Below are 45,787 nucleotides of genomic sequence, written 5' to 3'. Positions count from 1 at the left end.
CATCCACCAGTGACAGCCAAAAGGCCGCCTTTCAACTCTCCCACTTGTGTGGGAAAGGATTATCCGGTATTAGCCACGGTTTCCCGTGGTTATCCCGGTCTGATGGGCAGGTTGCCTACGTGTTACTCACCCGTCCGCCACTCGCGTCACAGGAGCAAGCTCCTGATCCGCGCGTTCGACTTGCATGTATTAGGCACGCCGCCAGCGTTCATCCTGAGCCAGGATCAAACTCTCCATAATTGGAAGTTCTCTGACTCCGTTGCGGTTTTACTTGTCGCCCAAGTTGAATGCCGAAGCATTCGTTTTTTTCGGAATTAACGTTGACATATTGTCATTCAGTTTTCAATGTTCTTTGTTTTGACTGCTTAGTTATTGTAGCATTTGAGCAAGCTGTTTGCAACCACTTTTTTATTTCTTTTTGATTGCTAGCTTCACTCTTTAATATTTCTCCGCCGTTTTCAGCGACTTCTCTATCATATCACGTTGACTTTCCTCTTGCAACCACTTTTTTCATTTCTTTTTAAAGTGATCTGTCGGTCAGCACTTGTGTTTCGTCGTCTCTGTTTCAGCGACTTTCATATCATACCAAGTAGAACGTCCAAGTGTCAACGCTTCTTTCAATTTTAAAAATGTAGTGTTACACCATAATAAAAAGGCAGTGCGCTGCACTGCCCTCAATCACTTGCCATGGCGGTCTTTCTGTCTTGTTTTGTTTTTATAATTCATTGCATTTCTTTTCTTGACCTGCGATTTTTCCTTGTTCCGTTGTGCCAGCTCTTCTTGTTCCCTCTTGATTCTCTTCTCTTCATTGAGATCCGCTTTTGTCACTCTTCCACGCTCTGCCTTCTCTTTTTCAGATGCTTCTATATATTTAGGGAGCATCAGCAGTTGGAACGCATTACAAATGATCAGAGTAAACACCGATCTATAGATCCATGACGTATCTTCAACTGTTATGAAGGGGATGAGCGTAACAGATGTCATGAATATCATATAGAAGAGAGCCGGGATGAACAACTGATTCCCCGGCGACTCCTTATCCTTCCATCTTGCCACCACGAACCCTGAAACGATGACGAGAACCGGTATCCATATATAGCTCCATACCTGGCCTGCTTCAGCACCGACCCTGTAGAACCTGACATAGAACAGGTCGAACGCAGCATACATTACGAGCAGAAGCTGTACATATGGCCACAGTTTCCTGAATATGCCCATACCGAGAGGATGGAGAAACAGATATATGAAGAAAGCGACTTGGCTGACCGTAGCAATCAGAAGGCCATATCCCAGGAACCAGACCAGACCGGCAAAGAACTCACCAAACTGCCCCTCGAACAAATAGCGTGTTACATTCTGGTATTCTGTGACCAGACTTATAATGGCCGTGACCACCATGCCAAGGAGAAGTGTTCTAAAATAAAACCTGACTAGGTATTTCGATGTCATACTATGATTCCTCCGCGCCTATTCGCTCTCTTTGATTACGTTATCTGCAATATTTCTGTATATTTGCCCGATCTTATGATCCTTTGTATATACGGAAGGCGCGAAATCTTTTTCATTCCATTCCGGCTGCCCGAGTGGCAGCTGTCCGAGCAGCGGAGCCTTCAGTTCCTGTGCAAGCTTCTCTCCGCCGCCTTTACCGAAAACATACTCCTTATCATTGGTCAGTTCACTTTCGAAGTAGCTCATATTCTCGATTACTCCAATGATTTCATGGTCTGTATGCTGCGCCATTGCCCCTGCCCGTGCCGCTACGAAGGCAGCTGTCGGATGCGGTGTCGTCACAATGATCTCCTTGCTGTGCGGCAGCAGCTGATGGACATCCAATGCAACGTCTCCCGTACCAGGCGGAAGGTCAAGCAGGAGATAGTCCAAATCTCCCCATTCCACTTCATTGAAGAAGCTGCTGATCATCTTGCCGAGCATCGGGCCTCTCCAGATGACCGGAGTGTTCTCTTCGACGAAGAATGCCATGGAGATGACTTTCACACCGAAACGTTCGACCGGAATGATCGTCTTGTCTTCAATACCCGGCTTTTCAGTAATGCCCATCATATCCGGCACACTGAAGCCATATATATCCGCATCAATGATGCCGACCTTCTTGCCCTTCTCAGCGAGTGCGACAGCCAGGTTGACCGCGACAGTGGATTTCCCCACGCCGCCTTTACCGGAAGCTACGGCGATGAACTGGGTATTGTTGTCCTTGAAACGATTTTCGACTTCGCTGCCTGAAGTGCCACGATGCTTTTCAATCACCTCTTCATCAAGCTCATCAAATCGCAGCCCGACTGTTTCAGCACCCTCCTCTTTCAGCAGGTTGACGACCTTCATCTGAAGATCCAGCTGTTCCTGACCACCAAGACGGCCGATTGCGACTTTGACACTCACATGGTTCTTTTCTTCCTTGATGCTGATTTCCCTAATGCCGCCTGTTTCCTTAATTGGCACATTAAGTATCGGATCATCTATATTACCAACTATTTCTTCCACTTGTTCTTTAGTGACCATTTAAATTCTCCTTTTATGCCTAGATTCAATATTATCATGATAACATATCCCGATATCTATAAAATAAAAAAGTTCCAAACACTTTGTGTATCTCTGATTGGATTTCAATTTTATTTTATTTGAGGAAAAAAACGGATGCTTTATATGTTATAATTATTTATATTTTCAGACTAATATAATGAAGTTTTTGGTTACATGCATCCGAAAAGGGCTATATGTTGGGTACGAACTATAAGAAAGGAATTTAATGATATGAATTTTACACTCATGCAATATTTCGAATGGCACCTGCCAGACGATGGTGCCCACTGGGACCGCTTGAAGGAGAGGGCACAGGAAGTGAAGGACATGGGAGTCGACGCTGTTTGGCTGCCGCCTCCGACCAAGGCGGATCACCCTTCCAATCAAGGATATGCCGTATATGATGTCTATGATTTGGGAGAGTTCGACCAGAAGGGGGAGATCCGGACGAAGTACGGCACACGCGAACAGCTGGAGGCAGCCATCGCAGCGTGCAGGGAAGCGGACCTTCTCATCTACATCGACCTTGTCATGAACCACAAGGCAGGGGGCGACGGCACGGAAACATTCCAGGTGATAGAAGTGGACCCTGATGATCGGGAAAAGGAAATATCCGAACCCTTTGATATTGAAGGCTACACAAAATTCAACTTCCCTGGCCGAAAAAAGAAATACAGCGATTTTGAATGGAACTTCAACCATTTCGTCGGCGTCGACTACGATGCGAAGGAAGACCGCACCGGTGTGTTCAAGATTGTAGGGGAACATAAGGACTGGAGCGACAATGTAGATGAGGAACACGGCAACTTCGACTATTTGATGTATTCGGACATAGACTACGACCACCCGGAAGTCAAAGAGGAAATGATCGAATGGGGCAAATGGATCACCGACACATTGGATGTGGATGGCTTCAGGCTTGATGCAGTGAAGCATATCGACAGCAAGTTTATCGCCGAGTTCATCGAAGCAGTAACAGAACACGCAGAACGGGATATATACTTCTTCGGAGAATTCTGGAACCCTGACATTGAAGCCAAGGAAGGTTTTCTGAAAGATGTGGAATTTGATATCGACCTTTTTGATGTCAAGCTGCACTATAATTTATTTGAGGCAGCAAATGAGAAAGAAAACTATGATCTGACCCAAATTTTCGAAGGCACACTCGTAGAAGAAAATCCTTGGAATACGGTGACGTTCGTCGATAACCATGACACCCAGCCCGGCGAATCTCTCGAATCTTTTGTGGATGACTGGTTCAAGCAGTCGGCTTATGCCCTCATACTCCTCAGACGTGACGGCTATCCATGTGTATTCTATGGAGACTACTATGGAATCGATGGGGATTATGACAAAGAAGGCATGGCTCCTGCGATAGATCCGCTGCTCCATGCGAGGCACGTACGGGCCCTCGGGGAGCAGGAGGATTATTTCGACCACCCCGACACCATCGGCTGGGTACGCTTCGGTGAAGAGGCGGTCGAAGGTTCAGGTTGTGCTGTCATCCTTTCCAACGGCTTGGAAGAAGGCTTCAAAAAGATGTATGTCGGCGAAGCACACAGCGGTGAGGAATGGGTGGACTACACCGAAAACCGTTCGGACACGGTGACCATCGATGATGAAGGGTTTGGAGAATTCCTTGTCGACAGTCAAAGCGTCAGCGTCTATGCGCTTCCTGATGAATAAATTTAAAATCTTGGTTTAGAGGAGAGAGCATATGGAGATCATTACAGCAATATCGACCTTTTTATGGGGCTACCCCATCATTATCATGCTGTTCTTTACGAGTGTATACCTCACTTTCAGACTGAAGTTCTTCCAGTTCGTCTATCCCCTGTATATCTTCAAACAGACTATAGGAAGGGTGGGGAAAAAGACGAAGGGCAAGGGAACCATCACACCTTTCCAGACTTTGACCACCGCCCTGTCCTCCACAATCGGGGCGGCCAACATCGTCGGGGTCCCTGTGGCCATCATGCTCGGCGGCCCCGGGGCTGTCTTCTGGATGTGGGTCATCGCTGTATTCGGGATGGCCCTGAAATTCGGTGAAACTGCACTGGGTGTGCATTACAGGGAGCAGAACGCAGCAGGGGAATATGTAGGCGGCCCTACATACTATATGAAGAATGGAATCAAATGGCCGATGGTTGGGAAAATCCTTGCCGCCTGGTACGCGACCTTCCTGCTTATAGAACTTGTTCCGAGCATCATGGTGCAAAGTAATTCAGTTGCCAGCACTATAGAGGAGTCTTTTGATTTCAGTCCACTGATTACCGGCATTATCATTGCAGTTACAGTAGGCATTGTCGTATTTGGGGGCGTCAAGCGTATCGGGAAAGTCACTTCCTACCTCGTTCCTTTCATGGCCGGCTTCTACATCATCGCAGGCATGATCATCATCTTCATGAACATCACTGCAGTGCCCGATGCCTTTGCACTCATCTTTACTGAAGCATTCAATCCGACGGCCGCACTCGGTGGTGGGGCCGGAGCTGTACTTGCAGAGACGATACGCTGGGGCTTTGCCCGTGGCATCTACAGCAATGAAGCCGGCTTGGGTACCTCTCCGATTGCCCACGCGGCAGCCAAAACCGACCACCCGATCCGCCAGGCTTTCTGGGCTGTCATCCAGATTATTGTAGATACTCTGATCATCTGTACGATTACAGCCCTCGTCGTCATCATGACAGGAGTATGGCAGGATAGCGACGCACACGAGGACAGTGTCAGGGAAGCACTTACAGCTAGAGCATTCGGGGAAACATTCGGGCCGATCGGCAACTCAGTCGTCTCCCTCGCACTTGTCATCTTCGTCTTCTCCACAATTACAGTAGTCGTCTTCTATGGCGCCAGACAGGCGGAGTATCTTTTCGGACTCTGGGCAGGCACGGTGATGAAAGCTGTCTATGTTGTATCCATCGTCATCGGTGCAATAGGCGGTGCCACAGTACTCTGGGCATTCCTGGACTTGACCCTGTTCTTTGTCATACTTCCAAATATAATAGCGGTCATATTGTTGTCACCGAAAATTATTGAATTGAAGCGCGAGTTCTTCAAGTCTGATGATTATTACCAAAAGGATATACGGGAAGAGAATTCCTAATGAAAAACCCTCTGACATCTGTCAGAGGGTTTTTTGCTAATCCCGTGTATGATTGTATTTCATGAGTTGGTTCAGCTGTTCAGCATCCGTTTTTTCTATGCCCAGCTTGCCCAGTGTAACGCCCTGCTTGAAGTAGTCACGACCAAGCAGCACACCCGTCAATGTGATGACAGCATCCATCACAGGTGTTTCAACTTCTACCATATCCGCTATACTGGCCCATAGCACCAGACCGTTGGATACATCTTCAGTTACATAACGGTTCTCCAGATTCGTCGGTCCGACAATATCCTGCAGCACTTTGGAGCTGTTGTACTGCTCGAGCAGGCTCATTCCATCTTCGAAATAGCCGCTCCTTACACTCCTCTCGGATTTCGAAAGGGCCTCAAAGCCCAACGCCCTGCATATCGCCTGCCGTTCCTCGTCGATGCGGTGGATGACATTCACTGTATGCTCCGTGATGCCTTCCTTATATAGATAGAATTCGTCTCCGGCATAATCAATTCGCCCTGCATTCAATATGGATGGTCCCGGATGGCTTTCCGGATTGCCGTTGTTGAGTGTCGTCTCAAGGATATTTTCCGCTGGTTTAAGGTGATCATACATCCGGTTGAACACTTCGAGCATCTCTTCTGTATGTCGGGAAGGGTAGGCTGCAAACAAATTGTGTTTGTTGTAGGCAATGAGTTGTGCTTCGTTCTTTTCTGGGAAATAACGTGAAGCATACGTAAGGGACATTGTCTCCCCCACTTTGACATCCACATCCGCCTTCATATTGTGCAGTACACGTTTGAAGCGGATACTGCACATTGCACTTGCGCTGTTGATCAAAATATACTGCCCGTCTTCAAGGTATGGCGCAATATTTTCTGCAACGGGTTCAATGGCCGTCGATGGTATGGCAAGCATAAGCACATCCTGGTCATGCACCGCTTCAGCGACTTCCCTCGTAAACTTATGAATTTTGACCGGGGAACCGTTGAAATTGATTTCACCCGTCTCTTCAATCCTGCTCAAATCCCTCTTGGACTGCGGAGATTGGTATAGAGTGACCGTGTGCCCTCTTTCAGTCATATCTGCAGCGGCGGTGATACCACCATGGCCTGCGCCAAAAATGCTAATTTTCAAACCCATCAAACCCCTCCTTCTAATTATGTGAATCGTAGACGGTTGTGCCGTCGATGATTGTCCTTTCCACTTTTGCTTCGAGCAGTTCATCTGCTTCGACAGTCATGACATCCCTGTCGAAGATCGCAAAGTCGGCATAATAGCCGGGAGCAATGAGCCCTGCCCGGTCTTCCCTGTTGATGATTGCCGCAGCATTGTATGTGTACATACGGAAAGCATCATGCCTGCTGATGCGCTCATCCTCATTATACACACCCGCCTCTCCCCTGCGTGTGACCAGGGTGTGGATGCCGAGCAGCGGATTGACCGCCTCTATCGGAGCATCCGATGATCCACCCAGCAGGAGACCGTGCGCCTGCATCGTCTTGAAGGCATAGAGGTATTCCATCCGCTTCTGTCCAAGATAGGATTCTACCCATGGCATGTCGGATGTCAGGAATGTGGGCTGGACATCACAGATGACGGCCAGTCTGGACATCCTCTCGATCAGTGAGGCGTCCAGGAGACTGCAGTGGATCAGCCGGTCGTGCTTTCCTTCCGGAACAGGATACTTCTCTATCGCATCCACCACCAGTTCGCACGCCTTGTCACCGATGACATGGACGGCAATCGCATCCCCATTGGCCCGCGCTTTCCTGACCAATGATTCGAGGGCTTCGACCGAATGAATCTGGATGCCATGGTCCTCCGTCCCTTCATATGGTGCTTTGACCAGAGCAGTCTTGCCCCCAAAGGCACCATCCATGAACAGCTTCATTGCGTCTTTTTCGACCCAACCCTCGAGAAAGGCGGGTTCGTCCCGGACCATTTCATCATAGACGGCTTCATGCCTGAGCAGATTGACCCTGAACTTCTTCCTATCCGGCCCGAGCGTCTTCATATAGGCTTCAAGCGGCAACTCGTAGGGACCATAATAGGACATGTCCTCCGTATGCACATTTGTGATGCCGTAAGTATACAGATGATCCACTGCCACCTCGATATCCCCACTCAGCGATTCCACATCATCATCGACCGTCGCCGCCCTGAGCGCTTCGAATGCCTTGTCATACGCCCAGCCCGTCAGGTTTCCATCTTCATCGCGTTCGTAGTACCCCCCTTCGGGATCCTCTGTCGAACCATCAAGACCCAGTACTTCCAATCCACGTGTATTGACCAGGCCGGCATGCTGGCACACCCGGGTGACCAGTGTCGGCCGGTCAGTCAGTGCATCCAGTTCATCATGGGACATCCGGTATTGGTCCGGGAAGTTGTTTTCATCGTAGCCAAGTATCAGGTTCCACTCGTGTGTGGATTCGAAATCATTGATCTGTTGCTTCATTTCCTCTATATCCTGCACCTCGTGAAGCGCGAGGGATTTCAGCATCTTCCCCAGCATGATCAGATGCTGGTGGGTGTCTGCGAGGCCGGGAAGCATTGTCCTCCCACGGAGGTCCACCTTTTCATCAGCCATGCTGTCCAGTGCTGATGCGCCTGTCTGCAGAATTATGCCGTCCTCCTCAAGAACCGCCTCCACAGTGTCCCCAGGCGCCTTCATCGTATGGATTATGCCGTTATAATACAGTGTCTTCACTTTGCTCCTCCTCACAAAAAATGCTTCATATACAGTTTATATGAAGCATTCCCCATTCTACACATTTATGCTCTGATGCTATTCGTCATCCTGACTCAATTCTTCACTGCGGCTCGCTGCAGCATTCAATGTTGCAGTGAGTATTTCTTTAATTCCTTCTCCATCCAGGGCATTCAATCCCGCCTCTGTTGTACCATGCTTGGAAGTGATGTTTTTTCTGAGTTGACTGAATGGCAGTTCGGAGTCCTCCACCATTTTTCCGGCTCCAATCACAAGGTTCCGTGTCAGGAACAGCGCCTCTTCCTCATCGAACCCGAGTTCCATCAGGCTTTCTGCATATTTTTCATATATATAGTACAGGAAGGCCGAACCGGAACCGGTAGCTGCGGTAATATTATGCATGACGCCTTCTTCCACGACCACAGTCGTACCAAAGCTTTCCATGAGTTCAACCAGTTCGTCCTTGTCCGGGAAGTTTTCCGAATAGGTGATTCCGCTCACCGAGTGCTGGACCATCGCGTTTGTGTTCGGCATAAGTCTCGCAATCGGATTCTCCGTCTTCAGCTCCCGCCGGATTGTCTTGATCTGTGTACCCGCCATTACAGATACGATTTTTGTCTTTTCCTCAAGATGCGGACGGATTCTTTTGGCAACATCCGGAAAACTCTGCGGCTTGCTGGCCAGAATGGCATAATCTGCACCGTCCAGCAGTTCTGCATCGTCATATGAAACATTGACCCCAAGATTCTCCTTGAAGAACATGATCTTTTCCTGCTGGCTTCGGCTGGTCAGATAGATTTGATCCGGTTTCACAACGTTATTCTCTATCATGCCAATGAATATGGCACTCGCCATGTTACCCGCACCGTAAAAGACAATTTTCATCGAATCAACTCCAATTTTGATTTTAACAACAGTACCTATCATAACAAACTGAATAAAAAAATCAAAAGCGAATATCTATTCATCAGTGAATGTAGAATACTATCCCCACGTAGTGCAGGAAGCTTGCCACAATGATGAAGAAGTGCCATATCATATGAAAATATTTCCGTGTCTTCTGTGCATAGAACCATGCGCCGACTGTATAGCTCACCCCACCAAGCACGAGCATGAGCAGAAACATCCAGTTGGTATTATTGAATATATGCGGAAAGAAGATGACCGCCATCCATCCCATGACCAGATAGAAACCGAGGCTCACTTTGTTATTGACCTTCGGACTGAGCACTTTGTACAGGATGCCGAAAACAGCCGCTGCCCACTGGATGATGAGCGTGACCATCCCCCAGGTGCCACCGATGACCGAAAGAGCGACAGGCGTGTATGTCCCCGCAATTGCCACATAGATCAGGCTGTGATCCAACAGGCGCATAATGTACTTATGCTGGGTATTATGCGCCATCGAATGATAGAGCGTTGATGTGAGAAACATGAGCAATATGCTGATGACGTATACCGAACCGCCCACCGCATGCATGGTGCCTCCCTGCACATACATGTAGACAGAGGTGAACGGCAGCAGTCCGATGAATATGAGTGCTGCTACGCCATGGCTTACACTGTTCCCCACTTCTTCCCCAAAGGACAGGGGGACAATGTGTTTCAGCGAATCTCCGAGCTTCTCGCCCATCCCCTGCTTCTTCCAGTATAGATTTTTGGGAGGTTCGTTCTGGCGGATGAACATCATATCAGGCCTTCATCCATAAGATCTTTGTAGGCAGTCTCGATACTATCCTTACCCACCTTGTTCTTAAGTGGAGAGAACTCCCCCTTGCGATCCACCTGAAGTGTCATATGCGTCTTTGCATATCGGAAAACGTCAAAATAGAACTTTTCGAACTTGAGTGCTTCCTCTTTGACGACCTGTAGTGTCCGGTTCATATGTTCCAGCTTCTTCAAGGCCAGATGATAAGGCATCTTGACATCTGCCGCCTTCTCGAGGAAGTCAATGCTGAACACATGGATGCCGATATTTCCATTTTTAAAAGCATCTCCCTGCCCTTCAGGAAGTTCGGTATATTCAACCACACTTTTCTCACCGTTTACGAGACACAGCCGCCCCACACTCTCCCCGGATTTTGGTGCAATCGATTTCGAGGTCACTTCGTTGCCATTTTGAATATGAAGACCCATAAGCAGCGGGTCGGCCACTTTCACTACGACATTATCGACATTGTTCATGAACACGTGCCTGATGCCTCTGGATTTCATATCTTCCAGCATGCCGCTGTGCTTCAGTGCACCAAATATTCCGCCATTGCCATTCGGTGTCAGCATGATGTCCTTGCTTTCGCTGATCAGCAATTCCCCTTCTTTCGACAGGGCCGGGAAGTGCTCCTGCTTGAAAAAATGAATATTTCCGGGCTCCAGCCCAAAGTGATGGTGCGCCTCGAAAAATTCGAGCGTCTCCTGATGGTTGACATCACTCGTCATGATATACCACTGCAGCGGCGTCTTCACCTTTTCTTCAAACGCCTTCAGCTGGGCCGCCTGGAGTTCGAAAAGCGAACGTCCCTCAAAGGAAAATGTCCCCTTTGGCCCCTGATGCTCGAGACGCGTGCCCTGGCCGCCTGCCATCAGAAGGACAGCCACCTGCCCCTCGGCCATAGCCTGATATGCAACATCATCAAGCATATCCCCTTCCAGTTCATCGGGAGTCACATAGGGCACTTCTTTGATGGACTCCATATCTACACTCTTCGGGTTCAAGTATACATCTTCATAAACCGCTTTGATCTCATCGGTGTCAAGCGCCTGATATTGCCTGTCAAGCTTCTCCTGATAGCTTTTCTCCATCAGTTCATATTGAGGTATCCAGTTCGTTATCATCTTTGGCCTCCACAAATCTTTTCTTTCATTATAATGCAAATCGGTAACACTGTAAAAATAAATGAAAATGCATGAAAAAAGCCCCCGAGGGAGCCTTTTTCTATTCTGTAATGACCTGTTTGATCAGTTCGATTTTATTTTCCTTCTCACCAATCTTATAGTTATCAGTGATTTTCCGTTCAACTTCCCTTATGTCTTCGGAGTTGCTATGGATGACAGCAATCGTATCGCCCTGCTCTACACGGTCGCCGACTTTCTTCTTCAGTACAAGACCGACCGCAAGATCGATTTCATCTTCTTTCGTCTGACGTCCTGCACCGAGCATGGCTGAAGCGATGCCGATTTCCTCGGCTGCAATTTCTTCAACGAAACCACTGTCCTCGGCCTTCACCTCGAACTGGTATTTCGCCTGGGGCAATTTGGAGACATCATCAACGACTGATGCGTCACCGCCCTGGTTCGCAAGGAACACTTTGAATTTCTCGAGTGCCTGGCCATTATCGATGACTGCACGCAGTTTGTCCTTTGCTTCATCGAGGGATTCTGCAGCACCGCCGAGCACCGCCATCTGTGCTCCGAGTTCAAGACAGAGGGCAGTGAGGTCCTCCGGACCTTCACCCTTGAGCGTATCGATGGCCTCTTTTACTTCCAACGCATTGCCGATGGCATAGCCGAGCGGTTCCGACATGCTTGAAATGATGGCCATCGTATTGCGTCCGACATTATTTCCGATGGAAACCATTGCACGTGCTAGTTCGACTGCATCCTCTTCGTCCTTCATGAATGCCCCATCGCCTGTTTTGACGTCGAGGACAATGGCATCCGCACCGGCGGCAATCTTCTTGCTCATGATGGAACTTGCAATCAGCGGAATGGAGTTGACTGTTGCTGTAACGTCCCTAAGTGCATAAAGCTTTTTGTCCGCTGGTGTCAGATTGCCGGATTGCCCGATGACTGCCACCTTGTCACGGTTGACGATGTCCGTGAATTCCTGCTCGGTGATTTCGACATGGAAGCCTTCGACCGCCTCCAGCTTGTCGATTGTTCCACCCGTGTGGCCAAGTCCGCGGCCGCTCATCTTCGCAACAGGCACGTCCAGAGCTGCAACGAGTGGTGCAAGTACGAGCGTCGTCGTGTCTCCGACACCACCCGTCGAGTGCTTGTCGACCTTCACACCTTCTATTGCTGAAAGGTCAATCTCATCTCCCGATTTCACCATGGCCATCGTCAAGTTTGCCCGCTCTTCCTGGGTCATATCATTGAAGAAGATCGACATGAGCAGACTGGACACCTGATAGTCCGGAATATCTCCATCCGTATAGCCGTTAATGAAATGTTCGATTTCTTCCTTCGATAATTCTCCCCCGTCACGCTTTTTGGCGATGACATCTACCATCCGCATAACCATCTTCCTTTCCCTTACATATTTCTATTGCCGACCGAGTGCCTGTCCCGTGCCTCCATATAAAAGTCGATCAGGCGCTGGGATGTTTTATCCCAGGCATAGTCCAATGCTTCGTTTCTGGCATTTCTTCTCATCGTCTCGAGTTTTTCTTCATCTTCTAGCACGGATACTGCTTCCATCATACTGTCGAGATCTTCATTTTCATAGAGCATGCCATTCACACCATGCGCCACCTGTTCATTCGTCGGCCCGCTCTTGGCACCAATCACCGGCAGCCCGGAAGCCATCGATTCGAGAATGACCAGTCCCAATGTTTCCGAAACTGAAGGGAAGATGAAGGCATCTCCGGTGGCAAAGGCCTTGGATAACTCTTCACCGTGGATAAAGCCGGTAAACACTGTATTGGTTCCTTTGAACCGTTTCTCGATGTCTGCACGGGCCGGCCCATCACCGATGATTGCAAGGCTTACGTCAGGACGCTTTTCCAATAGGGGCAGCAGCTTGTGGATTTCCTTCTCGACTGCTATCCTGCCGATGAATACCAGCAGTTTATTGGACGGCTTCCCTCCTGTCAGCCGCTCTCTCATCTCTTCATCCCTGTAGTCGGGATGCCGATGGACGACATCCACGCCACGCGGAATGATATCCAGCCGTTCGATGCCCTGTGCATCCAGTTCATCATAAATGGCTTTTGATGTTACCAGATTGAGGTCGGCATTCTTATGGTTGCGTTTGATGTACCACCAGAGGAGCGGCTTGGCCGGTTTATAGATCTTATAGTAGTCCAGATACTTCGGCAGATGCGTGTGATAGGAGGAGACCAGAGGCAGGTCCAATTTTTGAGCGGCCTTGACTGCGCTTGTTGCAAGAAGTATCGGATTTACTGCATGCACTACATCCGGCTGGAATTTCTTCAGTTCATGATACACTTTCCGGGAAGGGACCCCCCATTTACGATACCTGTAAAAAGGGAAAGTGATCGGCTTTACGCCGACCACTTTCGCACCCTTATAGTCATATACACCAAGATCTGGGGCAATGACCAGAACTTCGTGGCCTTCCCGTATAAAGTAGTCTATCGCTTTTGTCAATCTCGTCACGATGCCATCCGTCGATGGCAGAAATGTTTCTGTGACAATCGCTATCTTCATACGGCTCTACCCCTCCTTACTTCCAAGTCACTTTCGGAAGGACATTGTCTACAATGATACGGTCCTTATGCTCAAGTGCTTCCTGCAGGATTTCCTTGAGTACATCCTGTGTGAGCAGGTACGGCTCAAGCCCCAGATCGATCAGGTTTGTATTGACCGCATTATAGTAGTGATCTTCATTTTCAACACGTGGATTCTCTATGTTCTTGATGGATGCTTCGATATCAAGATCTTTCGCTGCCTGCTTCGTTTTTTCGGCAAGCTCCTGCACGGAGAATGATTCAGTGAACTGGTTGAACACCCTGAACTCTCCCTGGTCTGCAGGGTTTTCCGCAGCAATTTCAACACAGCGTACCGTGTCTTTGATGTTCAGGAACGCACGTGTCTGGCCCCCTGAACCGTATACTGTCATATCATGACCGATTGCTGCCTGAATGAGGAAACGGTTGAGTGCTGTACCGAATACGCCATCATAGTCCAGACGGTTCGCAAGGACAGGGTCCTTCTTCGTCTCCTCCGTGTTCAGACCATACACGATGCCCTGGTTGAGGTCCGTTGCACGAATCCCCCAGATTTTGCACGCGAACATGATGTTATGTGTATCATGTACTTTTGTAAGGTGATAGAAAGACCCCGGTTGTTTAGGGAATGGCAGGGTATCTTTTCTTCCTTTATGTTCAATTTCAATATAGCCTTCTTCAATATCTATGTTCGGCTGACCGTATTCTCCCATCGTACCGAGTTTGATCAGATGGCAATCCGGTTCAAATTCCTTGATTGCATACAGCACGTTGAGGTTGCCGAGTACGTTGTTCTGTTGTGTATATACCGCATGTTTACGATCGATCATGGAGTATGGTGCCGAGCGTTGCTCCGCAAAATGAACAAATGCCTCTGGACGTTCATTTTTGAATACAAGGCTCAGGAAGTCATAATGATTGAGGTCGCCTTCATAGACTTTGATTTCTTTCCCGGTGAGCTCTTTCCACTTATCCACTCGCTCCTGGAGAGAGGCGATTGGTGTCACGGAATTGGAGTGCAATTCGTTATCGATTTCACGTCTTACCAAGTTGTCCACAATCGTTACATCATGGCCCTTCTCGGAAAGATACAGGGCTGTCGGCCATCCACAGAAGCCGTCCCCTCCTGCTACTATAATTCTCATTTGAAAATCCTCCGCTTCAAGTGTTATTTACAATATTCGCAGTATACCGCTAGTATACAATGCCTATTATAAAGATATTTGCATCAGGGGACAAACTTTTCTCATTATATTGTGTAATTGCCCACAACAAAAAATAACCAGGGAAATTGGTTCCCCGGTCGTTTCCATCAAGCCGTCTGTACCGCGCGCTTGTTTTTCCTTCTTTTATAGAGTTGGAAAAGCACCAGCAGTATGAAAAGCCCGACGGCAATGCCATCCGTCAACAGATCGCTCTGGATGAACAGCAGGGCCGTGGCCACTGCGGCCAGCCGTTCGACAATATTGTATCGTGTGAACATGTAGTTCTGGATGAACGAGGCGAATGTCGCCATACCGATTGCTGCAGTGATGACGGCCCATGTCATTTCAAGGGCTGTAGCATCAGTAATCAGCAGTATAGTTGGGTTGATTGCGAACATGAACGGCAGGAGCAGGGCAGCCGAATCATATTTGAACCCCTGGACGCCGGTCCGTATCGGTCCCGCGTTGGCTATACCCGCCGTCGCGTATGCCGGCAGGTTGATCGGTGGCGTATCATCAGCCAGAACACCATAGTAGAGTACGAACAGGTGGGCCACAATGACCGGCAGCCCAAGGTCGGTAAGGACCGGAGCGATGACTGCCGCCAACACAACATAGGTCGCAGTCGTCGGTAGTCCCAGTCCAAGCAGCAGACATGCAAACACTGTAAGCACCAGTGCAATGTATATCTGTGTATTATCTGTAATCATGAAGTTCGGCAGCCAACCTTCAATCGTATCGGAAAATTCGATGACGATGCGCGTAAATTTCGTCGACAGGCCGCTGGTTGTGATGACTCCGATCAGTATGCCTGCCGTCGCACATGCGACGATGATGCTGAGTGCATTCCTTGATGCAGTATCAAAACCTTCCAGCAATTCTTTGAAGCCATATTCCGACTTCACCTTATCCTGTTTCATCAAACGCTGGAACAGACCGAACAGAAGGGCGACAATCACACCACCGAGGATCATGGTGAAGATCGAGTCCCTCCAACGGATTGTCTGATTGTTGAAGACCCTTGTGCCGAATACATCATTCAGCGCCACCAGTCCCTGGTTGAGGTAGCCAATCAGGTACTGCATGGCGAATGTAAGGGCAAGCAGTATCGCCGCATAGAGTATCGTCCGTCCCAAACGCTCTTTGAAGCGGTAGGTGAAGAGTGCAATGATGATCATTGCTATAATCGAATAGAAGGCAGACGCATTGACTGACGCCCGTTCAATCACGAGGTAGTAGAGCAGTATCAATATCGGTACCAGCATGTACCCCTGGGTCATGATCAGTTTCCGTGCAGAAGTCATTTCAGAGCGTTCCATACCGGCAATCCCATGCTTGCTCGCTTCGAAATGCACCATGAATAGTATGCCTACATATGCAAGCAGCGCAGGGATGAATGCACTTTTGATGATTTCGTAGTAGGGAATGCCCGTAAATTCCACCATAATGAATGCCGCAGCACCCATGACCGGCGGCAGGAACTGCCCGCTGGAGGAGGCGGCAACTTCGACACCACCCGCAACATGCGGTGGAAAGCCCACTTTTTTCATCAGGGGAATGGTAAATGTTCCCGTCGTCACTGCATTTGCAGTTGAACTGCCGGAGATGCTTCCCATCATGCCGCTGGCCACAACGCTCGCTTTGGCAGGACCGCCCTTAAACTTGCCAAAGCCACGTATTGCCAGATCGATGAACATCTTCCCGGCTCCGGTCGATTCCAATATGGCTCCAAATAGAATGAAGATGAAAACGAATTGGGCAGATGCATATATTGGTGTCCCGAATATCCCATTGCTTCTATAGACAATTTCATAGACAAAACGGGAAAAATCACCGCGGTTGTGATAAAAATCTCCTGGCATGAATTCGCCGAGAAAAAAGTATCCTATGAATATCGTTGCAATGATGACCAATGGCAAGCCGACTACACGCCTCGTGGCTTCAATGACAAACAGTATGAACAGGGTCCCGATAATCAGATCGATTTCTGTCGGTCTGGCAGACATGATCTCCGGGGCATCCTGGCGTTGTATCAAGTAGACACCCATGCCAAAAGAGATGATGGCAAACATCAGATCGTACAATGGGATAGTACGCTGATTAAGCCCTTTCTTGATTGGAAAAATAAGAAATACCAATACCATGCCAAGCATCAAGTGGACAATCAAAAAGGTGCGTGAACCGATTCCCGGCAGACCAAAGCCTGCAACATACAGGTGGAACATGGCAAGGGCAACGGCTATTGTGCTCACCATTATCGCCGCCTTCTTCCCCAAATTCCGGTCACTGCCCTCCAGTTCCTGTATTAGTTTTTTTTGATCTTTATCTTCCAATATCTTCACCTCCTAAAGTAAGTCCGTATTACTTCAATTTCCAGATTCCTTCCCTTATACGGCGCATCCGAGATGGTGATATCATCCTCACCAATTCGAATATGATGGGGAAATACTGCGGATGGCCTCACCCTGAGCGTTCCGCCGTGCACACGCCGATTGATATTTTTAATGACGAATTTCCCATCTTTCATCTCAACTTCCTCACCCTCGTAGGGCATCCCCGCCCCAAAGGATTCTGTATGACTTTCCATCGTATAGATTGCAGTATCCCTCACTTCAAACACTTCTGTCACCGGGGAACGCTCCACTGAATGTATGTAGGTCACGGAGAACCGTTCACCTTCTTCTACGGCTGTGGAATACAGCACTTCATCTGTCTCCATATCGGAAATCACTATATATTCCGGACGCAGTATGTACAATAAGACTGCAGCACTGATAACAAAAAGTCCCACAAGGGATAAAAAGACATTGCGCCGTTGCAATGTCTTTTTACTATACCTTTCAACCATTATCTATTGCTCGTCATAATATCTTTGCACACCAGGGTGAAGGTCGATGGACATGCCATCTTCCGCGGTATCGAGAGTCAACTCTTCGCCACGTACATGGGCATTGGCCATATCATCCAGGTTTTCAAAGATTGCTTTTGTCATTTCATACATCTGGTCTTCAGGGATATCATTTGATGCAATGAGCATCGCCTGTACTGCTACAGTTGTTGCTGTGCTATCGAAGTTTTCATACGCATCAGCAGGAATCTCTTCCTGTGTATAGTAGTTGTATTCGTCCATCAAAGCATCAATTGCTTCCTGGTCGAAGCTAACAATCTGAACATCGGCACTTGCACTAAGTTCCTGAATCGCACCTGTTGGTGTACCCGCTGTTACAAACGCTGCATCGACGTTGCCATCCTGCAGGTTTGTTGAAGCGTCTGCAAAATCCAGATACTGGGCGTCGATATCGCCTTCGCTTAGGCCGTGTGCTTCAAGAATTTGTGTGGCATTTGCTTCTGTGCCGGAGCCGACATCACCGATCGCAACACGTCTGCCTTCTAGATCGGACACGGATTCGATACCGCTATCCGCCAGTGTCACCAGTTGGATTGTTTCCGGATAGATGGTGAACACACCACTATAGTTTTCAAGCGGTTCTTCAAACATGTTCGTACCTTCTGCACCATAATAGGCGATGTCGTTCTGCACGAGTGCAAGCTGGGCTTCACCGTTGTTGAGCTGTTCCGCGTTGGATACGGAAGCACCGGAAGATACACCAGTTGCAGAAACATCTTCCAATTCGGAATCAATAATGTCCGCCATTGCTACACCCAGTGGGAAGTATACCCCTGCTTCGCCACCAGTCAGTAAAGTGATGTTCTCAACCCAATCTTCTCCGGAAGCACCGTCGCCGGTGGACTCGCCTTCCTCAGTCGTTTCGTCTTCAGTCGTTTCCTCTCCGCCATCTCCACCACTGTCTCCGCCACATGCTGCAAGAACGAAGGACAACGTAAGCATCAGTACCAGTAACCATGAGAATTTTTTCATACCCTACTCCCCTTTGTAAATATCTTCTTTACTTACTGATTATTGTAACACAAAATCGCTTACAATAAATACAATATTCAGATTTCTATGTTTTTCTATATTAAAAAATCACCCCGGGGTATCGGGGTGACGCATCATTTGGAAGTTGTCGTCCATTCCTTGCTGTTCCGATATCTTTTTGTATGGGCATATATGTTATCCCCTGCGTAGTCCTCATTCGTATAGACGGTAATATCGAAATATTTTCCCCGTTCGGAGAAAGATTCATCCAGGTAGACATCCTTCAGGTGACTGAACAGATTCTTCATCCCCTCCATCTTCAGGCTCGGATACTCCCTGAGTACACGCTTCTGAAGCTGGCCGTTGTACTCGGTCACCTCCTGGACGACAATGACAAAAGTTTCATCCTCCTTTATCACATCATCGAAAATATTGGTCTGCCCGTAGTCCCGCATACCATCATCCCTCCTATAGTTCTGATCTTAGTTCCCAGAGTTCCTTGAAAAAATAGTTATCAATCACACGCTTCAGGTAGTTTACACCGGAGCTGCCTCCTGTGCCCTTTCTGAATCCGATGATGCGTTCGACCGTCTTCATATGCCTGAACCGCCATTGGCTGTACAGATCCTCCACATCCACGAGTTTCTCCAGCATCTCATAAAGCTCAAAGTATTCATCGGTGTTCAGATATATCTGCTTGAACGCCTCTTTGACCGAGGCATTCGGCACATATGACTCCGTCACATCACGCTCAAGCACTTCCTCGTCTATCACGAATCCGGCCCTGGCGACAGCCTTGATGGCCTCATCATAGATGCTCGGCTTGTTGAGCTGTGCCTTCAGCATATCATGGACGATTGAATCCTTCTCATATATCTTCAGGGCGTGTGTCGTCTTATAGCCGAGACTGAACTCCATCATGCGGTTCTGGTACGACTGGAAACCTGATGCGTTGCCGAGGCTGTCGCGGAATTTCAGGTAGTCGCTCGGCGTCATGGTGGAGAGGACATCCCACGCTGAAATGATCTGCCTCTGGATGTTCGTCACCCGTGCCAGCTTTTTGAATGCCATCCTGAAGTCGTCGTCCTGGATATCCGATATTGCGGAGTTAATTTCATGGATGATCAGCTTCATCCATAGTTCCGATACCTGATGGATGATGATGAAAAGCGTCTCGTCATGCTGCTCAGTCATCGTATTCTGTGAGAATAGAATGCGATCGAGGCTCAGATATTCGCTGTATGTCATATCCTTCAGGAAATCCGTCTTTACATCTTCTCCACTGATTGTATGGTCCTGATAGTCACTCATCACCGAACCCTCCTCTATACCGCAGTGCTGCACGTACAGGTGATCCATCGGCGCCCTGTATCTTCAATGGCAGTGCCACAAAGTCATAGTAGCCCGGTTCTACATCATCCAAGACTGCATTCTCCAGAATCATGATATCCCGTTCATACAGCAGATGGTGGATGTCGAGCGTCTTCGAATCGATGGCATCAACCGAAGTGACATCGATGCCAAAGAGCTTGATACCGCAGGAAGCCATGTACTCGACCGCCCGCTTCTCAAGCACCGGAATGGATTTGGGAAACACTGTGCGTTCTGTCCTGTTCTTCGTCCTGATCAGCAGCGTGGTCCCTTCAATCCTGTAGGGTTCGATGTCCTCCAATGTAATGGTCGTCCCGGCATCCACTCCAATCACCGTCGCCTCGCCGATGTATCGGTTGATATCGAGCACATCCACCGTTGCGCCTGCATCATCAAAATGGAATGGCGCGTCGATATGGGTGCCGATGTGGGTACTCGTCTCGATCTTCCCTATATTGACTGACCCGCTCTCCGCCTTCGTCACCGTGCGCGCGTAGCTGAACGGCGTATCCTCGGGCCAATGGGCGATTCTGTCATCGAGCGCCTGTGTAATGTCCTGCCACATCATGCAATCACTCCCCGTTTATTATCAAATTGTTCGTACAGCCGGTCATCCATGATCTCCTTCAGGATCATTACGGTATGATGGACGTCTTCGAATGAATTGTATAATGCAACAGGCGCAATCCTGACATAACTTGGTGCCCGAAAATCAGGGATGACGCCCTTCGACTTCAATGCGGCATTGATGCCGGCAGCTTTCAGGTGGCCAATCAGTATGTGTCCGCCCCGGGCGTCATGACTCCTTGGCGTGACGATGTCGATGTCATGGTCACGGAGTACATCTTCGATCATCTCGATCATGAAACCCGTCAGTTCAAGCGACTTGCGCCGTATATTTCCGATGCCCGCTTCCGTAAACATTTCCAGTGCCCCCAGAAGCGGCGCCATGGAAAATATATGGGGCGTGCCTACCTGGTATTGGCTGATGTCTGATGCCTGATCGAAAGTGTGTCTCATGTCGAACTGGGTCTCCTTGTTGTTGCCGAACCATCCCTTCAGGCTTACCGGATGATGGTGGTGCTTCTCATTCACATACAGGCCGGCCACGGATCCCGGTCCGCCATTCAGATGCTTATATGTACACCATACAGCGAAATCCACACCCCACTCCTTCAGCTGGTGCGGAACGGAGCCGATGGAATGGCAGAGGTCGAATCCGATGATGATTCCTTTTTCATGTGCCCTTTGTGTAATCTTCTCCATTTCCAACACCTGTCCACTGCGATATAGAACCGACGGCAGCAATACCAGTGCAATACTCTCGTCCATCATATCAATGATCCGGTCGGTGGACAGCAGATGACCGTCTTCAGAAGGCACCTTCACCATGCCATCGCCATACCCATGGTCTTCAAGTATGGACTGCACCGCGTAGATGTCCGATGGAAAATTCAGATCATCGACCAGTATCCTGTGGCGTTCATCCGTCGGGTGGTAGAGCGTCCGGATGGTCTGGTGGATATTCATCGTCGTGGAACTCGTCGCCAGCACCTCATGGCTATCCGCCCCCACAAGTTCCGCCATCATCCCTCCGAGTTTCTCGCTCATGTAGAACCAAGGGCGTTCCCCATTGGTCCACCCATCGATTCCATGATGCTTCCAGTCTTCCATCACATCAAGCATACTCTGTTCCGCACGCCTGCTCATCAGACCGAGCGAATTTCCATCCATATAGTATACAGCGTCCCCTAAATAGAATTCCTCCTTGTAAGCTGCAAGCGTGTCCCGCTCATCCCTATGACGTGCCTCATCCAACCACTGCTTCATACTGATGCCTCCTATTATCCTTGTCATGTAAGCCTTTTCTTTCATTATACAGTGATTTTACCACATGAAAAGCCTCATCAGTGCCTGCACCCCATGTCTTTGATACAATGGAATTATAAAACTGTTGATAAGGAGAATCCATCTATGCAGGAAATCAAAGGAAAATATGCTGTAATTACAGGGGGCACACGAGGCATCGGCCTTGCCACCGCCCATGCACTTGCTGAGGAAGGCGTCAATGTTGCAGTAATAGGACGTAACCCGGATACGTTGAAAGACGCTGTCGGCGAGCTCCAGAACCATGGAGTCCAGGTCGTTGCCCTGAACGGGGATGTTTCAAACAAGGAAGATGTCGACCGCATGCTGGGCGAAGTCAACGATGCATTCGAACGCATCGATATTCTGATCAACAATGCAGGCATCATGAACCATACATCTTTCCTGGAAAGCTCTGAAGAGGATCTGCGCAAAATGATGGACGTCAATGTATTCGGCATCTATCATATGATGCATGGCATTCTTCCGATGATGAAACAGCAGGGCCAAGGGGATGTCATCAACATATCCTCCATGTCCGGACTTAAGGGAACAAAAGGCAGCTCACTCTATTCCGCGACAAAATTCGCTGTCATCGGCATGACTGAAGGTGTCATGCAGGAAATGCGCCAGCACAACATCCGGGTCTCCTACCTGACTCCATCCGCCGTACTCACCGATCTGATTGGGGAGACGGGACTGAAGGAAGAGACGATGACCCATGCAGAAGATATGGCGGACATCATCGTCAGCCAGCTCAAACTGAATCCGAGAACCTTCATCAAGACAAGTCAGATGTGGGCGACCAACCCCACACCGAAGGATCAATAGAAAATAATCGGTAAGGAAGTGATTTTATGGCAGGACCGGCACTCAGACAGCTGCACGCACATAAAGCGATTCATGACGCAAGCCTGGGAGGTGCAGAAGACCACGTCGCTGATATGAAAACTCTACTGAACAAACTGGAACACAAAGAACTCGCTGAAGAAATGCAGTCGTTCATCGAGTATGTCGAACAGCGTATACTCACACACGCAGACAGTGAAGAGGAAGATAATGGCCTATACGAGGAGGCGGTCAACAAGAACCCCGATCTCCATGATAAGGTTCAGCATCTGACACGTGACCATGATCTGATGCGCATCATGATTGAACGCATGAAGGAAGAGCTGGCGAAGGACGAAGTCGATTTCCAGAAACTCATCGACTATTCCGTATCCATCATCATCGTGGATGAAATCCATTCACGGGATGAGGAAAGCTTCCTGCTCGCTGAATAGAAATAAGCCTGATCCAAAAAGGATCAGGCTTATTTTTTGATTCTTCTTTCCTACTGCTGTTTGCTTACATGCCAAATCTCAGTCGCATACTCCTCAAGCGTTCTGTCGGAAGAGAACTTACCTGCATTGGCCATATTGATGAAGCCTTTTCTATAGAAAGCTTTCTGGTCTTTGAAGTCGCTGGCAATCTGGTCCTGAGCCTGACGGTAGCTTTCAAAGTCCTCCAATATGAAGTACTGGTCTTCCCCGGTCAGGCTGTTGTACAGATCCTGGAACATACCAGTGTTATTATCGTGGAAAGTGCCGTCGATAAGCGATTCCACCACCTGTTCCAGTCCTTCGGTCCGCTTCATCGCTGCCACAGGGTCATAATCGCCCCGTTTTTCCACGACTTCTTCCACTTCCATGCCGAAGATGTAGTTGTTCTCTTTCCCTGCCTCTTCGACAATTTCAACATTGGCACCATCCATCGTCCCTACTGTAACTGCGCCATTCAGCATGAACTTCATATTGCCTGTCCCCGATGCCTCTTTGCCTGCAAGGGAGATCTGTTCAGATACATCCGCTGCCGGGAACAGCCTTTCAGCATAGGAGACACCATAATTTTCAACGAAAACGACCTTGATGATCCCGTTCACGTCCGGATCGGTGTTCACCCTGCCCGCCAGCTCATTGATATACTTGATGATCGCCTTGGCCATATAGTATCCGGGTGCGGCTTTCGCACCGAAGATGAATGTCCGTTTCGTCCATTCCCCCTCGGGATCCGCTTTGATGCGGTTGTACAGGTCTGCAATGTAGAATGCCATCATCAGCTGGCGCTTGTACTCATGAAGCCTCTTGATCTGAATGTCGAAGATGGAATCGGGATCGATGTCGACTTCCTCGTGAAACTGGATATACTCGGAAAGCTCCCGTTTCTTTTCGCGCTTGATATCGATGAACCGTTCCAGCACAGATTCGTCATCCTGCATGGATTCGAGCCCCTTCAGCTGTTCGAGTGAAGTCACCCATTCATTCGACCCAAGGAGATCCGTAATCATTGCGCTCAGCTGCGGATTGGACTGGAGCAGCCACCTTCTTTGCGTGATGCCGTTCGTTTTATTGAGGATGCGGTCCGGGAACATATCGTGCCAGGATTTAAGGACATCCGTTTTGAGCAGTTCGGTATGGATGGCTGCCACTCCGTTCACTGCACGCGTTGCATAAATCGACATGAATGCCATGTGGATGGAATTCCCCTGTATGATGAGGAAGTTGTGCCAATTATCCTTGTCGACCTGCCACTCCTTCAGCTCCCTCACGAGGCGGGCATTGATCTCCTCGATATAAGGATAGAGGTTCGGCAGTACGGATGTGAAGAGCCCCTTGTCCCATACTTCCAGTGCTTCTGCAAGCAGTGTATGGTTTGTATACGCCATGGTTTTTTGGGTAATGTCGAATGCTTTTTCGAAATCCACACCTTCTTTTTCAAGCAGGCGGATCAATTCCGGAATGGCGAGTGCCGGATGGGTATCATTCAGTTGGATGGAATGCAATTTCGAAAAATCATCGAAACTTTTGTGGCCTTCCGACTTATAATTTTTCATCAGGTCCTGCAGCGAGGCCGACGTAAAGAAATACTGCTGTCTGAGTCTCAGCTTTTTGCCTTCATTTGTCGAATCGTTCGGGTACAGGATGCGAGAAATCGTCTCCGCTTCATTCTGTGCCTTGACGGAGTCGATATATTTCCCTCCATCAAAGGCCTGGAAGTCGAACTTATGGATGGCTTCCGCCTTCCATAGCCGCAGTGTATTGATCGTATCTCCTCCGTACCCTACAATCGGCATGTCGTATGGCACAGCTTCCACCTTGTCGTTGTCGCTGAATTCAACGATTACCGTATCGTTGCTGTTCTTTATCAGCCATGGGTTGTCATGCTCGAGCCATGGGTCCGCCTCCTCCACCTGGAATCCATTTACAAAGTTCTGTTTGAATATTCCATACTGGTAAAGTATGCCATAGCCGGAAAGCGGATAGTCGAGTGTGGCGCCGGAATCGAGGAAACATGCCGCCAGACGGCCGAGTCCTCCGTTTCCGAGTCCTGCATCGTCTTCAGCATCTTCCAATGCATTATAGTCGACCCCCATCTCCTCCAGAGTCCGTTTGACTTCCCCGTCTATGCCCAGGTTTACGAGATTGTTGCTCAGCGCCCGTCCCATCAGGAATTCAGCAGACAGGTAATAGGCCTGCTTCTTTTTTCTGAATTTACTCTTTGATTCAATCCATTCAGGCACAAGATACTCCATGACAGCATTGCCGACCACATTGAATTGTTCTTTTTCGTTCAGTTCGTAAAATGATTCCCCGTGACTTTCATAGGCTTTGCCTTCAATCCTATCCTTGAGTTGTAGTGATGTCATAGTGACCTCCCGTATCGTTCATTTAGTTTTTTTAGATGTTCCTTGTGTTTCTTCTGCAAGTCATCCTGCGTCAGTCGCCATTCCCAGTTGCCGCCAATGGTTGATGGCACGTTGAAGCGTGCTGAATCATCGAGTCCAAGCAGATCCTGAACAGGGATGATGGCCATATTGGACGTGGAGGCAAAGACGCCCCGAATCAGTCCATTGACATAACCTTCCTCTTCGGTCAGGTTCAGATAGTCCCGGGCGGCTTCGACGGCTTCGTCGTCTGCACTATCAAGCCATCCCTGCATCGTCTGGGTATCATGGTTGCCGGTATAGGCGATCGTATGCCTGGTGTAGTTGTGGGGAAGGTATCCCTCTTCCCCACCGAACCCGAACTGGAGTACCTTCATGCCCGGATAGCCGGTCTCGTCTATCAGATCATACACTTCCTGGGTCAGGAAGCCGAGATCTTCAGCAAGGATTTCCTTCTCACCAAGCTGTTCCCTGATGGCTTTGAAAAGGGACATGCCAGGACCCTTTACCCACTCGCCATTTTCAGCGGTCTCGTCCTCAGCCGGCACTTCCCAATAGGCTTCGAATCCCCGGAAGTGGTCGATGCGGACGGCATCATACAGTCGGAAGCTCTCTTCCACCCGGCGGATCCACCACTGGTAGCCTTCCTTCTCCATCCGTTTCCAATCATAGATCGGATTGCCCCAGAGCTGTCCGGTATCGCTCATCATATCAGGGGGTACTCCGGCGACTACACTCGGTTCCAGATTATCCTTCAGCTTGTAGAGGTCAGGCCGTGACCAGACATCTGCGCTGTCTGCAGCAACATAGATTGGAATGTCCCCTATAATCCTTATGCCCTTCTGATTGGCATAATGCTTGAGGTCACCCCAATGTTCGAAGAAAAGATACTGGGTGAAGATCCAGAAGTGTATGCTTTTTCTGTTCTTTCCGTGGAAATCATCCAGCACCTTCCCATCACGGAGGCGGTAGGGTGCCGGCCATTCTGTCCACGCCACATTCCCATGCGCCTTTTTGATGGCCATGAAAGAGGCAAAGTCGGGCAGCCAGTCCTCATGTTCAGCTGCGAATCGGTCCAGCTCCTCTTCAATTTCAGGATAGGCCCGCTGGAATGCCTTATCGAGCAATGCCATTTTTCCTTCATATAATTTTGCATAATCCACACATTCTTCATCTTCTCCAAGGTCTGTACGGATGATTTCCGATTGTTTCAGCCAGCGCGCTTCCACCAGCCGGTCGAAATCGATGAAATACGGGTTGCCGGCAAAAGCGGAGAAACTCTGGTAGGGCGAATCCCCAAAGCTCGTAATGCCAAGCGGCAGTATCTGCCAGTACTTCGTTCCTGTTGCGGACAGGAAGTCCACGAAACGATAGGCATGCTCACCAAAGTCGCCTATGCCATATTTCCCGGGTAATGATGATACATGCAGCAGCAATCCACTCGAACGGTTTTCCATAAAGGGCCCTCCTCTGTTATGCAAACGTTTGCATTTTATTATTCCATTATAGCATATATACTTATGATTAAATAATCTTATGATGGGATGATGAACACGTCCCCTACGGGAGGAATGACAGTTGGACCAATATCACACATTGCTTTTTGACCTGGATGATACGCTGCTTGATTTCGGCAGAGCCGAGCAGACTGCACTTGAAAATGTAATGGCCCATTTCGATATGGAGGCCACGCCAGAATCTTTTCAACTATACAGGGAAATCAATAAGGCACATTGGGAAATGCTTGAACAGAACGAGCTTTCGAAAAATGAAGTGCTCTCCTTGAGACATGAACGATTTTTTGAGGCACTCGGAAAAAAGGTCGACGGCAGCGATGTGGATCTGCTCTACAGGAAATCCATCGCAGAGCATGGACATCATCTTTTTGATGGAGCGCTTGAAGTCGTGGAAGAACTTTCCCGAACACACCGCCTATTCATCATTACGAATGGTGTCAAAGAGACACAGCAGAAACGCCTGCAGCACTCCGGCCTGCTGCCCTATTTTTCCGGTGTCTTCATCAGCGAGGACACCGGATACCAGAAGCCGATGAGGGCGTTTTTCGACTACGTTGCCGCCCGCATCGAGCATTTCGACAGAAAAAGAGCATTAATCATCGGTGATTCCCTCACTTCGGATATAAAAGGGGGATATAACAGCAATATCGATACATGCTGGTACAATCCGTTTGGTAAATCCAACCCCTTTTCTTTTTCCCCTCACTACGAAATTAAACAACTAAATGAAATATATCAGATTTTAACGAGCCGAACCTCTTGATCCGGCTCTTTTTAGGTTTGACTAAATCATTAGTTTAGGGTAACCTAAATAAAAACAGGCAGGAGGTATACCATGAAGAAAATCCATTCACTCTTCATCTTAGCTGTATCCTTGATGCTGGTCATGGGGTGCAGTGACGCAGAAAGCAGCGAGGATGACCGCCCTGACGTAGTAGTGACGACCACCTTCATATACGATATGGTCCAAGTCATCAGCGAAGACGTCGATGCATTCGACACCTCACTGGTCATCCCTGCAGGGGAAGACCCCCATATCTATCAGCCGAAAGCCAGTGACCTGAAGCTGATTCTTGAAGCCGATACGCTGCTCTATCAGGGGCTGAACTTCGAAGGCCGTATGGTCGATGTGCTCGAAGAGGGTGTATCCGTCACACAAGACTTCAATAATGATAATCTGATGTTCGAAGGCGAAGGAGAGGCGGACCCCCATTTCTGGTTCGATATCGACCTCTATAAATCAGCCACGAACACTGTATATGAAACCTTGGCGGCAGCATATCCCGAACACTCGGAGGCTTTTCTGCTGAACAGGGATGCCTACTTTGAAGAACTGGATGCGCTTGATTCCTATGTAAGGGAGCGTATCGAGGAGATTCCACCTTCATCCCGGCTGGTCATCACGCCGCATGATGCCTTCGGGTATCTCGCATCGAACTACGATCTCGAGGTCCATGCGCCCCAGGGCATCTCCACCGACTCCGAAGTCTCTAACAGTACGATAGAAGAAACAGCCAACCTCATCATGTCCAGGGACATCAAAGCCATATTTGTGGAAACCACTACAAACCCGGATCAGATGAGACGGCTCCAGGAAATCATCCACTCCAGAGGGGGCGCCGTGGAAGTCGTCGGAAGCGAAGGAGAAGCACTGCTTTCCGACTCGCTCGCCCAGGAAGGGGACAGCGGTGATACGTACATCAGCATGTTCAGACATAACATCGATACGATCACGGAACATCTGAAATAAAGGAGGAAAACATATGACACCACTCATCACTGTAAAAGATCTGAATGTCGCCTATCAGGAGAAGCCGGCATTATGGCACGTCAACATGTCAATCCAGGAAAACAGCAGAACCGCCATAGTAGGCCCCAACGGGGCAGGCAAATCGACACTCATCAAATCGATCATGAAGTTGATCCGCCCTGTATCTGGAAAGATTGAAATCGAGGGCAGGGATGCCAGACATGCTCTGAAGCGGGTGGCATATGTCCCGCAGAAAGGAGAAGTCAACTGGGATTTTCCAGCCACTGTACTGGATGTCGTGCTTATGGGACGCTACGTCCATAAAGGATGGATCAAGCGCCCGAATCGCAAGGATGAAAGCATTGCCCTATCCGCTCTGGAAACAATGAAGATGGAAGCTTTCAAAAACCGTCAGATATCAGAGCTTTCAGGCGGACAGAAACAGCGGGTCTTCATTGCACGCGCCATCGCACAGGATGCAGATATCTATATTATGGATGAACCACTGCAGGGAATAGACATCACGACTGAAAAGCTGATCATCGGCATAATGAAACAGCTGCAGCAGGAGGGCAAGACATTCATCGTTGTCCACCATCACCTGGATACAGTTGAAGAATATTTTGATCATGTCGTTATACTGAACAAGACCGTCATCGCCGAAGGCACAATCGGCTCCGCATGGAGGAAAGAAAATATCAACAGAGCCTACTATGAGATGAGTGGTTCTCATGATTGACATACTATCCGGCTACACCTTCCTGATTGTCGCGTTCGGCACAGTCATACTGGCCTTTGCCTCCGGAGTCATCGGTACGGTCAGCGTCATAAAGGGGCAGAGCCTGATCGGGGATGCCATCGGCCATGCCACCTTCCCGGGTATAGTGATTGCCTTCATGCTCGTGGGCATCCGCGATACATTCTCTCTGGCACTTGGTGCCCTCATACTTGGCATCGTCGCATTTTTCATCATCCAGCTCATTACTGAACAGTCCAAAATTACGCTGGACAGCGCCCTTGCGCTTGTGCTCTCCTCATTCTTCGGGCTTGGTATGGCATTGATGAGTTTTGTCCAGGGAAACCCGAATTTCGATGGAACCCAGGGTCTGTCGGATTATATATTCGGCCAGGCAGCCTACATGCTGAGAAGTGATGTTTATCTCATAATCGCAGCCTCCATATTAAGCCTGCTCATATTTGCACTATTCTACCAGCAGATCAAAATATATATATTCGATCCGATATACAGCCGAAGCATCGGCATCAGCAATCCGCTCATGAACTTCATGATATTGGCGATTACAATCACATTGATTGCGGTGGGACTAAAAGCTGTGGGGGCCATCCTCATTGTCAACTTGCTGATCGCCCCGGCAGTGATCGGCCAGCTGTGGTCGAACCGTTTTTTCCATGTGCTGCTTATTGCAGGGACAACAGGGGCAGCCGCCGCTTTCATTGGAACCTACATCAGCACCGCTGGAGATGACATTGCCACCGGCCCTGCAATCATACTGGTGTTATCCGCCTTCGTCGTCCTCTCACTGATTTTTTCAAGGAAAGGGCTGCTCAGGCGCAGCATCCAGAAAAGGAAGATTGGTGAACGCACATGATGGTTGAAGTCCTTTTTGTGCTCATTGTGACAGCCATGGCGACCAGTCTGCTTGGCGTATTTCTTGTACTCCGGGGCATGGCCATGGTTACAGACGCGATCAGCCATACCATACTGCTTGGCATCGTACTTGCCTTCTTCATCACAAACGACATTCGTTCCCCATGGCTCATCATTGCAGCAAGTCTGGTCGGGGTACTCACCGTCTACATCATAGAACTGGTCTCACAGACCCGGCTGATCCGGCAGGACGCGGCCATCGGCTTCGTTTTTACCGCCCTGTTTGCCATTGCCATCATCCTCGTCTCAAAATATGCCGGCGATGTCCATCTGGATCTTGATGTCGTACTTATGGGTGAAGTCATCTTTGCACCATTCAACCGCATCGAAATTCTCGGGTTCAGCATCCCAAATGCACTGTGGCAGCTCTCCATTATACTGCTCATCAACATCGCATTTGTCCTTCTGTTCTACAAGGAGCTGAAGATAACGAGCTTTGACCCCAAATTTGCATATATCGCCGGCTTCTCTGCTGCATTCATCCACTATGCCCTGATGACGCTCGTTTCCGTCACTGCGGTCGCGGCCTTTGATGCTGTAGGTTCAATACTCGTCATCAATTTCTTTGTCGCCCCGGCCCTTACCGCGTATCTGCTTGTCAAACGCATGGGGTCGATGATCATGCTCTCCCTATTCTTTGCTGTTCTGAACAGTGTCGCCGGCTACTACACCAGCTTCTACTTCGACCTGTCTGTAGCAGGCACGACATCCTTCATTGCCCTGATCACATTCATGATCGTTTTTTTGTTCAACTCCAATGGTTGGGTCAGCAGCCGCATCCAGAAGGCGCGTCAGAAAAAGCAGTTCAACCGTGCAATGATACTGATGCTTCTGAATGAACAGTCCCATGAATCTCTGACGCAGGAGGAGATCATGTCCCATTTCAACTTGACGCCGAAACAGTTCAACCGCCATATCGACCACCTGCTGCTGAATGAATATATTGAAAAGCAGAATAAAAAATACAGACTGACACCACGTGGTGTGGAGTTCACCCACTATACGCGCATCAAGTATGAACTGCCTGAAATGATATAACATAAATGAGAAATGGAGGGCTGGATGTGAGTCCCACTAAAGAAGACTATCTAAAAATACTTTTCGAGCTCGGGGGGAGGACCGAACAGGTGCCCAACAAGGAAATTGCCAATCGTTTGAATATCTCCCCGCCCACTGTGACAGAAATGATGAACAGTCTCGTCAAGTCCGGCTGGGTTGCATATACGCCCTATAAAGGCAGCAAACTCACCAGGGAAGGTACAGAATACGCAAAAAAACTGATCCGTAAACACCGCCTATGGGAGGTGTTTCTTGTGAAACACCTCGGCTTCTCCATAAATGAAGTCCATACGGAAGCTGAAATGCTGGAGCATGCAACGAGTACGATACTTGCGGATAAGCTTGAACACTACCTTGATTATCCAGCACACTGTCCCCATGGCGGCGCCATATCCGTTGAACATATGGATGCTCAGGAAGTGAGGACGCTGCACCTGACCGAAGCTGAAATCGGAGTCCCAGTGCGCATCTCCCGCATCGTTGATGATGAAAAACTTCTCCATTATTTTAAAAACCATGACCTGAAGATCGGCGACCCTGTTACAGTAACCGATAAGGATAGCGGGCTCGATCTCCTCACATTGCATCATGGAACATCCAACAAGGAAATTCAGATCAGCCAGACAGTTGCCCAGTACCTCTTTGTCGAACACATATAATATAAAAAGCATTCCTTCCATGAGTGAGCATCTCATTGGAAGGAATGCTTTTATTGTTTTATCACTTCACCTATTTCTTGTCTTCAAATGGTGGTGTATTGTGCATATAGCCTGGTGCCGGCTTCAGTACAGGAATGTCCCCATATGCCTTCGGTGTACTTTCATACTGGAATTCTGCCGCACCGTCCGGTGTCACGCCATCCATCCAGGCGAGCTGTGAACTCTGTTCGCCTTCCGAGAAGTTGATGAGTCGGTGGGAGAACTCTGTCGCTTCCATATCATTTGTGACCGTAGATGGTGTCACTACACCTTCCTTCTCTTCCAGATCCTTGATGGCTGCAATCCACTGGTTCTGGTGCATGGTATCCCTCGCCAACAGGAATGAAAGCATCTTCTTGACGCCCGGGTCGTCGGTCATTTCATACAGACGGGCCACTTGCAGACGGCCTTGGGACTCTGCATTCAAGTTCGCCCTCATATCCGCCAGCAGGTTGCCGCTGGCTATGATGTAGCCACCGTTCCATTTCGCACCTGCGCTGTCCTCGGGTCCTGCACCGAGGCCGGTGACAATTGCATGGTGTGGGTTCATGCCGCTCATTATGGCACCGACTGCCGGATCCTTCATCGCCTTCTCCTGCTCGTCGATCGGCGCGCCATCAAGCAGTCTTGCCACCATTGTCGCGAGCATCTCTATATGTCCAAGCTCTTCGGTCCCCGTATCCATTACAAGGTCTTTATACTTCTCGTTTCCTCTTGTGTTCCATCCCTGGAATAAGTATTGCATCGCTACTGTCATTTCGCCATACTGTCCGCCGATGACTTCCTGCAACATCTTCGCATATACCGGATTCGGTTTTTCCGGCTTGGACTCGAACTGCAACTCTTTTCTATGGTAGAACATAATATCCCATCCTTTATCATATGTTTACACAGTCTAAATTTACCCCTTAAGGGCCCCCCCGAAACATCTAGTTGGAATTTATCTTGACAAAAACGACCGGGGAACGAATTCCCCGGTCGTTTTCACATCATTTTATTCTTCTACTGACCTTGCCCATCCTTAATCCATTTGGCGGTCTCGACTGTACGTTTTGCCTGATGCTTCACCGCTTCTTCAATATCTTCCACGATACCCTCTTCGCCTGCTGTTGCAGAGACACCGTAAGGGTTGCCGCCGGATGCAAACTGTACAGGGTCTGTATAGCCCGGTGGAACGATGATTGCTCCCCAGTGGGCCATCGTTTTATAGATGGATAATACTGTGGCTTCCTGACCACCATGGGAGTTCTGTGCAGAAGACATTGCACTGACCACTTTATTGACCAATTTGCCCTGTCCCCACAGACCACCTGTGGTATCGATGAATGCCCGGAATTGGGAAGCTTCCACGCCAAAACGCGTTGGTGCACTGAAGATGATGGCGTCTGCCCAATCCAGGTCTTCAGTCGTCGCCTCTTCAACATCTTGCGTCTTCTCGTAATGCTCTTTCCAGGCAGGATTCTGCTCTATTGCTTCCATTGGTGCTGTTTCCGGCACTCTGCGCAGCCTTACATTCGCTCCAACACTCTTACCTGCTTCCTCGGCCCATTGGGCCATCTGATGATTGGTACCAGTCGAACTATAGTATATTACTGCCAAATTCAGTTCTGCCATGATATCTCTCCTTTGTAAGAATGATGCCACGGATAAGACACACTATATCGAAACATTCTTCCCCAATTTCTTGAGCAGGTCGATCAATTGCGCCTTCTCTTCTGGATCGAGCCCGCCCGCCACCTGTTCCAGGCGCTCGGCATGCTCGGGGAATATCTTATCCATCAACGCTTGTCCTCTACCCGTGAGCGAAACATATGAAACACGGCGGTCCGCTTCATACTGTTCCTTTTTGACATAATCCTCCCTCTCGAGGTTGTTGACCACGTATGTGATGGAACTCGAGGATATCAGCACTTTCTCCCCGATATGCTGCACCTGCTGCGGGCCTTTGCTGTACAGCAGCTCCAGTACAGCAAAGGCCGTCGGGTTGAGGCCGTGTGTGCGCATGTCCTTAAATGCCTCAGTCTGGAAAGCATTAAAAGCATGGTGTAGGACGACATAGAGTTTCAGGGACAATTCCCTGTTATTTGAGGCTTTCATTTCTTCACTTCTCCATTCATCTGTAATTCCATCCTGATCGAATGGATAACCTTTATATTATTGTACTATACCTCAATTCCCAGCCAATGTATAAATTTCATGTTTTAATATGTTAGCATGGTGTATATGTGTATTGTACATGTTAAATGAATGTAAAAATCAAATACGTGAGGAGAATAACTTATGTCAAGCGAACCAAAGAAAAGCGGTTGGAAGAAGATTGACTGGAAAATCTTTCTCCCCTCCATACTTCTGGTTTTAGCAATCAGCATTCCGTTCTCCCTTTATGAATCGGAATCACTGACATTGCTCAATGGTATTTTCAATCAGATTGTTTCCTCCTTCGGTTGGGGTTACATCTGGTACGCGACCCTACTTCTTGTTGCGGGACTCTATCTGTCGTTCTCGAAATATGGTCAGGTTGTACTTGGAGAACCGGATGAACGGCCGCGTTTTTCACTATTTTCATACGCCTCTATACTTATTGCGATGGGACTTGGTTCCACCATTATGAGAACCGGTATGGTGCAATGGGCAGAAGTTTCGAATAATCCACCCTTCGGCATCGAACCGGGTTCGGGCGAATCTTTCCTCTGGGGGAACGCCTATGCGATGTACATGTGGAGTTTTCAGATCTTTTCAATATTCGTCATGACAGCTCCAGCCATCGCTTATATCATTCATGTAAAAAAACGTCCGATGATGCGCATTTCCGAGGCCACACGGGTGATTTTCGGGGACCGCTTTACGGACGGTATCGGCGGCATCGTCATAGACATCCTTTTCCTGGTCAGCATACTCTCAGGTGCTGCAGTAACACTCGGCCTCGGCACACCGATCATTACATCGAATCTTGCTGCGCTGCTCAATACCGAAGTAACATTCACCATGACAATGATCGTTACCTTCATCTGGGTCGCATTGTTTTCACTCAGTGCCTACTTGGGCATTGAGAAAGGAATAAAGCGTCTCAGTCTATTGAACATATATCTGGCTGCATTCCTGGCATTGTTCATTCTTGTTATCGGACCAGGCATATTCATCATGGACTTCTTCACAGACACCATCGGTCATCTGCTGAACAACTATATGACATATTCGCTATTTACGGATTCGGTGGCGGTGGAACAGACGGCGCATATGAGGGACCACATGATATTCTGGATTGCCTACAGTGCCACGTGGGCCATGCTGCACAGTGTATTCGCAGCTAAGATTTCACGTGGCCGGACGATTAAAGAAATGATTCTGACATATCTTCTGGCACCGACAGCCCTTTCCTGGGTGGCCACAGGCATCCTGGGCGGCATCGGCGTCCATAGACAATTGAATGGAGAACTTGATGTCCTCTCTCTCGCCCAAGAGCAGGAAGCGGTACAGATCATCCCTGACATTCTTCAGACATTGCCATGGTCGGGAATGGTAATGGTCCTCTATATCATCATTGCGATGATATTCCTGACGACCACGCTCGACTCCACCACATTCACAATTGCCGCCTATACCAGCAGGGAGGACATGAGTGAAAATGATCCATCGAAGTTCATGAGAATTTTCATCGCCTTTGTCATCACAGGAATGGCACTCGTCTTCATGCAGATCGGTGGACTTGCACCGCTTGAAGTCATCTCGGGCATGATGGGACTGCCAATCATCGTCTTGCAGTTCCTGACCATCTATGCTGTCAAGAAGATGATTGATGAAGATGAAGCATGGAAATACAATATCAGAAGACCGAACAGTGAAAATGTGGATGTTTATGGATATAAGAAGTAGCACAGAAAATGATCCGGCCTCACATTGCAGGCCGGATCATTTTTGTAATTCCTATTATTGGCTGACTTCTTTTCCAAGGAAGGATTTGAGCATCCAGTTATTCTTCTCGATATCGGTGATCATGCCGATGAAGATGTCTGCCGTGCGATCATCTCCGGCATCTTCTGCAATTTTGATGCCTTCATCCAATTCCTTGATGACAGCATCATAATCCTGTGCCAGCTGCTTCACCATTTCATTCGCGTCAATGTCATATTCCGCTTCCTTGACGCTTGCCTTCTCAATGGCATCGGACTGCTTTCCGATTGGCTCTCCACCAATCGCGAGCAGCCTTTCTGCGAGTTCATCCACATAAGTGGAGGCAGTGTCATAGAGTTCTTCGAATTTGTCATGCAGGGAAAAGAAGTTGTGGCCTTTTACATACCAGTGATAGTTATGCAGTTTTGTCCATAGTACTGTAAAGTTGGCGACTTGAAGATTGAGTGCTTCTCTTACTTCCTGCTTCTTATCTGAATTAGCCATCCATTATCACCTTTCCTTTAATGTAATCATGATAACTATACCCTGGGCACGGGAATTCAAACGCCTGACCGTCGCCTCCACACATTCGTCACAGTATTGAATAGTCGAGCACCCGGTAGACCCTGTTGTCGACCTTTCCAATTACTCCATCAGACTCGAGCTTCTTGAAAATGCGGGTCAAAGTTTCCGGCTGCATGCTCAGGTAGGAGGCGAGATCCTTTTTCGTCATTCCGAGCGTCAGAAAATCCTCATCATCGGCATGTGTCCGTATATACTCGATCAGACGCTCTTCACTGTTCAGCAGTGCAATATTCGTCGCCTGCTGTTCCACTTCATTCAACCGTCTGGAGAAACGTTCGATAATCTTGATGCCGATATCCGGATACTCCTTGAGCAGGACATACAGATCGGACTTCCTGATTTCGCACACCCTTGAATCCTGCACAATCTCTGCATAGGAGTCATGCAGTGCATCTTCTCCAAAAAGGGCCAGTTCACCGGTGAAGTCACCCGGCATCAGCACCCGGATCAGCTGTTCCCGCCCTTCCTCATTCAGTCGATAGATCCTGATTTTCCCCCTGTGGAGGACGAACAGCGAATCTTTTGGTTCTCCTGCCATATAAAGGTGACCATGCTTGGCATATGATCGCGATTCCACTTTCCTGAACACTTCATTCATTTCCTCTTCAGTCAGATGATTGAAGATTGGTACATTCCTGACACACATCTTATGGTTGCCGTGGTTTGCTGCCAAATTATCTCCTCCCTGTTCATATATCTGCGTCCTTTCCATTCCTGTACCGTGTATTTCATGCTTCCAGTATCCTTTTCACTTATCATTATATCCCAAGATGGCACTTTAGAAATTGATGACGGTCAATATTTCGGGAAAATAAAAAAGACTGCAAAATTGCAGTCCTTTTCTGGTCCATTATTACTATTTGAGCAGTCCGGCCATTTGGAGGCCATGCAGGATACCGTCCTCATCCACATCTTTGGTGACATATTTCGCATGCGACTTCACTCTGTCCGCTGCATTGCCCATCGCAAAACTGTGATGCACCGTGCTCAGCATTTCCAGATCGTTCGGGCCATCCCCGAATGCATATTGCCTGTCGGCGGGCAATCCGAGACGGTCGATCACCTTTTCAATGCCATTCGCCTTCGAGCCTCCCTTTGGCAGGACATCGACCGATACGGGATGCCATCTGATGAAGTCGAAGGCATCATAGGCCGCTTCGTACTGCTGCTCCTCCCCTTCCGGGCAGAACAGCAGTGTCTGGTACAGTTCCTTCACCTCATGATAACTCGGATCATGCCCTGGCATCATATCGAGCTTCAAAGTGGATATGCCTTCTGTAATGTACTCATGCTCGGGAACATTGGACATCATGTCATCCTCATTCAGGTAGACGACAGGATGGTCGTTTCCGAGCGCTTCCTCAGTCATCTTATCCAATGCCTTTGCATCCAGTGGATTCTTGTAGATGACCTCCCCTTCCAGCACCACATACTGGCCGTTGAAGCTTACGTATGTTTCGATTCCGAGGGACTCCCTGAGTTCCTTGAACATAAACGGGGCCCGGCCTGTGGCAATTGCGACAATATGTCCGGCATCCTTCAATTCGCCTACTGCACGCCTCGTAGATTCTGGTAGTTTCTTTTCCCGGTTCAGCAATGTGCCATCAATATCAAAGAAAATTATGCTTCTGTCCTTCATCCACTGCACCTCATCCTGAATTTTAATATTATGAAATCCCTCTTATCATACATTATGAAAAGCCTTCCATGTCAAAGGAAGCCTCTATTCCGTCTTCTCTTTCAGATTCTCATACCACTCATTCGTTGTAGAACCATTCCGGTCATTGAGGTAGATGCGGATATTGCCGGTTACAACGACAAGCATGTCACTGGTACGATCCTCGATGTTCATGTCATATAATGCTTCTTCACCCTCTATGAAACCATGGAGCTGCAGGTGGGTGCCGAAGAGATTATGATTGAATGGAATCTCTGGTGCTTCCGAGGTCATCTCCACACGATCGATATCATCAAAGGGAATTGGCGGTTCATCGTTTATTGCGATACCGTCTGTATCAAACTCGACATCCACATCATCTACGCTCTGGTTCCAAAAAGCGACCAGACCACCAATGATGATCACCAGCCAGAATCCAGCCATCAACAGGTGGCTCTTCGAATATGTAACTGTATAGAGCTTCAAATCAACAATAACATTCAAAATCAGCAGCATGCCGACCACCGATACAATTGCCCATATCGACAGTACTGGGTCGAAGAACAGATGAATGGATAACGCCATCAGGGATAGCACGAGCATAATAATGAGAAAAATGCGTTCTATCTTTCCGATCCCGAGATTCTGCACTTTAAGGTAATCATCATCTGTAAAGCGGCGATCATCGAAGCTGAAGTAGTTTCTTTTTTCGGAAAAGAAATGCGTGTAGAAGTTCTGGATCAGGATACCAGCCAATAGAATATAAGTTAAGGTGAATATCATCGTCATACCTCCTTAGGGAATTATGCCATACCGGGGGAGGAATGACAAAAAGAGCATGGCTGAACCATGCTCTATTGAACCTTGTCCTTCAGTTCCTCATACCACTTTTCTGTGGTTTCAGGCGAAACAGCATTGATATGATACTGTTCCCTGTCTGTCACCACTTTTATGCTTTCTTCAGATTTATCTCCCAAGGCTATAACATATCTGCCCTCTCTGTCCTCAAACTTTCCGTTCATATGGTTGCCGAACCCGAACACATAATGGTTATACGGGACATTCGGAGTATCCTTCGTCATTGTCACATCTGTTATATTTTCATAGAAAATATAATGCTCCTCTTCCTTCTCCATCATATACTCCTCAGAGAAGAGCAGCTTCGGCGATGATACACTCTTGTCTATGGCAAAACTTCCCGCTGATACAATGCCTGCCACACTTATCACTGCTGTAGTGGCAAACAGGCGGTCTTTAAGCTTCCTGTAGATATTGAAGTCGATGACCACCTGCAATCCGAGCAGCATGAGGACCAGCATCAGGCTGAACCAGTTGGCAATGACCGGATTAATGAACAGGAATATGATGAGTCCTGTAATATACACAATCGCTACAGGGACTAAAGTGGATTTTTCCAGCTGATGCAGCCGTTCCATATCCAGATCCTCAAGGTTTTCGGCCTGTTTAAATCTCATTTCTCCTAATTTGAAGGTGAGAAAGCGATTTGGATCGGGTTCTGAAATAGAATAGATCAATATACCCTTCACTAAAATATATCCAATTATAAAGTACAGGACTATATTGATCATCCTGCTTCTCCTTTCCTACTTCATCAGGTCAACGCCACTTGCCCAGCGTCTGCTCATGAAATTCTCTGAGTCCCCTGTGTTTGCATTGATGTAATGTATTTCCCTCCCGGTCTGACCTTTCATCTCGACTTTCCATAGCGGCAGATGGACGAGTCTCGGCTCGGATTGTTCGTGGCCGGGCTTTTTGAGCACATAGGAACGGTCTATCTGGTTGCTTTGCACATCCTTGATGTATTGTACGACCGCCTGGGCGTCGATGATATGGCTGATGATCCTGTCCTTCTCCACTGCTGTTTCGGATATGAAGGGAACAGTGGAGAGCAGTCCCCGGTATCCGGATACAGCATCGACGAATATGATATTGGGTATCCGTTTCGGTTTGAAGGGCCGCCGTGTGGCAACCACCGTATTCTGTACAATCCACATGAGATGATAGACCACTTCTGCAGCATGGATGTCTTCAGCAATTGCACTTTCGTCCATACCCGGCTTGAACTTCCCTCGTATGCCGAGCGATTTCTTGATGATGCCGGGGAGTTCGTTTACTTCCACGGTCTGCTCCCCGAGTTGTTCAATATATTTCTCCTGCTTACCGATCAGTGTCATAACCATACCCCTCAGGCTGTGTGACGGCAGCTTTCGCTTTTACTTCCGCTTCAATATGCGTATGATAGCGGTCGACCTGGTCCTGTATTTCCCTGGACGGTGGCGCAGTCATCAGGCTGACACCAACAGTCAGTATAAGTGATACCGGCGCTGCAATGATCGGCTCGGCATTCGTCGGCAGAATCTGCAGTGACACGAGTATGAGGAATACGGCTGCACCCCCGAGCATACCCGCAAATGCACCCTGTTTGTTGGCACGCTTCCACCAGATGCCGAGCACAAAAGGAATACCGAACGAGGATAACAGGAACCCGCCAACCCAACCGACCATGATTGCGATGAGCTGCGGCGGATTGATGGCGATGAGTATGCCTGCCACACTGGCCACAAGCATGACAATCAGACTGAGCAGGGTGATCAGACGCTCACTGGCATCCTTGTTGATGTTCTTCTTGTAGATATCATATGCAACACCTGCAGATACGGCGAGCAGCATCGCATCGGCAGATGACATGATGGAGGCAAGGAGCCCCGCCAGCATGATGCCGCCTACAATCGGTGGCAGATAGTGTTCGATGACAGATACAAATATCATATCTGCATTATCCAGCTGATCTGCGATGCCGAGGCTGGCACCGGCCATTGCCACAACCATACCGCTCAAAAAGAGCAGCAGGTAGATGAGCGTACCCCACATGGATGAACGTCGTGCCGTTTTCGCGTCCCTTGATGCAAAATTACGCATGACGACAGATGGCGAGATGATGCCGAACCATAGGAATGCAATGAAGAGACCGAAGTATGCCATCCATGGCTGTGTGACATCACCGAAATTCGGATCGACTGCAAGCGCGTCGTTCAGCAGCGTGAATATCCCGCTGTGATCGAACAGTATAAACATGGCGAGTACCATGACACCAAGGAGCATGATCGCTCCCTGGAACAGATCCGTGTAGGTGATCGCCCACATGCCCCCCAGTGCCGCATAGATTGTGAACCCGAGGCCAAGAATGATGACGGCCCATATATAATCAATACCAAGAACATAAGACCCGATCAATCCTGAAGCCGTCAACTGCGGCACCATATAGAATGTCATTGCCAGCACGACGATGATGGCCGAAAGAATCTGTACGGAGCGTCCGAACCTCTGATCGAAGAAGTCCGGCATCGTCTTGACGCCCGCCCGCCTCACCTGGCCAGAAATGAGGAACATCGCAAAGGGCAGGATGCCGATCGCCCCAAATGCATATGCAAAGAAATACGGCAGACCGAGTGTCACGCCCGAGCCGACTGCCCCCATCAGTGAACTTGAGCTGGCAACGGCAGCTGCGATGGCAAATGCACCGACAAATGTATTGATGTTGGAGCCGGCAGTATAATAATCTGATGAGGATGAACGCGCCCTTTTATAGAAGTAGAGTCCTATCCCGATCATGAATAGAAGATACAGCATTACGATGATCGCTTCAGTTATTCTCATGCGGCCCTCTCCTCTCTGTTTCTTCCTTCACCGATTCCTCAACATGTTCAATCCAGAAAACATAGACGACTGCGAGCATGAACCATAAGATGATGCCGGCCAGCATGAGCCAGGCAGTCAGCGCCACCCCTGCAACATACGTTTCATGTGGCCACCATATCCATACGAATGCCGAATACAGAAGAACGACAATCGCAAGTATGAAACCCGGATCCTTGAATTTTGACCGTTGTGTCATTTCCATCCCCTCCAAAATGATAGTTTCATTCCTTCCCCCTGTTGGTGCCCTTTCGCTTCCGCACCCTACTTTTCTCAATTTTCAAATATTTTATCTCCTTTATAAAATTATCACAAGCCTTTTCTGTGCGCAAGGCGCATAAAAAATAGACAATCCTTTACGGAATTGTCTATTTGACGATCATGACCGGTATTGTGGAGTATTTTGCCACTCTATGGCTGACGCTGCCAAGCACCATCTCCTGGAATATATTCAGTCCTCTGCTGCCGATGACGAGCACTTCATAGTTGCCTGAATTGGCTTCCTCAATGATTTCCCTCGATGGGAGCCCCCGTCTGGCGAGATACTTATGATCAATATCCGCTTCATCAAAATAGCGGATGACGGTGGAAAGTGTATCCTTCTTCTGCTTGTTCCACTCCCTCTCTGTACTCGACCGTACGACATCCTTCTGCGTATCGTCCGGATCGAGCACATGAAGCACTGTGACATTTGCGCCCCCGTCCACCAATCTTGCGGTTTCGTATGCGGCTCTTCTGCTGTTTTCCGAACCGTCTACTGCCAGGAGTACTTTTTTATAATGCATCCATTCATCCTTTCATTCACCCATTTCAATCCGCTTCATCCCGATATGGACGGTTCAGGTCATATTCTTCCTCAGGATGCCCTCCAGTTCTGCGCGTATCCCTTTTCACAAAAAAGGCGTGAATCAGTTTCAGTATCGGCCGCCCCAGAAGCTGCAGGCTCCCGAGCAGGAACAGTAATGTGCCAATTGTTTGTGTCGTACTCCAGAAGAACATGATACTGCCGACTGTAAACCAAAGACCCAGTGATAGATCGTTGATGATCGAGAGCAGTCTGTAGCGCTTCCTGAAAAAAATTTCGAAACGCCCCACATCCAGTTCATACACATCTTTTTCATCTTTGATCTTCGGCATTCCACTCATCTCCTGTCACAGTTTGATAAAGCGACTTAATCCCAACAATACCCTATCTGACACAAATCTAACCGTCGAGTGCTTTTGTAAAAGTCTTCAGCATTGTAGGGCGGACATGAAACACCACTCCATGTCCGCCCTGCAATCGCCGCTATTCATCCATTGTAAATGCGATTTTTCCCATCATATCAGCGCTCTCCAGATAGTTGAAGGCCTCTTTGTAGCCCGATAGCGGATGTGCCTGGTCGATGATCGGCCTGATCTGATGATGCTCTGAAAACTCGAGCATCTGATGGAGCTCCTCGGTACTTGCCATCGTGGAGCCAAGAAGATTGAACTGGCCGTAGAAGAATTTCCTCAAGTTCAATTCTACAGTGTCCCCCGTAGAAGCGCCAAACGCGACAAGCGTTCCGCCCCGTCCGAGTTGATCGAGCGCCTTGTTGAATGTGGCCGCACCGACACTTTCTATGACCACATCCACCTTTTTGCCATCCATGGCATCATCCCAGTCCGCCTCGCTGTCGATGGCGAAATCTGCACCCAACTCCAGCGCCTTTTTGCGTTTTTCTTCGGAGCGTGAAGTGATGTAGACAGTTGCTCCTTTTGCTTTTGCAAACTGGATGAGATATATGCCTGCACCGCCCGTTCCACCCGGAATCAGGACACTCATCCCCTCTTTTAGCCCGGCACGGGTGAACAGGGCACGGTAAGCGGTCATGGCGGATAGCGCAAATGAACCCGCTTCCTCCCATGTCAGATATTCAGGTTTTGGCACCGCATTCTCTTCCGGGACGACAATATACTCCGCAAAGGTCCCATGACCTGGAAGGCCGACAATATCAAACCCTTCAGGGGGCACATCACTGTTCTTCTGCCAGCCCAATGACGGGTTGACGATGACTGGATCACCGGCCTTCACATTGCCGACACCCTCACCTACGGCATCAACGGTGCCCGCGCCGTCAGATCCCAAAATCAGAGCCGGGTCATCCGGCTTATGCCGGTCGGGCACAAACAGATCCCTATGATTCAGGCCTGCAGACTTCAGTCTGATCCTCACTTCGCCCCGGCCGGGTTCCGGTACATCCATATCTCCATAGTGCAGCCCTTTAAGGCCCTGCTCTTTTTCATGAAATACTGCTTTCATTTCTTTTCCTCCTCATTCTTTTTCCTCCTATTCATCATAAGTCTCCTTCCTCCCCGTCCGCAACCGAATTGCCTCCCTATTTATAAAATTGTGAGTTTTTATGACGCGTGTATAATGGGGATGAAAGGAAGGGGATCACATGACAGTTACATTGGGAAAAATCAGGGAGGCACAGTCAAGGATCGGAGCACATGTCGTGGAGACGCCTCTGCACAGGGCACACGCACTGGATAGATTCCTGGGATGCGAAGTCTACCTTAAACTTGAAAACACGCAGGTGACCGGCGCCTTCAAATACCGCGGTGCAATCAGCAAGATCCTCAAATTGTCCAACGCAGAAAGGCAGAGGGGCATCATTACCGCCTCATCCGGAAATCATGGCAAGGCCCTCGCCCATGCCGCAAGGGAACTCGGCATCGAGGCGACGGTTGTCATCCCGGATACTGCACCGCCATTCAAGGCCTCGGCCATCGAACAGTTGGGTGCACATATTGTACAGACCGAAGTCACGGAGCGTTTTGCCGTCAGTGAAAGGATGGCCAAAGAGAATGGATATACACTTTTCCATCCCTATGATGATGATGACATCATGGCGGGACAGGGCACCGTCGGCCTCGAGCTGATGGCACAGCATCCATCCCTCGATACCGTCATTGTGCCCACAAGTGGCGGAGGACTGCTTGGGGGCATTCTGACCGCCATCAAGGAGAGCGCATCCGGCATCCGCATCTTCGGTGCGGAACCTGCAGCAGTGCCCCGGTACAGTGAAAGCCTGGAGCACGGCGGCAGGATGAAGGTCGAAAGCCGCAGTACAATCGCCGATGCACTGGTTTCAGTGCAGCCGGGCGCACGCAATTTTCCGGTTGTGCAGAAATATGCTGATGGTATGCTGAAGGCAGGGGACGAATCGATCCTGAAAGCGATGAAGATGCTGTTGATGGAAGGCAAGATTCTTGCAGAGCCTTCAGCAGCAGTAGGCTTGGCGGCAGTACTGGAAGATGCCTATGCACCAGAGAGGGACGAGAAGGTCTGCTTTGTCATATCCGGAGGCAATGTCGGCTTTGACCAGCTGGGGCAGTTGGAGAATATCCGCTATGACATATGACAAAACGCTATGACATATGACAAAACGCTATGACATATGACAAAACGCTATGACATATGACAAAACGCTATGACATATGA

General features: G+C 48.8%; 45 protein-coding genes and 1 rRNA gene. 12 read left to right on the top strand and 34 right to left on the bottom strand.

From position 1 onward, the window contains the following. From BO53_RS0109600 to BO53_RS0109590, 3 genes are all read right to left on the bottom strand, one after another. Positions 1-240, bottom strand: a 16S ribosomal RNA gene (locus BO53_RS0109600); the annotation flags it as partial. 438 nt (positions 241-678) lie between these two features. Next, positions 679-1,449 carry a KinB-signaling pathway activation protein gene (locus BO53_RS0109595; RefSeq protein WP_031547661.1) on the bottom strand — a complete coding sequence of 257 codons (771 nt, stop codon included), beginning with the start codon at positions 1,447-1,449 and terminating at the stop codon, positions 679-681. A gap of 18 nt (positions 1,450-1,467) precedes the next feature. Continuing rightward, positions 1,468-2,517, bottom strand: a complete 1,050-nt coding sequence (locus BO53_RS0109590; RefSeq protein ID WP_031547659.1) for an Mrp/NBP35 family ATP-binding protein — start codon at positions 2,515-2,517, stop codon at positions 1,468-1,470. A gap of 252 nt (positions 2,518-2,769) precedes the next feature. On the opposite strand from BO53_RS0109590, the gene BO53_RS0109585 reads away from it, so the two are divergent. Further along, complete coding sequence (locus BO53_RS0109585) at positions 2,770-4,224, top strand: alpha-amylase (RefSeq protein WP_031547657.1); 1,455 nt, start codon at positions 2,770-2,772, stop codon at positions 4,222-4,224. 31 nt (positions 4,225-4,255) lie between these two features. Next, a complete protein-coding gene (locus BO53_RS0109580) occupies positions 4,256-5,641 on the top strand; it encodes an alanine/glycine:cation symporter family protein (RefSeq protein ID WP_031547656.1) in 1,386 nt (461 codons plus the stop codon). Positions 5,642-5,677: 36 nt separating this feature from the next. Here BO53_RS0109580 and BO53_RS0109575 read toward each other — a convergent pair whose 3' ends face one another. The 15 genes from BO53_RS0109575 to kynU form a co-directional block, all read right to left on the bottom strand. Further along, positions 5,678-6,775 (bottom strand): NAD/NADP octopine/nopaline dehydrogenase family protein, encoded by a 1,098-nt coding sequence (locus tag BO53_RS0109575; protein WP_031547654.1) that lies wholly within the window; start codon positions 6,773-6,775, stop codon positions 5,678-5,680. Positions 6,776-6,788: 13 nt separating this feature from the next. Further along, entirely contained in the window at positions 6,789-8,342 is a 1,554-nt protein-coding gene (locus tag BO53_RS0109570; protein WP_031547652.1) for an amidohydrolase, read from the bottom strand. Between the two features lie 78 nt (positions 8,343-8,420). Then, the gene (proC, locus tag BO53_RS0109565; RefSeq protein WP_031547650.1) at positions 8,421-9,227 is read right to left on the bottom strand and encodes a pyrroline-5-carboxylate reductase; all 807 of its coding nucleotides are present in this window, start codon (positions 9,225-9,227) and stop codon (positions 8,421-8,423) included. 82 nt (positions 9,228-9,309) lie between these two features. Then, complete coding sequence (trhA, locus tag BO53_RS0109560; protein ID WP_031547648.1) at positions 9,310-9,975, bottom strand: PAQR family membrane homeostasis protein TrhA; 666 nt, start codon at positions 9,973-9,975, stop codon at positions 9,310-9,312. 53 nt (positions 9,976-10,028) lie between these two features. Next, positions 10,029-11,174, bottom strand: coding sequence for a UTP--glucose-1-phosphate uridylyltransferase (locus BO53_RS0109555; RefSeq protein ID WP_031547646.1), 1,146 nt, complete (start codon positions 11,172-11,174; stop codon positions 10,029-10,031). A 100-nt stretch (positions 11,175-11,274) separates the two neighbouring features. Next, positions 11,275-12,576: a pyrimidine-nucleoside phosphorylase gene (locus BO53_RS0109550; protein ID WP_031547644.1), complete on the bottom strand. Its 1,302-nt coding sequence runs from the start codon at positions 12,574-12,576 to the stop codon at positions 11,275-11,277. A gap of 17 nt (positions 12,577-12,593) precedes the next feature. Further along, complete coding sequence (locus BO53_RS0109545; protein WP_031547642.1) at positions 12,594-13,730, bottom strand: glycosyltransferase family 4 protein; 1,137 nt, start codon at positions 13,728-13,730, stop codon at positions 12,594-12,596. Between the two features lie 16 nt (positions 13,731-13,746). Beyond that, positions 13,747-14,895: an NAD-dependent epimerase/dehydratase family protein gene (locus BO53_RS0109540; protein ID WP_031547640.1), complete on the bottom strand. Its 1,149-nt coding sequence runs from the start codon at positions 14,893-14,895 to the stop codon at positions 13,747-13,749. A 167-nt stretch (positions 14,896-15,062) separates the two neighbouring features. Next, positions 15,063-17,297: a TRAP transporter permease gene (locus BO53_RS0109535; protein ID WP_245608229.1), complete on the bottom strand. Its 2,235-nt coding sequence runs from the start codon at positions 17,295-17,297 to the stop codon at positions 15,063-15,065. Next, the gene (locus tag BO53_RS0109530) at positions 17,294-17,674 is read right to left on the bottom strand and encodes a DUF1850 domain-containing protein (RefSeq protein WP_245608228.1); all 381 of its coding nucleotides are present in this window, start codon (positions 17,672-17,674) and stop codon (positions 17,294-17,296) included. Before BO53_RS0109530 ends, BO53_RS0109535 begins: the two co-directional genes overlap by 4 nt. Positions 17,675-17,806: 132 nt before the next feature. Then, complete coding sequence (locus tag BO53_RS0109525) at positions 17,807-18,835, bottom strand: TAXI family TRAP transporter solute-binding subunit (RefSeq protein WP_031547634.1); 1,029 nt, start codon at positions 18,833-18,835, stop codon at positions 17,807-17,809. A 134-nt stretch (positions 18,836-18,969) separates the two neighbouring features. Further along, positions 18,970-19,290 (bottom strand): hypothetical protein, encoded by a 321-nt coding sequence (locus BO53_RS0109520; protein ID WP_031547632.1) that lies wholly within the window; start codon positions 19,288-19,290, stop codon positions 18,970-18,972. A 13-nt stretch (positions 19,291-19,303) separates the two neighbouring features. Beyond that, positions 19,304-20,146, bottom strand: coding sequence for a tryptophan 2,3-dioxygenase (locus BO53_RS0109515; RefSeq protein WP_031547629.1), 843 nt, complete (start codon positions 20,144-20,146; stop codon positions 19,304-19,306). Then, on the bottom strand, positions 20,139-20,774 hold the full coding sequence (locus BO53_RS0109510; RefSeq protein WP_031547627.1) for a cyclase family protein: 636 nt from the start codon (positions 20,772-20,774) through the stop codon (positions 20,139-20,141). The genes BO53_RS0109515 and BO53_RS0109510 overlap by 8 nt, the downstream gene beginning before the upstream one ends. Next, positions 20,771-22,036 carry a kynureninase gene (gene kynU, locus BO53_RS0109505; RefSeq protein WP_031547625.1) on the bottom strand — a complete coding sequence of 422 codons (1,266 nt, stop codon included), beginning with the start codon at positions 22,034-22,036 and terminating at the stop codon, positions 20,771-20,773. Before kynU ends, BO53_RS0109510 begins: the two co-directional genes overlap by 4 nt. Positions 22,037-22,180: 144 nt before the next feature. Here kynU and BO53_RS0109500 point away from each other — a divergent pair, with 144 nt between their 5' ends. Beyond that, positions 22,181-22,903 (top strand): SDR family NAD(P)-dependent oxidoreductase, encoded by a 723-nt coding sequence (locus tag BO53_RS0109500; RefSeq protein ID WP_031547623.1) that lies wholly within the window; start codon positions 22,181-22,183, stop codon positions 22,901-22,903. A gap of 26 nt (positions 22,904-22,929) precedes the next feature. Beyond that, complete coding sequence (locus tag BO53_RS0109495) at positions 22,930-23,355, top strand: hypothetical protein (protein ID WP_031547621.1); 426 nt, start codon at positions 22,930-22,932, stop codon at positions 23,353-23,355. A gap of 50 nt (positions 23,356-23,405) precedes the next feature. On the opposite strand, the gene BO53_RS0109490 is transcribed toward BO53_RS0109495, so the two are convergent. Beyond that, complete coding sequence (locus BO53_RS0109490; RefSeq protein ID WP_031547619.1) at positions 23,406-25,757, bottom strand: glycogen/starch/alpha-glucan phosphorylase; 2,352 nt, start codon at positions 25,755-25,757, stop codon at positions 23,406-23,408. After that, positions 25,754-27,232, bottom strand: a complete 1,479-nt coding sequence (gene malQ, locus BO53_RS0109485; RefSeq protein WP_031547617.1) for a 4-alpha-glucanotransferase — start codon at positions 27,230-27,232, stop codon at positions 25,754-25,756. The genes BO53_RS0109490 and malQ overlap by 4 nt, the downstream gene beginning before the upstream one ends. Positions 27,233-27,353: 121 nt before the next feature. Here malQ and BO53_RS0109480 point away from each other — a divergent pair, with 121 nt between their 5' ends. The 6 genes from BO53_RS0109480 to BO53_RS0109455 all read left to right on the top strand — a co-directional run bounded on the left by BO53_RS0109480 (position 27,354) and on the right by BO53_RS0109455 (position 32,429). Beyond that, positions 27,354-28,055 (top strand): YjjG family noncanonical pyrimidine nucleotidase, encoded by a 702-nt coding sequence (locus BO53_RS0109480; RefSeq protein WP_031547615.1) that lies wholly within the window; start codon positions 27,354-27,356, stop codon positions 28,053-28,055. Positions 28,056-28,127: 72 nt separating this feature from the next. Continuing rightward, positions 28,128-29,042: a metal ABC transporter solute-binding protein, Zn/Mn family gene (locus BO53_RS0109475; protein ID WP_031547613.1), complete on the top strand. Its 915-nt coding sequence runs from the start codon at positions 28,128-28,130 to the stop codon at positions 29,040-29,042. Positions 29,043-29,055: 13 nt separating this feature from the next. Further along, positions 29,056-29,781, top strand: coding sequence for a metal ABC transporter ATP-binding protein (locus BO53_RS0109470; protein ID WP_031547611.1), 726 nt, complete (start codon positions 29,056-29,058; stop codon positions 29,779-29,781). Beyond that, entirely contained in the window at positions 29,774-30,652 is an 879-nt protein-coding gene (locus tag BO53_RS0109465) for a metal ABC transporter permease (RefSeq protein WP_031547609.1), read from the top strand. The genes BO53_RS0109470 and BO53_RS0109465 overlap by 8 nt, the downstream gene beginning before the upstream one ends. Beyond that, positions 30,649-31,749, top strand: a complete 1,101-nt coding sequence (locus tag BO53_RS0109460; protein ID WP_037342117.1) for a metal ABC transporter permease — start codon at positions 30,649-30,651, stop codon at positions 31,747-31,749. The genes BO53_RS0109465 and BO53_RS0109460 overlap by 4 nt, the downstream gene beginning before the upstream one ends. Before the next feature lie 26 nt (positions 31,750-31,775). After that, positions 31,776-32,429 carry a metal-dependent transcriptional regulator gene (locus BO53_RS0109455; protein WP_031547605.1) on the top strand — a complete coding sequence of 218 codons (654 nt, stop codon included), beginning with the start codon at positions 31,776-31,778 and terminating at the stop codon, positions 32,427-32,429. A gap of 70 nt (positions 32,430-32,499) precedes the next feature. Here the strand turns inward: BO53_RS0109455 and BO53_RS0109450 are convergent, their stop codons facing one another. The 3 genes from BO53_RS0109450 to BO53_RS0109440 form a co-directional block, all read right to left on the bottom strand. Beyond that, entirely contained in the window at positions 32,500-33,330 is an 831-nt protein-coding gene (locus BO53_RS0109450) for a manganese catalase (RefSeq protein WP_031547603.1), read from the bottom strand. A gap of 140 nt (positions 33,331-33,470) precedes the next feature. Further along, the gene (wrbA, locus tag BO53_RS0109445) at positions 33,471-34,082 is read right to left on the bottom strand and encodes an NAD(P)H:quinone oxidoreductase (RefSeq protein WP_031547601.1); all 612 of its coding nucleotides are present in this window, start codon (positions 34,080-34,082) and stop codon (positions 33,471-33,473) included. A 42-nt stretch (positions 34,083-34,124) separates the two neighbouring features. Continuing rightward, positions 34,125-34,565: a MarR family winged helix-turn-helix transcriptional regulator gene (locus tag BO53_RS0109440; protein ID WP_031547599.1), complete on the bottom strand. Its 441-nt coding sequence runs from the start codon at positions 34,563-34,565 to the stop codon at positions 34,125-34,127. 183 nt (positions 34,566-34,748) lie between these two features. Between BO53_RS0109440 and BO53_RS0109435 the strand changes: the two genes are divergently transcribed. Beyond that, positions 34,749-36,341, top strand: a complete 1,593-nt coding sequence (locus tag BO53_RS0109435; protein ID WP_031547597.1) for a BCCT family transporter — start codon at positions 34,749-34,751, stop codon at positions 36,339-36,341. Positions 36,342-36,395: 54 nt separating this feature from the next. Here the strand turns inward: BO53_RS0109435 and BO53_RS0109430 are convergent, their stop codons facing one another. From BO53_RS0109430 to BO53_RS0109380, 11 genes are all read right to left on the bottom strand, one after another. Next, positions 36,396-36,863, bottom strand: coding sequence for a Dps family protein (locus BO53_RS0109430; protein WP_031547595.1), 468 nt, complete (start codon positions 36,861-36,863; stop codon positions 36,396-36,398). 88 nt (positions 36,864-36,951) lie between these two features. Next, positions 36,952-37,617 (bottom strand): Crp/Fnr family transcriptional regulator, encoded by a 666-nt coding sequence (locus BO53_RS0109425; protein WP_031547593.1) that lies wholly within the window; start codon positions 37,615-37,617, stop codon positions 36,952-36,954. 183 nt (positions 37,618-37,800) lie between these two features. After that, positions 37,801-38,583 (bottom strand): Cof-type HAD-IIB family hydrolase, encoded by a 783-nt coding sequence (locus BO53_RS0109420; RefSeq protein WP_031547591.1) that lies wholly within the window; start codon positions 38,581-38,583, stop codon positions 37,801-37,803. Positions 38,584-38,667: 84 nt separating this feature from the next. Continuing rightward, positions 38,668-39,384, bottom strand: a complete 717-nt coding sequence (locus BO53_RS0109415; protein WP_031547589.1) for a hypothetical protein — start codon at positions 39,382-39,384, stop codon at positions 38,668-38,670. Between the two features lie 71 nt (positions 39,385-39,455). After that, positions 39,456-40,076: a hypothetical protein gene (locus BO53_RS0109410; protein ID WP_031547587.1), complete on the bottom strand. Its 621-nt coding sequence runs from the start codon at positions 40,074-40,076 to the stop codon at positions 39,456-39,458. Positions 40,077-40,205: 129 nt separating this feature from the next. Continuing rightward, positions 40,206-40,796, bottom strand: coding sequence for a hypothetical protein (locus tag BO53_RS0109405; protein WP_031547585.1), 591 nt, complete (start codon positions 40,794-40,796; stop codon positions 40,206-40,208). Then, positions 40,780-42,279 (bottom strand): sodium:solute symporter family protein, encoded by a 1,500-nt coding sequence (locus tag BO53_RS0109400; RefSeq protein ID WP_084185008.1) that lies wholly within the window; start codon positions 42,277-42,279, stop codon positions 40,780-40,782. Before BO53_RS0109400 ends, BO53_RS0109405 begins: the two co-directional genes overlap by 17 nt. Continuing rightward, positions 42,266-42,517, bottom strand: a complete 252-nt coding sequence (locus BO53_RS0109395) for a hypothetical protein (protein ID WP_051683083.1) — start codon at positions 42,515-42,517, stop codon at positions 42,266-42,268. The genes BO53_RS0109400 and BO53_RS0109395 overlap by 14 nt, the downstream gene beginning before the upstream one ends. A 169-nt stretch (positions 42,518-42,686) precedes the next feature. Further along, positions 42,687-43,103 carry a universal stress protein gene (locus tag BO53_RS0109390; protein ID WP_031547579.1) on the bottom strand — a complete coding sequence of 139 codons (417 nt, stop codon included), beginning with the start codon at positions 43,101-43,103 and terminating at the stop codon, positions 42,687-42,689. 25 nt (positions 43,104-43,128) lie between these two features. Further along, positions 43,129-43,455 (bottom strand): YrhK family protein, encoded by a 327-nt coding sequence (locus BO53_RS13420; protein WP_051683082.1) that lies wholly within the window; start codon positions 43,453-43,455, stop codon positions 43,129-43,131. 151 nt (positions 43,456-43,606) lie between these two features. Beyond that, positions 43,607-44,602, bottom strand: coding sequence for a zinc-binding dehydrogenase (locus tag BO53_RS0109380; protein WP_031547574.1), 996 nt, complete (start codon positions 44,600-44,602; stop codon positions 43,607-43,609). A gap of 139 nt (positions 44,603-44,741) precedes the next feature. On the opposite strand from BO53_RS0109380, the gene BO53_RS0109375 reads away from it, so the two are divergent. Then, entirely contained in the window at positions 44,742-45,707 is a 966-nt protein-coding gene (locus BO53_RS0109375; protein ID WP_031547572.1) for a threonine ammonia-lyase, read from the top strand. Positions 45,708-45,787 lie beyond the last annotated feature (80 nt).

The sequence above is a fragment of the Salinicoccus luteus DSM 17002 genome (assembly GCF_000712035.1).
GTDB lineage: Bacteria > Bacillota > Bacilli > Staphylococcales > Salinicoccaceae > Salinicoccus > Salinicoccus luteus.
Note: the sequence above shows the minus strand (reverse complement) of the source record. Positions and strands in the feature narration are given on the sequence as shown.

Coding starts and splice junctions, on each gene's coding strand:
- BO53_RS0109465 (WP_031547609.1), top strand. CDS start 29,774: ATGATTGACATACTATCCGGCTACACCTTCCTGATTGTCGCGTTCGGC.
- kynU (WP_031547625.1), bottom strand. CDS start 22,036: ATGAAGCAGTGGTTGGATGAGGCACGTCATAGGGATGAGCGGGACACG.
- BO53_RS0109470 (WP_031547611.1), top strand. CDS start 29,056: ATGACACCACTCATCACTGTAAAAGATCTGAATGTCGCCTATCAGGAG.
- BO53_RS13420 (WP_051683082.1), bottom strand. CDS start 43,455: ATGCCGAAGATCAAAGATGAAAAAGATGTGTATGAACTGGATGTGGGG.
- BO53_RS0109395 (WP_051683083.1), bottom strand. CDS start 42,517: ATGACACAACGGTCAAAATTCAAGGATCCGGGTTTCATACTTGCGATT.
- BO53_RS0109580 (WP_031547656.1), top strand. CDS start 4,256: ATGGAGATCATTACAGCAATATCGACCTTTTTATGGGGCTACCCCATC.
- BO53_RS0109495 (WP_031547621.1), top strand. CDS start 22,930: ATGGCAGGACCGGCACTCAGACAGCTGCACGCACATAAAGCGATTCAT.
- proC (WP_031547650.1), bottom strand. CDS start 9,227: ATGAAAATTGTCTTTTACGGTGCGGGTAACATGGCGAGTGCCATATTC.
- BO53_RS0109595 (WP_031547661.1), bottom strand. CDS start 1,449: ATGACATCGAAATACCTAGTCAGGTTTTATTTTAGAACACTTCTCCTT.
- BO53_RS0109590 (WP_031547659.1), bottom strand. CDS start 2,517: ATGGTCACTAAAGAACAAGTGGAAGAAATAGTTGGTAATATAGATGAT.
- BO53_RS0109375 (WP_031547572.1), top strand. CDS start 44,742: ATGACAGTTACATTGGGAAAAATCAGGGAGGCACAGTCAAGGATCGGA.
- BO53_RS0109420 (WP_031547591.1), bottom strand. CDS start 38,583: ATGAAGGACAGAAGCATAATTTTCTTTGATATTGATGGCACATTGCTG.
- BO53_RS0109525 (WP_031547634.1), bottom strand. CDS start 18,835: ATGAAAAAATTCTCATGGTTACTGGTACTGATGCTTACGTTGTCCTTC.
- BO53_RS0109515 (WP_031547629.1), bottom strand. CDS start 20,146: ATGAGTGACTATCAGGACCATACAATCAGTGGAGAAGATGTAAAGACG.
- BO53_RS0109400 (WP_084185008.1), bottom strand. CDS start 42,279: ATGAGAATAACTGAAGCGATCATCGTAATGCTGTATCTTCTATTCATG.
- BO53_RS0109410 (WP_031547587.1), bottom strand. CDS start 40,076: ATGAGATTTAAACAGGCCGAAAACCTTGAGGATCTGGATATGGAACGG.
- BO53_RS0109490 (WP_031547619.1), bottom strand. CDS start 25,757: ATGACATCACTACAACTCAAGGATAGGATTGAAGGCAAAGCCTATGAA.
- BO53_RS0109390 (WP_031547579.1), bottom strand. CDS start 43,103: ATGCATTATAAAAAAGTACTCCTGGCAGTAGACGGTTCGGAAAACAGC.
- BO53_RS0109540 (WP_031547640.1), bottom strand. CDS start 14,895: ATGAGAATTATAGTAGCAGGAGGGGACGGCTTCTGTGGATGGCCGACA.
- BO53_RS0109555 (WP_031547646.1), bottom strand. CDS start 11,174: ATGATAACGAACTGGATACCTCAATATGAACTGATGGAGAAAAGCTAT.
- BO53_RS0109405 (WP_031547585.1), bottom strand. CDS start 40,796: ATGACACTGATCGGTAAGCAGGAGAAATATATTGAACAACTCGGGGAG.
- BO53_RS0109430 (WP_031547595.1), bottom strand. CDS start 36,863: ATGGCTAATTCAGATAAGAAGCAGGAAGTAAGAGAAGCACTCAATCTT.
- BO53_RS0109500 (WP_031547623.1), top strand. CDS start 22,181: ATGCAGGAAATCAAAGGAAAATATGCTGTAATTACAGGGGGCACACGA.
- malQ (WP_031547617.1), bottom strand. CDS start 27,232: ATGGAAAACCGTTCGAGTGGATTGCTGCTGCATGTATCATCATTACCC.
- trhA (WP_031547648.1), bottom strand. CDS start 9,975: ATGGGCGAGAAGCTCGGAGATTCGCTGAAACACATTGTCCCCCTGTCC.
- BO53_RS0109415 (WP_031547589.1), bottom strand. CDS start 39,384: ATGATATTCACCTTAACTTATATTCTATTGGCTGGTATCCTGATCCAG.
- BO53_RS0109435 (WP_031547597.1), top strand. CDS start 34,749: ATGTCAAGCGAACCAAAGAAAAGCGGTTGGAAGAAGATTGACTGGAAA.
- BO53_RS0109550 (WP_031547644.1), bottom strand. CDS start 12,576: ATGCGGATGGTAGATGTCATCGCCAAAAAGCGTGACGGGGGAGAATTA.
- BO53_RS0109510 (WP_031547627.1), bottom strand. CDS start 20,774: ATGATGTGGCAGGACATTACACAGGCGCTCGATGACAGAATCGCCCAT.
- BO53_RS0109585 (WP_031547657.1), top strand. CDS start 2,770: ATGAATTTTACACTCATGCAATATTTCGAATGGCACCTGCCAGACGAT.
- BO53_RS0109380 (WP_031547574.1), bottom strand. CDS start 44,602: ATGAAAGCAGTATTTCATGAAAAAGAGCAGGGCCTTAAAGGGCTGCAC.
- BO53_RS0109575 (WP_031547654.1), bottom strand. CDS start 6,775: ATGGGTTTGAAAATTAGCATTTTTGGCGCAGGCCATGGTGGTATCACC.
- BO53_RS0109545 (WP_031547642.1), bottom strand. CDS start 13,730: ATGAAGATAGCGATTGTCACAGAAACATTTCTGCCATCGACGGATGGC.
- BO53_RS0109450 (WP_031547603.1), bottom strand. CDS start 33,330: ATGTTCTACCATAGAAAAGAGTTGCAGTTCGAGTCCAAGCCGGAAAAA.
- BO53_RS0109520 (WP_031547632.1), bottom strand. CDS start 19,290: ATGCGGGACTACGGGCAGACCAATATTTTCGATGATGTGATAAAGGAG.
- BO53_RS0109475 (WP_031547613.1), top strand. CDS start 28,128: ATGAAGAAAATCCATTCACTCTTCATCTTAGCTGTATCCTTGATGCTG.
- wrbA (WP_031547601.1), bottom strand. CDS start 34,082: ATGGCAGAACTGAATTTGGCAGTAATATACTATAGTTCGACTGGTACC.
- BO53_RS0109440 (WP_031547599.1), bottom strand. CDS start 34,565: ATGAAAGCCTCAAATAACAGGGAATTGTCCCTGAAACTCTATGTCGTC.
- BO53_RS0109530 (WP_245608228.1), bottom strand. CDS start 17,674: ATGGAGACAGATGAAGTGCTGTATTCCACAGCCGTAGAAGAAGGTGAA.
- BO53_RS0109460 (WP_037342117.1), top strand. CDS start 30,649: ATGATGGTTGAAGTCCTTTTTGTGCTCATTGTGACAGCCATGGCGACC.